Genomic DNA, 55,753 nt, shown 5'->3' on the forward strand with positions numbered 1-55,753 from the left:
CTGAGGGTGGTTGTCAAGGCTGGAAAGATGCCTTGACAACCACCCTCAGACCGCATTTTGGCTTCGTATCGGGGTGCGGGGGTGGTGTGGGTGCAACGCCGGTTGGGCGCATCGGCCGCGGTTCGCGGGTGGCGGGGAACAGCGCCCCAATGTGGCATTGGGTGCATGCGACGCACCCAATGTGGCGTTCGGTGCATGCGACGCACCCAATGCCACATTGGGGCGCATCCCGGCGAGCGGCGGGCGGGGCGGGTCGTGAGGGGAACCCTCAGGGAATCTGAGTCTCTCAGGGTTCCCCTCACGGACCATCGCCGTCTCTGAAGTCCGTGAAGGGCTCCTTGCGGGAATTAGATTCCTTCAAGGAGCCCTTCACGGACTTCGGTGGTCAGCGGGTGGCGCTGGCGGGGGTCCAGAGGGCGTCGATTTCTCGTTCCGCCGCTGCCAGGCTTTCCTCGGCGTGGGGGCGGAATTCGGCCAGGCCTGGGTTGACGTCTGCCATGGTGAATTCCGCGGTGATGAAGCGCGGATCGAGGCCGGTCAGGGAGAGGCCGTGCGGGAGCCAGCCTTCTGCGTGGTCCCAGCCGTGCCGGGGAGTGCCTTCTCCGTAGCCGCCGCCTCGGCTGGCCAAGACCAGGAGTTCTCGGCCGGCGCCCAGCACTGACGGGTCGTCGCCGGCGGAGGCGATGAGGCGGTCTACCCAGGCTTTCACCGAACTGGGGGCACCGTAGTTGTAGAGCGGCAGGCCCAGCAGGACGGTGTCCGCGGCCAGGACCTCAGCCGCCAATTCCGCGCCGATTTGTGCGGCTTCGAGGTGGGCTGCGGTGTGCTCGGACGACGGGGTGATGCGGGCTTCCCAGGCCAGCGGGTCCAGGTGCGGGACCGGGTTCGCGCCGAGATCTCGGTAGGTCACCGTCCCGTCTGGGTGGGCTGAGCGCCAGGCCTGAGCAGCACGGGCGCTGAGTTTGCGGCTTACCGAGCGGTCGCCGTTGATGCTGGAGTCGAGGTGCAGCAGGTGTGCCATGTCGATGACCGTCCGTAGATAGTTTGTGTTGGACAAACCATTTATAGCACGGCAGCTACCCGGCGCGTCTCGTAGACTGGACACATGGCTCCGCTGCCGCTCGTCGCCCAGGCTCCGCGCAGGTCTGGTGCGTTGCTCGAGCACTTCGCGCGACGGATCCGGCTGCGCGCGGAAAGCGTGCTGGCTCCGTTCGGGCTGCGGCCTCGGCATCTGATCGCGCTGACGGTCCTTCAGACGCGCGGGTCCAGCACTCAGCAGTCCCTCGCGCAGATCCTCGAGATGGACAGCACCAACGTCGTCGGCCTGCTCAACGACCTCGAAAACGACCAGTTGATCGAGCGGCGGCGGTCGCCGGAGGACCGTCGACGGCACGTTGTCGTGCTGACTGAGCGCGGGGCGAAGGAGCTGGCTCGCGCGGAGGCGGCGCTCGCGGCGGTCGAGGACGAGGTTTTCGCGGCGCTTGACCCTGACCAGCGCGAACAGCTCTACAACTTGCTGTTGCAGGCGGCTTCGGGGACGGTCGACAGCAGCTCGTGCACGGAGGAACCTCCGGCCTGCTGAACGGGGGCAGCGAAATGGACGGTGCCGCCGAGCGGCTCGCGAAGTATCGCGCGATGCGCAACTTCGCGAAGACCGACGAGCCGTCTGGTGCGAACGCTCCCAAGGAACCTGGTCACCGGTTCGTCGTGCAGCGGCATCGGGCGCGGCGGAAGCATTACGATTTCCGGCTCGAGCTCGGTGGCGTGCTGGTCAGCTGGGCGGTGCCGAAGGGGCCGACGCTTGACCCGAAGGCGCGGCGGATGGCTGTGCACGTGGAGGACCATCCGCTGGAGTACGCCGATTTCGAGGGCGTGATCCCGCACGGCGAATACGGCGGCGGCGACGTGATCGTGTGGGATCGCGGACGCTGGGAGCCGGTCGACACCGACGATCCGGAGCAGGCGCTCGCGGACGGGAACCTGCACTTCGATCTGTTCGGCGAGAAACTGGCCGGGCGCTTCGTGTTGATCCATCCCAAGCGGGACGGCGACGGGAAGCAGTGGTTTCTGCTGCACAAGCAGGATGACCACGCGACGACGGGCTGGGACGCGGAGGATCATCCGAAGTCGGTGAAGAGCGGGCTCACCAATGACGAGATCGCTGCGGCGCCGCCCGCGTTGTGGCGGGGCGATTTGCCTGCGGCCGAGGCGGAAGTGCCGTTGCATGCGGTGTTCGAGCCAGCGTCGGAGGACGAACTCAAAGCGCTGAGCGAGCTTGGCAAGCAAGGTGCGTGGACGGTCGCCGGGCGGCAGCTGAAGGTCACCAACCTCGACAAGACGTTGATTCCCGGCCGCGAGGGCGAAGCGCCGATCACCAAACGCGAGCTGATCGAGTACTACACCCGGATCGCGCCGACGATGCTCCCCTACCTCGCCGGCCGCGCGCTCAACACCAACCGGTTTCCCGGCGGCGTCGGCAAACCCGGTTTCTGGCACAAGGAAGTGCCCGACCACGCGCCGGAGTGGCTGCATCGCTGGCATTACGAGGCAGCCGACCCCGGCGACGTGCAGCAGTACCTCGTGCCCTCCGGCGTCGCGGATCTGGCCTGGCTGGCCAATTTCGCCGCGCTGGAGCTGCACGCCTGGACGTCGCGCACGTCCGACGTCGAGCATCCGACCTGGCTGCTGTTCGACATCGATCCCGGTTCCGAGACGTCCTTCGACGACGTGCTCGCGCTCGCCCGGCTGCACCGCACCGCGCTCGACCACTTCGGGCTCGTCGGGCGGCCGAAGACGACCGGGCAGCGCGGCATTCAGATCTGGGTTCCGGTCGAGCCGCGGTATACGTACGCCGAGACGCGGGCGTGGGCGGAAACCGTGTCGAAGTCGATCGGCAAGACCCTGCCGGACCTGGTGAGCTGGGCGTGGCACAAGGACCGCCGCGGCGGGCTGGCGCGGCTCGACTACACACAGAACGTGCTGAACAAAACCCTCGTCGCGCCGTACAGCGTGCGGCCGAAGCCGGGGGCGCCGGTGTCCGTCCCGCTGGAGTGGGACGAACTCGACGACCCCGATCTCACTCCGGATCGGTGGACGATCCGGACGGTGCTCGATCGCGTGGCGAAGACGGGAGATCCGTTCGCGCAACTGCTCGACGTGCACCAACGCCTGCCGCAGCTGTCGTGAAAATCCCCGCCGCGGCAACGACGGCGAAGCCGATCAGCAGGTAGCGCGCGGACGTCACCATCGACGGTGCGCCCAAGTTCACCAGCAGACCGGCGATCGACGCACCGAACGCGGTCGCCATCGTCAGCACGGTCGCGATCGCGGCCGCCGCTTGCTGACCGCTGGCCATCGCCGCGACCGACAGGTGCGGCATCGCGATGCCAATCCCGGTGCCGCCAACCAGAAGCACAACCAGCCACGCCAAGACCGAAGCGTTTTCCTGCTGCAGCAAGGCAAGCACGACGAACGCGAGAGCCAGCAGCGTCGGTCCGGCCAGACAGAGTAACCGGACCCGGCGTGCTGACGAACTGACTATCTGACTCGCCGACCAGCCGAACGAGAGTGCGGCGGAGAAGAATCCCGCTGCGGCAGGCGGCAATCCGCCAAGGTGCTGGCCGAACAGCGGCAGGAACGACTCCACCGACACTCCGGCCGCGAGGCACATGATGGTCAGGTAGATCCACTTCAGCGACGAGCCGGGTTCGTAGGTCGCAGCGGGCAGCACGCGGATCGCGGCGCGCTTCTCGACGAGCAGAAATGCCAGCACGAAGCCAAATCCCAGCACGATGAACGCGGCCATCGCGACGACGTTCGTCAAGATTCCGGCAACGCTCACCGCCCCAACCGCGCCCACGACGGCTACCAGCGCGAAGGCTGGCACGGGGGCCGTCTCGCCGCTTCGCTCACTGCGCGGAAGCGCCCGCGGCACCAACGCCGCGATCACGACAGCCGCGACCGCCAGCACGACGAACGCCACCCGCCACGAACCGAATTGCGCGAACAGCCCGCCGAGCGCCGGGCCGACGAGATTGCCGACGCCGAACATCGCCGAGATCAACGCACTCCCCCGCGCCCACAACTGCCGCGGCAGCGCGGAATGAATCACCGCGAACCCGAGCCCGGTCAGCAATCCCGCGCCCAATCCCTGCACCCCGCGACCGGCCAGCAGCACCGGCATCGCCGGGCTCACCGCGCACACCACCGAGCCCGCCGCGAAAACGCCGAACCCGAGGTAGTACGCGGTCGCGTTGCCGAGCCGGGCGAGCGCCCGGCCGACGAACATCGTCGCGACGACCTGCGCGACCAGGAACGCCGTCATGTTCCACGCGTAGAGCCGTTCCCCGCCGATGTCCGCGACCGCGGTCGGCAAAAGGCTTGCCGCCACGTAGATGTTGACCGCGCCGACGAGCACCCCACCGGCCAGCACGACCGCAGTGCTGAAGTGCGCTCCCAATTCGCGCCACGAACCCACTCTCTTCTCCTCCCGGATGCTTTATGCGGTCGCATCATCTCCGGGCGGGAGACCCCGGTAATCGGACAAAACAGGCGTGAACTGTGTCATATTCAGCGTTTGGTGAGCACCACCAGATAGCGGCAGGGCCGGGTGCCGGGATTCTCGTACGCGCAGTCGACCGGGCGGCCCAACTGGAGGCAGTCACCTTCCGCGAGTTCGTGCACCACTTCGCCTTCGTGGAAGCGCAGTTGGCCGGACAGCACCCAGACTTGGTGATCCGCGACGACATAGGAACTCGCCGGGAACCCGGCTATCGCGCCAGGCGGCAGGTCGATTTCCACCAGCTCGGTCGCGCCGTGCCCGGGCGGCGAGACCGCGCGGCGCACGTAGCCGGTGACCGGGTCTTGCCAGGTCGGCTGATCCTCGCGCCGGACAAGGCGGCGGTCGCCCCCCTCCGCGCGGGCGATGAGTTCGGACAGCGTGAGCCCGAGCGCGGTGGCGAGCCTGCTCAGCAACACGGCCGTCGGCTGCGCCTCGCCGCGTTCGATTTTCCCGATCATCGCGCGGGAAACTCCGGAGCGTTCGGCGAGCACACCAGCGGACAGCGCACGGTCCTGGCGGGCTTCGCGCACCGCCGCGGCGAGCGAAGCGGAGAGGGGATCGGTCACAGCGGTCGACTATAGCAGCGGTTCATGTCTACTATCGTGTACATGCTGATCCGACCTGCCGAAGAACGGGACGCCGAGGCCTGCGCGGCGATCTACGCGCCGTACGTCCGGGAAACCGCGATCACCTTCGAGACCGAACCGCCGACGCCGACGGAAATGGCGGCCCGCATCGCGAAAGCGACGAAGTCGTACGCGTGGCTGGTGCTGGAAATCGACGGCGCGGTCGTCGGGTATGCGTACGGCAGCCCGTACAAGGAGCGCGCAGCCTACCGCTGGTCGTGCGAGGTGAGCGTGTACCTGGCGCAGGATCGCCGACGCGCAGGTGGCGGAAAGGCCTTGTACGAAGCCCTTTTCGCCCGACTCGCCGAACGCGGCTTGCGCACGGCGGTGGCCGGGATGACCCAGCCGAACGAACCCAGCGTCGGGCTGCACCAGGCGATGGGCTTCGAGCTGATCGGAACCTGGCGGCGGATCGGCTGGAAACACGGTGCCTGGCGCGACGTCACCTGGATGCAACGCGAACTCGCCCCCGCGACAGACGCCGCGCCAGAAGAACCGCGCTAGTCCACCCCGAGGTCGAGTTCCTCGATGTCGTGCTCAAGCCGGGCCCGCCAGGACCACTTCGGTTCCGTCCAGTCCGTGTCCGACGGCGGCGGCTCCCCCAGCGGCAGCGCGGGATCGACCACGCCGTGCGTCACCCGGTAGGCCAGCGCTGACGTCGCCGCGCGGATCCACTTGTCGCCTGCCGCGCCGGACGGGGGCGCGACTCCGAACGCGTGCGTGAACCACACCGGCAGCAGCGCGCTCGACCCGATCGCCTCGGTGATCCGCTCGCGCAACCGGGAATGCAGCTCTTCCCAATCCCGTTCGCACTTCTCGATCTGCGGCAGCACCCGCGTCCGCGTCACCTCGTCCGCGGCCAGAAGTTGTTGCGCCGCTTCGGCGTCCTCCCGCGCGGCAGGCAACTGACGGTCCAGCACACCGCGCCGTCGAGCGACCACTTCGGGCAGTCGCGACTCCGCGTCGTCCCGTTCCGGCGTGCCGCGCTCGGCTGTCGCCAGCACCTCCAGCACGCCGATCAACGCCACTTCGCACTCCGCCAACGCTTTCTGCGCCTGAGGCAGCCGCGCGACGTCCTCTTCGTGCGGTCGGCGCTGGCTCGGCGTGAGCAGCTGCGCGGCGAGGCTGTGCCGCCGTTCCGCTTCGGCGGCGAGTTGCCGCAGCCGCGGGCCGACGTCATCCAGATCGACCACCGGAACCTTCTCCGACACCCGCACCGCGCGTTCGAGCACCAGCAGCCGCTGCCGGAGCCGTTCCAGCTGCCGGGCGGTGTGGTCGAGGCGGGTTTCGTGCCGGGAATGCGTTTCGGTGAACGACTCGACGGTCTCGCGCAGTTCGGAAAGGTCGCGGACGGTGCGGCTTTCCAGATCGTCGACGGTCTCTTGCATACCGCCGACAGTGTCGGTGAGAGCAACCAGTTCCGGATCGGCCTCCGGGCCTTCCTCGGCCGGGTAGTACTCGGTGTCGCGGTAGTACTCGGAGTAGGTCACCGCGCCTCCTGCACCAGAAACGCCACGGTCGCGACCATGGCGAGCGCCGCCAGAATGACCATGATCGGCTGGACGGCCGGTCCGGCCCCGATCAGCGCGACCGCGGTGAAGATCGCCGCCAAAGCCCCGCTGTACGCCGCCCGCTGCCGCCGGTTGACCATCAGCGGCGTCGGACCGAGCGGCCCGAACGCGATCCGCAAGCCAGCGCCCAGCAACGGCAACGCGAGCAGCAGCCAGACCGGGTTGAGCGCACCGAACAGCATCATCGCGCCGCTCACCATCCCGACGGCGACCGGCGCGACCGCCAGGTACAGCGTCGTCCGCTGCACCTTGCCGCGCTTCGCTTCCAACCGGGCGAGCCGCACCTGCTCGACGGCGGCGTCGACTTCCTTCTCGGTGCTCAGCAGCGTCTCCGCCCGCTCGACCAAGGCGTCGAGCGTCTGAGTACGTTCGTCGTCCGCCTGGTCCGGCAGCTGCGCCAGACCCGCGCGAATGTCACGGCGGAGCGCGGACGCGCGCGCCATCACGTGGTCGCGCTGGTCCTCTGCGGGCGTAGTCACCTCGCCACTGTAGGTACCAAACGCACCGAAGCCGGGGAACGACGCGACTTCCACCGGATCCAGTCAGAGGCTCAGCAGGTCCTGGCCGACGACCACCTCACCGTCGAACCCGGCCGCGGCGTGCTCGCGCCATACGTCGTCGGGAATGTCCGCATCAGTCGGGACGAAATGCGACAGCACGAGAGTCCGGACGCCCGCTTCCTTGGCGAGCGCACCAACCCGGTCGACGCTCGTGTGGCTCGCCAGGAGATGGTCCCGCAGCGTCGTGCCGTTGAACTGGCGCACCATCTCGTCGACCGCGGGGACGTACATGACCTCGTGCACCAGCACATCCGCGCCCTCAGCGAGCCGCACCAGGTTCTCGCACGGCGCGGTGTCGCCGGAAATCACGATGGACCGGTCCGCAGTGTCGATGCGGTAGGCAAAGGCGTCGACGATCGGCGGATGGTCCACGCGGGCCGCGGTGATCCGCACGTTCTCGTCCTCGAAGACCACGCCGTCCGCCGCGATCTCGTGCGGATCGAGCAGCTGGTCCAACGGACGCAGGCCCTCGTCGCCGACTCGGGTGTCGATGTCGAAGCGGTTCATCGCGAGGAAATGCCGCGTCATCTCCGCGAGGGGCGGCGGCCCGAACGCGGGGACGCGACGTTCCAGGTTCGCCGCCCAGGCCAGCAGGTAGAGGTTGCCGTAGTCGGCGTTGTGGTCGGAGTGGTGATGGGTGATGCCGACCGCGCGCAGCGAGTCCAGCTTGATTCCCGCGTGCACCAGCTGCCGGGCGACGCCGTTGCCGCAATCGATCACGTAGGTCGCGCCGTTGACGACGATCGCCTGCGCCGGAGCGCTCCGGGTGCGTTTCGGCGCGGGACCGCCCGCCGTGCCGAGAAGGATCAGTTGCGTGGTCATCCGCGCTCGCTTTCGAGGTTGAAGGAATCAGTTCGCGACCGGCGCGCCAGCCACACGCCGAACCCCAGCACACTCCAGGCTGCCAGCGCGAGGAGCGCGGGCGGCGTGATCTGCTTGAGCAGCAACCAGGTCTGCCCGCCCAGGATCGCGACGCCGAGCACGGAGAGAACGGCGTGCGACGTCCGGCGCATCCGGAACGGGGCCGCCGCGTGCAGTTCCGGCCGCAGCCGGCGCACCCGCCACGACGCGATGATCAGCAGAGTCAGCAACGGCCCGGTGACGATCGACGTCATGGCCGCGATGTTCGCGACGCTGAAGCCGGCGAGCACCGGGACCACGCCGATCAGGTAGAGGATCGCCAGCAGCCAGTGCGGGGTGCCGAACCTGCGGTTCACCGCGCCGAGCCCGGCGGGCAGCCAGCCGTCCCCGGTCGCGGAGAGCACGGGTTTCGTCGCGGCCAGCAGCAGCGAATTGATGTGCCCGATCACCGACGCCATCGCGCCGCCGAGGATGAAGAACGCGAACCCGCCCGGGGACAGGATGTGTCGGGCGACGTCGGACATCGGCTTGCCCGCGGACGCCCCCGCCCCGAGCACGCCCACCGACGGAATCGCCACGATCACGTAGATCACCGCCGCGACGAGGGTCCCGCCGACAACGGACAGCGGGATGTCGCGACCCGGACGCTTCATCTCGCCGCCGATGTCGGCGATGAGGAACGCGCCCGTGGTGGCGAAGGTGAGCATGGCCGCGGCGTTGAGCAAGCCGCCGATGCCGTGCGGGGTCAGGTTCCCGAACTCGCTCCACCGCACCTGCCCGGCACCCGCGATCCCGTACAGCAGGAAGGCGGCGAGCATGACGACCGCGAGCACGAGGCCGACCCGGCTGGAGAACGTCGCGCCCGCCAGGTTCGTCAGGAAGAACACCGTGATCAGGGCGATCGCGAGCGGCCGGACCGGAACGCCGGGCACGAGCGCGCTGACATAGTTCGCCCCGGCCAGCGCCATCAGGCTGAGCTGGATCACCGACACGGCGGACAACCACATCGACGCGAACCCGGCCCCGGGCGAGACCAGCCGCGCGGCGTAAGTGTAGCGGCCGCCGGTGACTGGCATCGCGCTGCCGAGGGACGCGATCGGCAGCGAATAGACGATCACCGCGAGCGCCGCGAGGGCGAAGGCGATCGGCGCGCCGGCCCCGGTCAGCGCGATGGCGGTGCCCATCAACGCGACGACCCCGCCGCCGACTACCTGGTGAAACGAGACTCCGACGGCTTGGAAGAGGGAGATGCTTCGTTTGAGGTTCGCGTCTGCGGGTTCGGTCGGCATCGTGATCACTGCCTTCTGCTGGCCGTTGTCGATCGGCACAGCGTCACCCAATCCGCGGCGGTGCGGAAATACCGAATACCTGCCGCGGCATAGCTGTTCGGGAATACCGCCGGGATAGCCGGGCAGGCATGGCAACGAGCGAATCAGGTATTGGACGGGCATGGCGTCCGGCAAGAACGATGAGGGGCCCGCGTTTTCCGATTTGGGGAGTTCCCATGACTGAGGCCGCTGCCCGCGATCTCGACGCTCAGGACCCGTTGCCGACGTCGCGGGCGCGGTTCCACGTCCCGCCCGCGACCGGCGGCGGCTACGCCGAGACGGCCTACTTCGCCGGGAACTCCCTGGGCCTGCAGCCGATCGCGACTCGCGCCGCGCTGGACGCGGAACTCGACGACTGGGCGCGGCTCGGCGTCGAGGGGCACGGCGAGGCCGAGCGTCCGTGGGTCTCCTACCACCGGCAGTTGCGCGATCCGGCGGCGCGGCTCGTCGGTGCGCGGCCGGGCGAGGTCGTGATGATGAACTCGCTGACGGTCAACCTGCACCTGATGATGGTCAGCTTCTACCGGCCGACCCCGGAACGGCACGCGATCCTCATCGAGGACACCGCTTTCCCGTCCGACAGCTACGCGGTCCGCAGCCAGGCCGCGTTCCACGGCTACGACCCGGACGAAGCGGTCATCCGGCTTTCGCCGCGTCCCAGGGAATCGACGTTGCGCAGCGAGGACGTCACCGGCTGGCTCGCTGAGCACGGGCACCGGGTCGCACTCGTCCTGCTGGGCGGGGTCAACTACTACAGCGGGGAATTCCTCGACATCCCGGCGATCACCCGTGCCGGGCACGCCGCCGGAGCGGTCGTGGGCTGGGATCTCGCGCACGCGGCGGGCAACGTGCCGCTGCGGCTGCACGACTGGGGCGTCGACTGGGCCGCTTGGTGCACCTACAAATATCTCAACAGCGGTCCGGGTGCGCTCGCCGGAGCGTTCGTGCACGAACGGCATCTCGCGGATCGGTCGCTGCCGAAGCTGGCGGGTTGGTGGAGCACCGACCCGGACGTGCGGTTCCGCATGCATCCGACGGTGACGCCGGTCGACACCGCCGATTCCTGGCAGCTGTCGAACCCGCCGATCCTCGCCATGGCCCCGGTGCGGGCTTCGCTGGAAATGTTCGACGCGGTGGGCATGGATGCCTTGCGCGCCAAGAGCATCCGGCTGACCGGCTACCTTGAGACGCTGCTCGACGAGGCCGGTGCGGGGCGTCCGATGGAGGTCCTCACGCCCCGCGAGCCAGACCGCCGGGGAGCGCAGCTTTCCGTCCGGCTGCACGGTTTGGACGCCGATGCGGTCAGCGCCGCGTTGCGCACCCGGCACGGAGTCATCGCCGACGCCCGCCGCCCCGACGTCATCCGCCTCGCGCCGGTGCCGATGTATTCCACCTTCCACGACTGCTGGCGCGCGGCGACCGCGCTGGCGGACGTCGTCAGCGGTTCTTGCGCCGGATCTTGATCGCGCGCAAGTCGGTGACCGCGTAGTTCAGGTCCCGATACGGCAGTCCGTGCTCGGCCAACGCGGCGGTCGCGCCGTCTTTGGCCGCGCGTTCGTCGTCGTCCGGACCGGCCGGGACCTGGCAGCGGAAGGTGAACGCCGTTGCGTTGACGTCGTAGCTGAACGTGCCTTCCTCAGTGAAGGCCACGTCGGTCTTAGCCGCCAGCACCGCACGGGCGCTCTCGTCGAGAGCGTCGAATTTGCCGCGGATGATCACGCGGAACGCGTCCATGTCAGGCGTCCTTTCGGGTCGCATAAGTCAGTACTTGGTCGCTGAGCAGGCCTTCAACCGCATCGAGGAGCGTCAACGCCGCCTCCGCGATGTCGTCCGGCCGCTCGCCGGCGACGGTGCGTTTGCCGATCTCGCCGTACAGCAGGCTGTGCGCCCACCCGATCTGCGCGGCGACCAGCCCGGGCACCGGATCCCCCTGCGCCGCACCGGTTTCCGCGGTCAGCAGATCGGCGAGTTCGGCGACCATCTGCTGGCCGAGGTCCTGCAGCCGGGCGGCGAGCGTGGGCGCGGCCAGCATCATCGGCAGCACCCGGCCGAACCCCGGACTCAGCCCGATCGTCCTTGAGCGCTGCTCGATCTCGCCGCGCAGACGGTCCAGCACCGCGCGCGCCGCGGACACTCCTGACCCGCGCGCTCGCACGATCTCAGCCAGCCGTCCCGCCGAGGCTTCCGACGGCGGCAGCACCAGGTCTTCCTTGACGCGGAAGTGGTTGTAGACCGTGTTGACCGCGACGTCGGAAGCCTCCGCGACCTCGGCGATCGTCACTGCGTCGAATCCGCGCTCGACGAACAGGCGCAGCGCGGTTTCCGCGACCCGCCGCACCGTCTCCTGCTTCTTCCGCTCCCGAAGTCCCACGCCGAAGAGTGAAGCAGACTCCAAACTTGGTGTCGACTCCATTTTTCTGCCCGGGTCCCGCGGATATCGGGGCGATCCCGGAGGACGGGACGGCCGCCGACCCGGCATCATCGACGAGGTGCGGATCGGCTTGCTGGGCCCGCTGGAGGTCCGGAACGACGACGGTGCCGCGGTCGAGATCACCGGCGCCCGATTGCGGACGCTGCTGAGCGCCCTCGCGCTGGAGCCCGGCCGGGTCGTCTCGGCCGGGCGACTCGTCGACGCCGTCTGGGGGACGCGTCCGCCAGCCACGGCCAACGCGCTGCAGGCGCTCGTCTCGCGGCTCCGCCGCGCTGGGACGCGGCTCGACTCCACACCGTCCGGCTACCGGCTGCCCGAAGCGACCGTGGACGCGGCGCGCTTCGAGGAGTTGGTCACCGCAGCCAGGACGGCTCCGGACGAGGAGCGAGTCGTACTGCTGCGCGAGGCGCTCAACCTGTGGCGCGGCCCGGCACTCGGCGACGTCTCTGACGCGCAGTTCTTTCAGGGCCACATTGTGCGGCTGAATGAGCTGCGGCTTTCCGCCACCGAGGAGTACGCGGAAGCTGTGCTCCGGTTGGGGCACGGCGCGGATCTCGCCGAGGAGCTGTCGAAACAACTGGCCGAACATCCGCTGCGCGAACGGCTGGCCGCGGCGTTGATGCTCTCGCTGCAAGCCGCCGGGCGACCGGCCGAAGCGTTGCAGGTATTCGCGCGAACCCGGATGGCGCTGGCGGATGAACTCGGTGCCGACCCCGCCCCGGAACTGGCCGCCGCGCACACCAAAATCCTCCGCGAAACGGTGGCCGACGAGGACGAGGCGCGCACGAACCTGCGAGCCGGGCTGACCAGTTTCGTCGGCCGGAACACTGAGATCACCCGCGTGGCCAAGCTGATCGGCGAGTACCGGCTGACCACGCTGACCGGACCCGGCGGGGCCGGGAAGACCCGGCTGGCCACGGAAACCGGACGGCATCTGCTGTCCGAACGCAACGGCGTGTGGTTCGTCGAACTGGCCCCGCTCACCGACGGAGCGGACGTTCCGCAGGCCGTGCTCGACGCGCTGGGCCTGCGCGAGCAGATGTACCCCGGGACGCTCGCCAGCGGCACTCCGCGCGAGCGGGCGACAAGAGCGCTGCGCGATCGGGACGCGGTACTGGTGCTCGACAATTGCGAGCACGTCATCGAAGCCGCCGCGGAACTGGCCGACCACCTGCTCGGCGAATGCCCTCGGCTGCGCATTCTCGCGACCAGCCGGGAACCGTTGGCAGTGACCGGCGAAGCGCTCTGGCCAGTCGAACCGCTGACCCTACCTGCGGAGAACGCGACGCCCGTCGAAGCGATGTCGTGCGCTTCGGTGCGACTGCTGGCCGACCGCGCCGCTGCCGTCCGGCCGGGCTTCACCGTCGATGAGTCCACTGTGGACGACGTGGTGCGGATCTGCCGAGCGCTCGACGGAATGCCCCTCGCGGTCGAACTCGCCGCCGCCCGGTTGCGCTCGCTGACCGTGTCGCAACTGGCCGCCCGGCTCGACGACCGGTTCCGTCTGCTCACCGCGGGAAGCCGGACCGCGCTGCCGCGGCATCGCACGCTGCGCGCGGTGGTCGACTGGAGCTGGGACCTGCTGGAACCGGACGAACGGCAACTGCTGCGCCGGTTGTCGGTGTTCTCCGGCGGTGCGACCGCGGAGGCAGCGGAAGCGGTCTGCGGCGGTACGTCTGAGCTGCTCAGCGCATTAGTCGACAAATCGCTAATCGCCATTTCCGGGGACGCCGAGCCGCGCTACCGGATGCTCGAGACGATCAAGGCGTACGGCCTGGAACAGCTGGCTGTGGCCGACGAACGCGAGGAACTGCGCCAGGCGCACGCCGAGTGGTTCGCCCGGTTCGCCGAGACCGGCGACAAATACCTGCGCCGCGCCGAGCAGATCGAATGGCTGGCGCGCTTCGCCGCCGAACACGGCAACCTGATCTCGGCGGCACGCGGCGCGATCGCCGCTGGCGAGGCGACGACGGCGCTTCGGCTGGCGACGTCGTGCGCGTGGTTCTGGATGCTGACCGGGCACAAAACCGAGGCGCAGGAACTGACCGAGGCGGCCTTGGCGTTGTCCGGCGAGGTGGATCGCGAACTGCGCGCGATGGGGTACGCGATGGCCGCGTTGCTGCTGACCATCGGGATGACCTCCGAGACCTCCGCCGACGCCTTGGGCCGCAAAGCGCTCGAACTCAGCCGTGACAGCAAGAATTCCTTGCTGCGGTCCATCCTCCCGGTGTTCACGCAGACCGCGGACAGCGGCACGATTAAGTCCACATTGGACGAATTGCTGGCCGACGATGACCCGTGGTTGCGCGCGCATGCCCGGCTGCACCGGGCGCGGACGCAACTGAACCTCTGGCACGCCCCGGCCGCGCAGGAAGCCGACATCCGCGAGGCCGTCCGGCTGTTCCGGCTGTGCGGGGAACGCTGGGGAACGTCACTGGCGCTGAACAGCCTCGCCGATGTCGTCGGCCGTCGCGGCGAACTGGAGGAAGCCGTTTCGTGCTACGAGGAATCGATCCAGGTCGTCTCGGAGATCGGTTCAGCCGAAGACGTCTTGTTCGCCCGCGGACGGCAAGCGCACCTGTTCTGGCAACTCGGCGACGAGGCAGCGGCGTCGGCCGCGGTAACCGCCGCCGAACGCGACGCGCGGAGCGTGCCGTTCCCTGATTCGCTCGCGTTCCTGGCCCAGACGAAAGCGGACCTGGCCCGCTGGCGCGGCGATCTGGCGGAAGCGCGGCTGGAACTAAACCGCGCCGAAGCGCTGTTGAGCGAATCCGAGCCGCATCCGTTGTTCCGCGCGATGATCCAGCATTCGCACGCCTACCTGGACGCCCAAACCGGCGACCTGCCCGCAGCCCGGGACCGCCGCCGCGAAGCACTCGCCTTGGCCGCGGAAGCCGGTGAGGTGCTGTATCTGGCGATCATCCTCCTGGGCATCGCCGACCACGCCCTGCGCGTCAACCGCCCGGTCGCCGCCGCAGACTTGGTGGCCGCCGCACACCGCTTCCTCGGCGGCCCGCACCTGGCCCTGCCGGACGCGACCGCCGTCGCAGCCGCCGTCCAGGCCGAACCGTCAGGCACAGTCGACGACCCGATCGCCCTCGCTTACGACGTCCTCAGCTGATTTGGGCAGCCATCGCAACGCAAGCACCCCCAACCCCACGCAAAGCGCCGCCGCGACGCCCATCGCGACATGCAACCCACTCACCACAGCCTCCTTCTCAGCTGCGGCCCCCTCCGGCGCCAGCAACCGAAAAACGAACGCCGCCACCGAACCCAGCAACGCGATCCCCAGCGCATGACCGATCTCGTTGGCCGTCTCGCTGATCGCTCCCGCCGAACCGGCCCGATCCGCCGGGACCGCGCCGACCGCCGTGTCCGCTACCAGCGAGAACGAGATCCCGTAGCCGAAACCGGCGACCACGGTCGAGGCGACGAACCATCCGGCCCCGCCGGTCACCGTGGTCGCAAGCAGCAGCGCCAGCCCGAGCGCGATCGCGAAATGGCAGGTCACCAAGGCCGCCCGGCTCCCGATCCGCGCCGCGAGCGCCGGGGTGAGCACGCACGTCGCGGTCAGGGCGACCGCGCCCGGAAGCGCGAGCAGCGCGGCGTGGAGCACGGACAACCCCAGCACGGATTGGAGGTAGACCCCGGTCAGATACGCCGCCGCCGACCACGCGAACAGGGACAGCACCCCGGTGATCACCGCGACGGTGAACACCTTCTCGCGGAACAGACTCACGTCGAGGAGCGGATACTCCAACGTCCGCTGCCGCAGCACGAACCACGTCAGCACCCCGGCCCCGGCGACGCCAGCGAACGCGACCGGCCAAGAAGGACCGTAGGCGGCGAATTCCTTGACGGCGTAGACCGCCAGCAGCAACCCGCCCGCGGACAACGCGATGCTGAGCAGGTCGACCTTGCCCTGCCGGGTCGTCCTGGCCTCCCGCAGCACTACCGGCGCGGCCGCGAGGAAGACTGCGACGACCGGCAGATTGACCAGGAACACCGACCCCCAGCCGAATCGGCTCAGCAGCAGCCCGCCGAGGATCGGGCCGATCGCGAAACCCGCGGCGAACGTCGCGGCGAAGATCCCGATCGCCCTGGCCCGCCGCCGCGGCTCGGGGAACAGTTCGCTGAGCACCGCGAGCCCCGACGGCAACAGCGTCGCGCCGCCGAGCCCCATGAGCACGCGGCAGCCGATGAGCCATTCCGGCGTCGGCGCGAACGCGGCGCCCGCGGAACCCGCCCCGAAGACCGCGACGCCGATCATCAGCAGTTTCAGCCGCCCGTACCGGTCGCCGAGGTTGCCGAACGCGATGAGCAGCGAGCCGACCGCGAAGCCGTAGCTGTCGAGGATCCACAGGGCCTGGTCGGCGGTCGGGGCGAGGGCGCGGGTGATGGTCGGCATGGTCAGGAACAGGATCGAACCGTCCATCGAGACCAGCAGGACCGGTCCGAGCACCACGAGCAGTCCCAGCCAGGCGCGGCGAGTTTCCGTCATGCCCCCGATCCTCGGAACCCGCGGCCGCACTCGGCCAGCACCGGCGATGAGTACCCCTCGCAGGTGCAGGCACGGTTCTGCCTGGTTGCCTACGATCGAGATCATGCAGACTGAAACCCTCGGCGTGTTCCTCAAGACCCGCCGTGACCGCGTGACACCGGACGCCGCCGGGATGCGGACGTACGGCACGCTCCGCCGGGTGCCTGGTCTGCGCCGGGAGGAACTCGCCCAGCTCGCGGGCGTGAGCGCCGGCTACTACACGCGGCTGGAGCAGGACCAGTCCGGCACCGCGTCGCCGCAGGTGCTCGACGCGCTCGCGCGGGTGCTCAACCTCGACGAGACCGAGTCGAGCCACCTGCACAACCTCGCCCAGCGCTGCGGAGTCCCCCGGCTGGTGCGCCCCGCGCCGGAAACGCTGGACCCGCACGTCGCGACCCTGCTGCACGCGCTGAGCGACAGCGTCCCCGCAATCGTCCTCGGCCGCCGCGGCGACGTACTCGGCTGGAACCGCACCGGCCACCTCCTGCACGCCGAACACCTCGACTACGCCGCGCCGGACTCGCCCGAAACCCGCCCGTCGATCCCGCGGATGTTCTTCCTCGACCCGCTGCACCGCGACCTGTATCGCAACTGGGCGGAGCTCGCCCGCACCCATGTCGGCTACCTGCGCCTGATGTCCGGCAAGCACCCGACCGACGCCCGGCTCGCGGAGCTGATCGGCGAACTCGCCATGGGCAGCCCGGAATTCGCCGCGCTCTGGGCGACCGGCGACGTCGTCGACTGCACGAGCGGCCCGATGGACCTGCGCCACCCGACGCTCGGCACCGTGAACATCGACTACCAGGTCTGGCTCCAGCCCGACAGCCCCGACCACCAGCTGGAGGCGTACACCCCGCGCGACGCCGCTTCCCGGGACGCGTTGCGGCTGTTGGAGGTCGCTTCCCGCTAACCGGCCTGCCCAACGCCCTTCGTATGGCATCATCCGCCGGTGACCGGCGAGCGGAGCGACCCGCACTCCATCGGGGAGGAAGACCTCGAGGACTTCGACTCCTGGACCGCGCAAGCCGCGCTCGCCTCGCTCATCGACGAAACGCTCGGCTCCCCCGCGGTCACCCAGCTCCTCGCCCGCGAATCGCTGCGTACCGAAGTCGTGCGCGAAGAACTGTTCGCGAACGAGACCCTCCTCGCGAAGATCCGGACGCTCCAGGACCAGGTCATGGCCGAGGGCGACCGAGGGTTCCGTCCGCGAAACCGCGCGATGTCGCCGCGCGAGGCGAGCTGGCTGGTCGTCGCCGTGCTGCTCGGATTCGCCTACCTCAGCCTGATGACCGCCGCGTGGGCGCAGCTCCCCCTGTTCTTCCGGATCTTCGCCGGCCTGATGATGCCGTGCGTCCTGTTCGCCACCGGCGCGCTCGCGGTCCGCAAAGTCACCGCGTTGCGCGAATGGACCAACCCGGACGCCATGCAGTTCCACGAGGAGCAATTCGGCCTCGGACCACGCCGTTCGTTCGCCGCGCGCGAGATCGTGCTGCCCGAGGTCCGCGACGTCATTTCCGCGCACCGGCGGCTGCACTTCGGCACGACACTGGTTTTCGACCAGCAACACGACCTCGGCGAGGAGGACAGCAGCCGAATCGTGCCGACAGCGGCGGCGAAACGGCTCCGGCGCGTCCTCGAACGCGCGGGTTCCGGCGCGGTCGCGCTCGGCGGGCAGCGCGGGTCAGGCAAGACGACCGCGATCCGTTCCATGCAACGAGGTCTGTTGCACGGCAGCGAAAACCCGGCGCCACTGGTGGTGGTCGCCTCCGCACCGGCCACCTACGACGCCCGCGATTTCGTGCTGCACCTGCACAAACTGCTGTGCCAAGCCGTACTCGCGCGGATCCGGCAGACCTTGGGTCCAGAAACCGACTGGCGATGGTGGGCCCGCCGGTTCCGGCGCGGCTCGGTCGACCTCGTCGTCACGGCCGCACTCGGGTGGGCGATCGGCGGCCTGCTGTGGAACGGAGAATTCACACAGTTCCCCGCAGAACTCTGGCAAACGCTCACCAAACCGCTGCGACCGGACCCGCTAGGTCCATTATGGACACATCAGCCGGTGAGCAACCGGATCGCCCTCGTCGTAGTCGCTGTTCTCACATTCCGCTGGACGTCGAAGGCCGTCCCAGCGGGGGCCGAAGCGCTGGTGAACTTCCTGTGGCGGAAGTCATCAGCCGGACCGCGCGCCCTGCAAGCCGAAGCTCGCCGCCAGCTGCTCCGGATCCAGTACCTGCTGACCTACACCACCGGCTGGTCGGGAAAACTCGCCGTCCCGGCAGGCGGCGAACTGGGCCGCACCCGCACCACGCAACGGGCCGAACAGCAGCTGACCCATCCGGAGGTCGTCGACGAGTTCCGCGCGTTCGCCCAGCTGACCGCGGAGTCGTTGCGCGAGGAAGGGATCACCGACCGGGTCGTGGTCGCCATCGACGAGCTGGACAAGATCGGCGAACAGGACAAGGCCCAGCAGCTGGTGAACGACATCAAGGGCATCTTCGGGGTGCCCGGTTGCCTGTATTTCGTGGCGGTGTCCGACGACGCGGTCCTCAGCTTCGAGCAACGCGGCCTGGCCGTGCGCGATGCCTTCGACAGCGCGTTTTCCGAAGTGGTGCGCCTGGAATCGTTCACGCTCGACGAGAGCAGGCTGTGGATCGCGCAACGGCTGCCCGGCGTCCCGGAGCAGTTCTGCTATCTCGGCCACTGCCTCTCCGGCGGCCTGCCGCGCGACCTGCGCCGCACCACCATCGACATGGTGGACGTGACGACCGAACACTACGAGCCGTCGCTGTCGACCGTCACGAGCATCCTGGTCTGCACCGACCTGGCAGCCAAGTCGAGCGGCTTCATCGCGCAAGCCCGCGGGCTCCCGCAGACACCGGAGCTGGCGGAACTGTGGCCGAAACTGCTCCGCGTCCCCGACACCCGCGAAGCAGTGGAACTCGCCGAACTGGCCGCCTCGTTGCATGAAGGAGCAACACCCGACCTAGCCGACGCGGTCAACCGGCTGCGCCTGCACAGCAGCGCGTTCGTCCTCTTCTGCGCCACTGTTCTGGACATGTTCACCGACGCGCTCACCCAGTCCCGCCTGACGCCGAGCCTGCACGAACTGGCCATCGCCCGACGGCGACTCGCTCTAGACCCGCACCTCGCCTGGGCCGCCCTGAACGAGTTCCGCAAAGCACACGACCTGCCCTTGCCCAGCCGTGCATAACCACGGCTTCTGGATCACGGAAGAACCAGCTCTTGGACTTCTCGCCGCACGGCTTCTAGCGTTGCGCCCATGACCACCTACGTCCTCGTCCCCGGCGCCTGCCACGGCGGCTGGTGCTTCGACCGGCTCACCGGCCAACTGCGCGACCGCGGCCACCGCGTGCTCCCGCTGACGCTCACCGGCCTCAGCGAACGGCAGCACCTGCTGAACGGCGGGGTCAACCTCGAGACCCACATCGAGGACGTCGTGCGCGCGATGCAGGCCGAGCAGGTCGAACGCGCCGTGCTGGTCGGCCACAGCTACGGCGGGATGGTCATCACCGGTGCCGCCGACCGGGTGCCGGAACTGGTCGATTCACTGGTGTACCTCGACGCTTTCGTCCCGGAAAACGGCGACTCCTGCTGGACTTTGACCGATGACCGGCAGCGCGAGTGGTACCTGAGCGTCGGCGAGACCGGATACGCCGTGCCGCCGCTGCCGTTCTTCGACCCGCGTGCGTCGGCGCATCCGCTGGCGTCGCTGCTCCAGTCGATCCGGCTGGACGCCGACCTGAGCCGCTTCCGCCGCCGGGACTATGTGTACGCGACGATCTGGGACGGCGGGTCGCCGTTCGAGCCGACGTACCGGCGGCTTCTCGACGATCCACAGTGGAATGTCCACGCGCTGGACAGCAAGCACGACGTGATGCGCGACGCGCCCGAAGAGCTGCTGCGGATTCTTCTCGACGCGGCGGTCTAGGCCAACTCAGGAACCCGCTCCCCCACCGGCGGCGCACCAGGCGGCGTCCCGTCCCCGAACGGCCTCCCGCCCAGCTCCTCCCGCCCATGCGGCGTAAGCCACCCCGCGAGCTCCGGCCCCAGCGGCACCACCCCGGTCGGGTTCACGTTCCGGTGCACCACGTAGTAATGCTCCTTGATCTGCCCGAAATCGATCGTGTCCCCGAAACCGGGCGTCTGGAACAGATCCCGCGCGTACGCCCACAGCACCGGCAGCTCCGTGAGCTTCTGCCGGTTGCACTTGAAATGCCCGTGGTACACCGCGTCGAACCGGACCAGCGTCGTGAACAGGCGCACGTCCGCCTCGGTGATCGTGTCCCCCACCAGGTACCGCTGGCCGGCCAGCCGCTCGGAAAGCCAGTCCAGCCGGGAGAACAACGTGCGGTACGCCTCTTCGTAAGCCTCCTGCGACGTGGCGAAACCCGCTTTGTACACCCCGTTGTTCACGTCCCGGAACACCTTCTCCGCGACGTCCTCGATCTCGTCGCGCAGCCGCTGCGGGTACAGCTCCGGCGCGCCGTCCCGGTGGTAGGCGCCCCATTCCAGCGACAGGTCCACCGTCATCTGCTTGAAGTCGTTGGTCACGATCTGTCCACTCGGGACATCCACAATGGACGGCACGGTGATCCCGCGCGGATAGTCCGGGTACCGCGCGAAAAACGCCTCCTGCAGCCGTTCGATGCCGAGCACCGGGTCGCGGCCGCCGGGGTCGAGGTCGAAGGTCCAACTGCGCTCGTCGTGCGTCGGGCCGCACAGGCCCATCGACAGCACCTCTTCGAGACCCAGCAGCCTGCGCACGATCGACGCGCGGTTCGCCCACGGGCACGCTCGCGCGATCACCAGGCGATAGCGGCCCGGCTCCACCGGCCAGCCGTCGCGGCCGTCGGCGGTGACGCGGTCGGAGATGTAGTTCGTGTCGCGCTTGAACTCACCCTGGTCGGGCATCGGAAGCCTTTCGTCGGGGGCGGGTCTAGTCGTCCGGGCAGGCCGAACAGTCCGGCGGCTCCAGCGCGGCAGCCAGCCGGGCGAGGATCGGGCCCGCGGCGCGGACCTCCTCGGGCGAGAGGTGGTCGAACAGGAACGATCGCACGCGCTCGAGATGCCCGGGGTACGCGGCGGCGAGTTTCGCCCGCCCGAGTTCGGTGAGCGTCGCGTGCGCGGCCCGGCGGTCCTGCGGGCACTTCACCTTCCGCACCAGGCCGCGGCGCACCATCGCCTCCACGACCCGGCTGATCCGGCTCAGCGACAGCGCCGTGGACTCCGCCAGATCGGTGAGCCGCAGCCTGCCTTCGGCCGCTTCCGACAGCGACACGAGCACGCTGTAATCCGTCAGCGAGACGCCGTTGTCGTGCGCGAACTGGTCGTCGAGAGCCCTCGGCAGGACTGTGACGACACGCATCAGCGGACGCCACACTGCCTCCTCTTCGCTGGTCAGGGGGGTTCTGTTCACCACAGAGGGGGAGTATATCCGACACTTGCTCGCGCAATCAGTTATTGTGGGCTACAGTGCTAGTTGAACACTCAACCAAGGACCCGAAGGAACGGAACACATGACCAGCGCGACCACCTACGCCCACCTGACCGGCACCTACACGATCGACGGCTCGCACAGCCGGATCGGCTTCGTCGCCCGCCACGCCATGGTCACCAAGGTTCGCGGCTCCTTCAACGAGTTCGAGGGTTCGTTCACCCTGGACGGCGAGAACCCGGCGAACTCCAGCGCGAACATCACCATCCAGACCAAGAGCGTCGACACCCGCAACGCGGACCGCGACGGCCACCTGCGCGCCAACGACTTCCTGTCCTGCGAAGAGTTCCCGACCATCACCTTCACCTCCACCGGGATCACCCAGACCGGCGAGGACACCTTCGACGTGACCGGCGACCTGACCGTCAAGGACGTCACCAAGTCGGTCACCGTCCCGTTCGAGTTCGGCGGCTCCGCGAAGGACCCGTTCGGCAACGACCGCGTCGGCTTCGAGGGCTCCACCTCGATCAACCGCAGCGACTACAACGTGAAGTTCAACGCCGCGCTCGAGACCGGCGGCGTGCTGGTCTCGGACAAGATCACCCTCGAGTTCGAGATCTCCGCGATCAAGAACGCCTGAACGAACAGCCGGTGAAGGGTTCCGGAATCGGGACCCTTCACCGTGTCGCAGGGCAGTCGCGGGGTCTCAGACGTCGAGCGCGGTGCCGTAGAGCCGCTCGACCGGGAGCCGGATCACGACTCGCCGCTCGTCCACCTGCTGCTTCAGGAACGCCGCCGGGTCCTCGGGCCGCGCGGCCTCCGGAAGCATCGCGAGCAACTCCTGCCCCACCGCGTCGCCGGGGACCTCGGTGACTTCGGAAACCTCCGCCTGCCCCTCGGCAACAGCGAACGACCACACGTCGCCGCCCTGAACGTGCACCGTCGCCCGCGAGTTGCGGCGCAGATGGCCGACCTTGCTGCGGTCGGCAGTCGTGGAGAAACGCACCGTCCGGGTGTCGGGATCCCAGCTGTACAGCATTGTCGTCAGATGCGGCTGACCACTGCGTTTGATCGTCGCGAGCGTGCCGAACTGCTGCTGGCCGAGCAGGGCAGAGAGGGCTTCGTCAGACAGCTGCCGGGGTGCGGGTCCTTGACTCATGCCAGGCCCAACTCGCCGCCGGTCCGGCACATTTCCGCCAGCTACCCCTATTTCGGGGACCCCTATTTTTCAGGCGCGCAACCCGGCGATCCCCACTTCGAGCGCCGCCTCCAGATGCTCCGCCTCCCCGGTGGTCAGCAGCATCAACACCCCGCCCTGCACCCCCGCCAGCAGCGCCGACGCCGCCTGCTTCGGGTCCAGCCCAGGCCGGACCTCCCCCGCCGCGCGCAGGTTCTCGATCCCCGCGGTCAGTTCGCCGAGCCACCGCTGCATCAGCTGCGTCACCACCGCCTGCGCGCCCGGCGTGTTGCGGCCGATCTGCGACATCACCACGTTCAACGGACAGTGCCGGCCCTGCTCGGTGTAGTGCCCGAGCACCACCTTCTGCCACGTCCGGAAATCCTCCCAGGTGCGCAGCGTGCCGAGCGACGGCTGCTGCACCTCCAGCACCCGGCCCGCCTCCCAGCGCGCGACGGCCAGCAGCAGTTCTTCCTTGCCGTCCGGGAAGTAGTGGAACAGCTGGCTTTTGCTGGTCTTGGTCCGCGCGCGGACGTCGTCCAGCGTCGTCTCGAGCACGCCGCGCTCGCGGATCACGTCGGCCGCGCCCTCCACGATCCGTTGCCGCGTGGCCTCGCCCTTGCGCGTGAGCGTCATCGACTGCCTCCTGACTGGACCTGCTAGTCCACTCTAGAACGCAGCGCCTCCGTCGGACCAGGACGTCTGGCCGAAGTCCTCGTCGTCCACCGGCGCACGACGCGGTCGGGGCCGTTCAGGTTCCGGAGCTTCCGCGACCTCAGGCTCCGGCTCCTCCACGACAGCCTCAGCTTCCGGAGTCCCCTTCGGCCAAACGCAAGGCGACGTCGCACCCAAGTAGAGCTTCCCGAGCTCATTGGCCTGCAAAGACATGTCGAAGCCGTCCCGCTCATTGCGCGCGAAGACGTACTGGTCGGTGGGCCGCCGGTCGGTCAGGACGGTGAAGCCGTGTCCCTGCCACCACTTCACGACGGCCTCGAACTGCGTCTTGAAGGTGTCCGGTTCGAGGCCGGTCACCTCGTAGGTCGCGGAGATCTCGAATCGCCCAGCCGGACCGTTGTCGGTCGGGTCGGTGCATTCGGAACGGTTGCGGGAGAACAGTTCCCGCCCGGCGGGCGTGGGCAACGCGGAGAACGCGCCGCGCACGTAGTCCTCGACCTGGTCGCGGGCTTCGTTTTCGGTGATCGTGGGGTTCATGGCTGCACCTCCTGGGGAGCAGGCTACGAGAGGAACGGCGGCGAGGCAGGCCAGCGCGGTGCGGCGCGCCGTCACGCCGGCAGCCCGGCGATGATCCGGCCGAAGCTGCGCAGCGACGGGTTGTTGTCCTCCCAGTATTGGCTGTGCGCGGCCCCGGACAGGCCGCCCTCGTACCACGGGCCTTTGTCACCCGGCGCGGATTCGAAGACCTGCCCGCCGAAGTCGCCGCCAGCCGGGCTCGGGCCGAGCGGATCGTGACCGGGGAGACCGATGTTGGTGATCTTGATGAGGTCGTGCTGCGCGACCGTCGAGTGCACGTGCTGGGCGACCTGGTCCTGCGGCACACCGTCGAGATGCAGTTGATTCGCGTGCTCGACGCCGACGCCAGGACTGCCGACGAAGATCAGATCGTCCGCGTTGAGCCCGCCGTCGCGAGCCGCGTGGCCGATCACCGTCGTGCCGTAACTGTGACCGAGCACGGTGTTATGCGACGGGGAGCCCTCATGCGACGCGCGCAGACCGTCCTCGAATTTCGACAACGACTCCTTGCCGCCGTCGGCGTATTTCTCGCTGGCGGCGTCCACGAGCTCATTCGGCGCGTCATAACCGACCCAGGTGATCACCGACGTCGACGGCGAGCCCGCCATCGTCGCCGACTGCCACATCTTGTCCGACCGGCCGAGGTCGCCGCCGATCTTGGCCAGCTCGCTGCCGGTGCCAGGAACGTACGTCGCGACATTCGCCGCGGTATCCGGATTTCCGGCGGCGACCACCGCTGTGCCGTCGCCGCTGACGTCGAGCGAGATCAGGAAAGCCGGAGGTTTGCCGTCGCCGGTGGCCGCGAGCCGGTCGCGGATCGCGGTGAGGCCGCGCAATTGGGCGTCATCGCCCTTCCGCTTGTCGATCTCCTGTTGCAGCACAACGCGATTCGCCGCGTCGCGATCGACCACCGGGATGCCGTCGAGATTGCGGATCAGGTCCGGGTTGTCGCGCAGGATCGAGGACTGCGCGGAGTCGGACAGGCTGTCCCACCACGCCCGGTTCTCCGCCGGGGTGCCGTTCGGTTTCGGCTGGCTGCTCGTCGCCATCGCCAGCGCGACGACCCCGGAGCCACCGCTTTCGCCGTTGGTCGCGCGGTCGAGCACGACGGTCAGATCCGCGTCGACCCCGGTGGCCTCACGGAGAATCTGGCCGACGCGATCGGCGACTTCAGCCTGTCGCTCGGGTTCGCCGCTGACGCCGCCACCGTCGTCGATCCGCATTCCGTTGCGTGCGGCGAAATCGTCGACCTCGCGCACCGCCGAACTGATCCGCTCGACCGCCAGCTGCGCGTCGTGCACCCCGCGCCGAACCGCCGACACATCAGTGGTCAGCTGCCGCAATTCCGTTGCCAGCGCAGTGCCTTTGGCCGTTGCCGCGTCCGCCGCGTCGCCTTGCCAAGAGCCGAACTTCGTCATGGCTTCGGCATCGTCGTTCGCCCCGGTGAGCCGGGCGGCCCGGGCACCGAGCGCGTCGACCGCCGAAGCGAGGTCGGCGGGGTTCCAGCGCCGGACGTCTCCCCAAGTGATCATCGGCCCGCCGCCGCGATCTCGCCGGTCGCGTTGTGGTCGGTGTCGCGGTAGCCGGCTGCGGCCTGGTCGAGGTTCCCCGCGTAGGCCTCGGTGTCGGCTGTCCACTTCGGAACGGCCCGGCCCCAGGCGCCGGACAGCCGATCCGCCGCGGCCACGCTCGTGCCGCCGGACAGCCCGACCCCGGCGAGCGCGCCCGCGAGGTCGGCCGCCCGCACGGTCGCCGCCGCCTGCCGCGCCCGTCCGGCCGCGGTCGCGACCTCCGCCGGAGCGACCTCGAAACCCGTTCCCATGCGCATCTCCCCCACCGCGGCGACCGGACGACCCGTACGACGGACGTCCGCGGCACCCGGTTCCCCGCAGTTCGACCTTCGCGAAAACTCCTGCCATGATTCCCCCGCCAAGGCTCTGACCTGCGCAAACCCTCGCCTAGCTTGTCCACATATGTGAACGCTAGTCACGTGACTGAATAGTTATCAGCCCGCGTCTTGCCCGCCGCTGACCAGCGTGTGACTGTGTACGGCGAAGTTCGTACCGGAGCGGGCCAAGCCGGCACGCGACGAGGAAAGGCGTTGCGCGGCGGCGGGTTCGGCCGTTCCGCAGTGCTGGACCAGTCCGGCAGTCCTTGTCCCTCGACCCCCACTCGTCCGGCCCGGACGGCGCTGGCCTTCCGGTCAGCGGACCAGGACCGGCCGGCCATCCCGGAAAGAGACGGCTCGGCAATGACACAGACAGCCGCGGCGCGGCGGCCCATCGGCAGAACGACGCTGTACTTCTTCGGTGCCCTCGGCGGCATCCTGTTCGGTTACGACCTCGGCGTCATTTCCGGGGTGTTGCCGTTCATCGGGAAACTCTGGGGCCTGTCCGGATGGGACAAGGGCGTCATCACCGCGAGCATTTCGATCGGTGCGATCGTCGGTGCGAGTTTCTCCTCCCGGCTCAACGAAAAGCTCGGCCGCCGCCGGACGATCATGGTCGCGGCCGTCGTCGTCATCATCGGCACGATCGCGGCCACCTTTTCCCCGACGTTCGCGTTGCTGATCGTTTCCCGGCTCGTGATCGGCGTCGGCATCGGCCTGTCGTCCTCGACGGTCCCGACGTATCTGTCGGAACTCGCTCCGGCACGGCTGCGCGGGGCGATGGGCGCGCTGAACCAGATCTTCATCGTGCTCGGCATCCTGATCGCGTTCCTGGTCAGCTACGGGCTCGGCACGTCGGGCAACTGGCGGCTGATGTTCGCCGGCGCGATCGTGCCCGCGGTGATCCTGCTGGCGGGCTTGGGATTCCTGCCCGAAACGCCGCGCTGGCTCGTCGCGAACGGCCAGGAGGAACAGGCCCGCGCGGTCCTGCTCAGCTCGCACGGCGGCGGCGTGAACGTCGACGAGGAGATCGGCACGATCCGCGAGGTGATCCGGCTCGACTCGGAATCGGCGAAGACCCGCTTCCGCGACCTGCTGACGCCGACCGTGCGGCCGATGCTCGTGGTGGCCTTGCTGCTCGCGATGGGCCAGCAGTTCAGCGGCGTGAACGCGGTGAACGCGTACTTCCCGACGATGCTGATCGGCCTCGGTTTCGCGACTCAGGCGGCGTTGCTGTCCGGCGTGCTGCTGGGCGTGACCAAGTTCCTGTTCACCGCGTGGGTGGTGTTCGTGGTCGACCGGTGGGGCCGCAAGCCGCTGCTGCTGATCGGCAACGTGCTGATGGTGCTCACCCTGGTCGCGGCCGGGTTCATCGTGCTGGAAGTCCACGACACGGCGACCAAGGGCATCCTGATGCTGGTCGCGATGGTGCTCTACCTGGTCGGCTACGAACTGGGCTGGGGCGCGGTCGTCTGGGTGATGATGGCCGAGGTGTTCCCGCTGAAGGTCCGCGCGGCGGGCATGGGCGTGAGCAGCGTCGTGCTGTGGGCCGCGACCGGCATCATCAGCGCCGTGTTCCCGATCATCTCCGACCCCGGCGCACTCGGCCTCGGCGGCTCGATGTTCCTGTTCGCGGGCATCAACGTGGTCCTGTTCTTCCTCACGAAGTGGCTCGTCCCGGAAACCAAGGGCCGGAGCCTGGAGGAAATCGAACTCGACCTGCGCGGCCGGACGCATTCGAAGGCACGCGCCTGAATTTCTCCTCGGGGTACGGCCGGGCGGCAGGGGATTTCCCTTGCCGCCCGGCTGTTTTTCACCGCCCGAGCATGCGGTACCGCCGGGTGGCGAGCGGCAGGAAGATCAGCGTCAGCACCGCGGGCCACGCCATCGCGAGCAGCACGGAATGCTCCGCCGCCCAGCCATTCGCGGCCCACGCCGGGTTACTCGCCAGCTCGCGCACCGCGGAAGCCGTTGCGGTGAGCGGATTCCAGTTCGCGACCGCGCTCAGCCAGGCAGGCATGGTGTCCGGGGAAACGAAAACGCCGGACAGGAATCCGACCGGCCACACCAGCACCTGCACCGAAACCGCCGATTCCGGGGTCTTCAGCAGCAGCCCGAGGTAAATCCCGACCCAGACAAAAGCGAACCGCAACCACAACAGCAGCCCGACCGCGCCCAGCACGGACATCTGCTGCGGACGCCACCCCAGCGCCAGCCCGGCCCCCATCATCACGACGAGCCCGGCGACCGAGCTGATCAGGTCGGCGAGACAACGTCCGGTCAGCACGGCGAGCCCGCTGACCGGCATCGCGCGGATCCGCTCGGTGACGCCCTTCGAGGCGTCGGAAGTCACTGCGAGGACAGTGGATTCGAGCCCGAACAGCATGGTCATCGCAAGCATGCCGGGGATGAGGAAGTCGATGTACGCGCCGTCCCGGATGGCCATCGCGCCACCGAAAAGCTGGCCGAACATCACCACGATCAGGACCGGGAACAGCAGCGTGACCGCGATCGAGAACGGACGCTGCTTCCAATGCACCAGGATGCGCCGGGTCAGGACGGCGGTATGCGTCGGCCAGGACACGCGCGCGGGTGCCGCGGCGGGGATGGTCATCGAACCTCCTCGGAGACGGCGGACGAGGTCTTCCGGGAAGCCGCCTCGTCATCGCGCCTCCCCTCCTCGGACAGGCGGGCGTGACCGGTCAGGTGCAGGAAAACCTCGTCGAGCGTCGGCTTGCGGACGACCGTCTCGACCCGGTCCGGCCCCACCTTCGCCTTCAATTCGTCCGGCGTGCCCGCGGCGACGACCCGGCCCGCGTCGAGCACCGCGATCCGGTCGGCGAGCTGATCGGCCTCCTCCAGATACTGCGTGGTCAGCAGCACCGTGGTGCCAGTACCGGCCAGCGCACGGACGTCCGCCCAGACGTCGATGCGAGCGGCCGGATCGAGTCCGGTCGTGGGCTCGTCGAGGAAGAGCACCTGCGGGTTCAGCAGGAGTCCCGCGGCGAGGTCCAGCTTGCGCCGCATGCCGCCGGAGTAGCCCGAGACAGACCGCCCCGCCGCTTCGCCGAGACCGAACCGCTCCAGCAGCTCTGTCGCCCGCGCGTGAGCCACCCGCGACGACAACCCGCCGAGCCTGCCGAACAATTCGAGGTTCTGCCTGCCGGTCAGGATCTCGTCCACCGAGGCGTTCTGCCCGACCAGCCCGATCCGCCGCCGCACCTCGTCCGGCTCAGCGACCGCGTCGAAACCGGCGACCCGTACTTCGCCCGCGTCCGGCCGCAGCAACGTCGTCAGGATCCGGACCGCCGTCGTCTTGCCCGCACCGTTGGGACCGAGCAGGCCGAACACCGTCCCCGGCTCCACCCGCAGGTCAAACCCGTCCAACGCCGCCCTATCGCCATACCGCTTCCGCACCCCGCGCGCCAGCAGCCCGCCTTCTCCGTATGCCATACGAAGAAGGCTAGCACATCACTCCGTATTGCCTACGGAGTAAAGTTCCTATGCTGGTCACGTGACGACTGACGGCACCAACGGCGACCCCGCCGCGACGATCGCGCTGCTGTGGGGCACCCGCCAGCTGCCGAAGCGCGGCCCGAAGCACGGCCTGACCCCCGCGCGAATCGTCGACGCGGCGGTCGAGGTCGCCGATACCGAACAGGACCTGGCGACGCTGTCGATGCGCCGGGTGGCCGAGTCGCTGGGCGTCGGGACGATGTCGCTGTACACCTACGTCGCGTCGCGCGCGGAACTGGTCGAAGCGATGGTCGACGCGGTCTACGGCGAAGCGGTAGCCGAACTGTCCGAAATAGACGCCGACGACTGGCGCGACGGACTCCGCCGCGTCGCCGCCGTCAACTGGGCGATGCACCTGCGGCATCCGTGGCTGCTGCAGGTCTTCTCCGGACGTCCGACGCTAGGCCCCAACGCGATCGCGAAGTACGACCTGGAACTGGCTGTCGTCGACGGCATCGGCCTGGCGGACGTCGAAATGGATTCGACGATCACCCTGATGACCACGCACGTCGAAGGCCTGGCGCGCCGCAAGGTCGAGGCCGCGCGCATCGTGCGGCAAACCGGAATGACCGACCAGCAGTGGTGGGCCGCGACCGCGCCCGCCCTTGCCGAGGTCTACGAACCGCGGCGCTTCCCAGTCGCGGACCGGGTCGGCACCGCTGCCGGGCAGATCCATCAGGCTCCCTACAGCGTCGACCACGAGTACGCGTTCGGCCTGGACCGCCTGATCGAAGGCATTGCCGCGCTGGTCAACCGATCTGCTGAGTAACTGGCGCTTCCTTCCGCCCGACCACCGCCCCGGCGCTCGCGAGGCCCACGAAAGTCAGCGCCACCCACTGCACCGCGCGCAGATGCTCGCCGAGAACCAGCACCCCAGCCAGCCCCGCACTAGCTGGCTCGAGACTGGCCAGCACCCCGACCGTCCTGACCACCTCGCCGAGCACCCGGCATCACAGCACCGACGCACCACGGCGCCGTGCTCGCATCCCGGCAAGCAAGCGCCAAACTTCGCCCAGCACACCGCCCTGCCGGGCTCGACCGAACTCGGTCACGCTCAACCGGACTCGGCCAGGCTCGACCGGACTCGGCCAGGCTCGACCGGACTCGGTCGGGCTCGGTCACGCTCGGTCGGACTCGGCCGGACTCGGCCAAGCTCGACCGGGCTCCGTCGGATTCGACCGGACTCGGCCAGGTTCCGTCAGACTCGACCGGACTCAGCCAGGCTTCGTCGGGCTCGGCCAAGCTCGTTCGGACTCAGCCAGGCTCCGTCGAACTCCGTCGGGCCTAGCCAGGCCCCATCGGACTCAGCCGGGCGCAGCTGGGAAACAGCCCTCGCGGGACCACCGCAATCGATCAATCCGGCAGCATAGGCATCTCCACCCCAGCGTCATGGCTCAGCAGCGCCGCCCGAGTCAACGCCGCCGCACCGAAGCGGTTTCGCAGGGCGTCCACCGCTGAGTCCAGGGCGGTGGCTTCGGCGGACATCGCGGGGCGAGAAGGTTGGTCCAGCGGCAGCGCTAACTGCACCGCACCATGGCTGTCGAGGTTTGAGAACGACAGGCCCAGCAACGTCAAACCCCGGTCGTACACCAGTGGTTGCACCGCGGACAGCAGACCGCGGGCAGCGCACAGCAGCGTTTCCGTGTGGTCGGTGCTGTCGGCGAGCGTGTGCGACCTCGTGGCGCGGGTAAAGTCCGCGAAGCGCATTCGCAGCACTACCGTTCGGCAGACCCTCGACGCGCCGCGCAGCCGACGCGCTAATCGGTCCACAATGGACACTACGATCTCGTCCAGCTCGGCTGGGGAGCGGGAGCGGCGGCCGAGTGCGCGTTGGGAGCCGATTGAGCGGCGGCGTTTTCCTGGCTGGACCGCGCGTGGGTCGCGGCCGTGCGCCAGGGCGTGCAGGTGGCGGCCGGAGCCTGGGCCCAGCATCGAGATCAGTGCGGCTTCGGGCAGTTCGGCGACTTGGCGCACGGTGCGGACGCCTCGTTCCCGCAGTTTCGCAGACGTCACCTTTCCCACTCCCCACAATCGTTCCACTGGCAGTGGGTGCAGGAATTCCAGCTCAGCGTCAGGCGGTACCACCAGCAGGCCGTCCGGTTTCGCGACGCCGCTCGCGACTTTCGCGAGGAACTTCGTGCGCGCCACGCCTACCGTGATCGGCAGCCCGACTTGCGCCAGCACCTCCGCGCGCAGGCGCACCGCGATCTCGGACGGACGCCCGGCGATCCGCCGCAGGCCGCCGACATCCAGGAAAGCTTCGTCGATCGACACTCCTTCCACCGCCGGCGTCGTCTGCCGGAACACCTCGAACACCGCCTTGCTCGCCGCGCTGTAGACCGACATCCGCGGCGGCACCACCACGGCATGCGGGCACAATCGCCTCGCCTGCGCGCCGCCCATCGCGGTGCGCACGCCCAGCGCCTTCGCCTCGTAGCTCGCGGCCAGCACCACGCCACCGCCCACGATCACCGGCCTGCCGCGCAGCCGGGGATCGTCGCGCTGCTCGACCGAGGCGTAGAACGCGTCGAGGTCGGCGTGGAGGATCGGTCCTTCGCTCGTCACGAACATATGTTCGCATCGAACACCGACAAAAACCGCGATCCGTTCACTCGAACGGAGTAGAAAAATCTCCCAGAGCCCCGGCGGAACGCGCTAATGTCTCTCCCCGTGCGGCTCGTCCTGTTCGACCTCGACACCACGCTCGTCGATCGCGCGGAAGGCTTCCGCCGCTGGGTGTGGGAGTTCTGCGCGGAACACCGGCTCGCCGAAACGGACGCCGCGTGGCTCGTCGCCGCCGACGATCGCGGGCGCGCCGACCGGGCGACGTTCTTCAAGAATCTCCGCGAACGCTTCGACCTGCACGAAGCCGACCTCGAAGACGCCTACCGCGAACGCCATCCCGCGCTCGTCCCTGCCGCGCCCGGCGTGCTGACCGGCTTGCCCCGGCTGCGCGCGGCGGGCTGGCGGATCGGTGTCCTCGGCGCGGGCGAACCGCAGCTGTCCACCCTGCTGTGCACCGGAATCGCCGGGCTTGTCGACGGCTGGGCGCTCGCCGGGCCGGACGGACTGTCCACATCGGACCCGAAGCTCTTCGCGCTCGCCGCCGAACGCTGCGAAACCACCCTCGACGGAGCCTGGCTGGTCGGCGCGGATGTCGAAGCCGGGCGGTCCGCCGGCTTGCGCACCATGCGACTCGGCCCGGACCGCGACACCGCCGCCGCGATCGCGCTGTTGCTTGAGAGCTAGCTCTCCACGTCGATCTGCCAGGTGCCGTTGTGCTGCGACATCTTGTAGTGGTGCGTCTCGTTCGACACGCCGCCACTCGCACGGTGATAGGTGATCTTCGCGGTGAGCGTGTTCTCGCCGGTGACTTGGACGTCGTTCGCGGTCACCGAACTGAACTGGCTCCACCATGACTTGTACCGGTCGAAAGTCTGGCCTCGCGACGAGCGGAACCCGTCGCTGAGCATCGCCCAGCCGCTCTCCAGATTGCTCGGCAGGTACGAGAAGTAAGTACGCAGCGCGGAAGCCATCGCATCAGGCGAGTTCGCTGCCGAGCTGGAAGACGGAGGCGCACTCGACGAAGGCGCAGTTGACGGCTGAGTCGACGGCGGAGGCTGCGACGCGGACGAAGGCGGCGGAGCACTGGAAGGCGCGGAAGTCCCAGAAGCAGGCGGCGGGTTCGCGGCCGGGCTCTCTTCACCGTGGTTGCGGGTGAGGACGACGGTGACGATCACGGCGATCACGACAAGCAGCGCGCCCGCCCCGGCAAAGATCATCCCGCGGCGTCTTCGGTCCGAACCCGCGGGCGGCGCGGCGGCGGCACCCGCGGCCGGAACCGCGACCGTAGTCGGCACGACCGGAGGCTTGGCTTCGGGCAGCGTCGGCGGTTCCGGAACCGTCGCGACCGGGGTGACGCCGCCGTCGAGCTTGCGCAGCTCCGCGACGACCTCGGTCATCGACGGCCGGTCCTCCGGCTTGAGCTCCAGCAGCTTCAGCAGCAGCGGTTCCAGCTTCCCGGCTTGTTTCGGCGGGTTGATCGAACCGCTGGAAACCCGGTACAGCAAGGCGATCGCGTTGTCCGCGGTGCCGAACGGCGGATCGCCCTCCACCGCCATGTACAGCGTCGCGCCGAGGGCGAACACGTCGGAGGCGAAGGTCGCGTCCTCGCCGCGGGCGACCTCCGGCGCGAGGAACGCGGGCGTGCCGGAGATTTCGCCGGTCGCGGTGAGCGTGACGTCGCCGACCGCGCGGGAGATGCCGAAGTCGGTCACCTTGACCGTGGTGCCGTCGTCGCCGAGCAGGACGTTGCCCGGTTTGACGTCGCGGTGCACGATGCCCGCCCGGTGCGCGGCGGCGAGCACGCCGGCCAGCTGCACGGCGAACGGGATCGCCTCGTCGACGGTCAGCGGGCCGTCCTCGCGCAGTTTCACCGCGAGGCTGCGCGAGGGCAGGTACTCCATGATCAGCCACGGGCGGTCCTCGTGCTCGACCACGTTGAACACCGAGATGGCGTTCGGATGCTGCAGCCGGGCGGCGATGCGAGCCTCGCGCATGGCGCGGTTGCGGGCTTCCTCGACCTTGTCCTCGCCCTGGTTCACGGGCATGAGGAGTTCCTTGACCGCGACGACGCGGCCGAGGATCTTGTCCTCCCCGCGCCAGACCATCCCCATCGCGCCGCTGCCGATCAGTTCGACGAGCTCGTAGCGACCGGCGACCTGCCGGCTCTCCTCGGTCAACGGAAAACCCTTCGGTGCGACATCATCCACGGACGGCGATCACCCAGTTTTCCACGGACGGCCGGAGCCGGATCCGCGACCCACCCGCGTTCGGCCGGGGTTGCTCCGGGTGGCCGAGTCACGACAGGGTGAGCACATGACCACGACGGCGCCGTCTTTCCGGAGCGTGTTCCGGATGGGCGAGTTTCGTGCGCTTTGGCTCGCGCACGTGCTGTCGGTGGCCGGTGATCAATTAGCACGAGTCGCGCTGACTGTGTTGGTGTTCAACCGAACGGCATCCGCGGGATGGGCCGCCGGGACGTACGCGCTCACCTATTTGCCGGACCTCCTCGGCGGTGCGCTCGGCGGGCTCGCCGACCGGTTCCCGCGCCGCACCGTACTCGTGGTCGCGGATGTCGTGCGCGCACTGCTGGTCGCGTTGATGGCGATTCCCGGCATGCCCTGGCCGGTCGCCGCGGGACTGCTCGTGGTCGTGCAACTCGCCGCCGGGCCGTTTCAGGCCGCGCGGCAAGCTGTCCTGCCGGACCTGCTCGGCGAGGAGAAACTGGCGACCGGACAAGCGATCCTCTCCTCGACGTACCAGGCCGCTTTGGTGATCGGCTTCGGCGCGGGCGCCGCGGTGGTCGCGTGGCTCGGGGTTTCGGGCGCGTTGTGGGCGGACGCGGTGACGTTCGCGGTGTCGGCGGCCGCGCTGCGCTGGGGTTTGCGGCTGTACCCGGTCTCGAAGGTAGCCGAGCACGCGCCGCAGTGGGATTCGCTGAAGGCTGGCTGCCGACTGGTCGCGCGGGACCGGAAACTGCGGTCGCTGCTGGCGATCGCGTGCTGCTGCGGGTTCTACGTGGTGCCGGAAGGCCTGGCGGTGCCGGTGGCCGCGCAACTCGGCGGTACCGGAGTGCTCGGCTGGCTGCTGGTGGCGAACCCGGTCGGGACGCTGCTCGGGGCGTTGCTGATCAGCCGGTTGCCGCGGGCGCGGCAGGTGCGGTGGCTGGGCCCGCTCGCGGTGGCGAGCAGTCTCGTGCTGCTGCCGACCGGCTGGACGCCCGCGTTGCCGGTGGTCGTGGCGGTCTGGACGGTGTCCGGGATGTTTTCCGCGCACGACTTGATCACCCAGGTCCAGTACAGCCTCGCCGCGCCGCCGGAACAGCGCGGCCAGGTGATCGGGGTCGCGATCGCGGCGTTGCGGGCGGCGCAGGGCCTGACGATCGCCGCCGCGGGCGCGTTGGCGCTGGCTTTCACGCCGACGACGGTGGTCGCGATCGCCGCCGTGGCCGGAGCCGGGTGCGCCGGACTGGCCGGGATCGCGTGGGCGCGGGCGGTGCGAGCGGACCGCGCGGTGCGGCCCCGCCGAACTCCCCTCGACGGGGCCACCCCACCTCCCGCGCCGTAATCCGCGGGACGGGTGTGCCGCGGGACTGGTTCGGATCACGTCCAGTTGTTGTCACGCATGCCCTCTCACCTCCTCGTGGGGCGGGCTGGGGGCGGTTCAGCGGGTCCAGTTGTTGTCGCGCATGGCGGCAGTTCCCTTCGCAGTTCGGCGGTCGGCGGTCAACGAGGCTCAGCGGGTCCAGTTGTTGTCACGCATCGCGGCGGCTCCCTTCGTGAGTCGATGGCCGGTGGTTGGCGAGGTTCAGCGGTTCCAGTTGTTGTCGCGCACGGCGGCAGCTCCCTTCGTGGCTCGATGGGCGGTGGTTGGCGGGCTCAGCGAGTCCAGTTGTTGTCACGCATCACGGCAGCGGCTCCCTTCACGGCTCGACGGACGGTGGTCGCCGGGTCTCAACGGGTCCAGTTGTTGTCACGCATCGCGGCGGCTCCCTTCGTGGCTCGACGGGCAGTGGTCGACGGAACTCAGCGAGTCCAGTTGTTGTCACGCACGGCAGCGGCTCCCTTCGCGGCTCGACGGACGGTGGTCAACGAGGCTCAGCGGGTCCAGTTGTTGTCGCGCATCGCGCCGTCTCCTTTCGCGAATCGACGGTCAGTAATCGGCTGGATTCAGCGAGTCCAGTTGTTGTCGCGCACAGCGATCTCCTTCCTCGTCGTCAATCGGCGGACAGCGGGTTTCAGCGGTTCCAGTTGTTGTCGCGCATCGCGGCAGCCCCTTCCCGGATCAGCGGTCCGTGATCAGCAGGTTCAGCGAGTCCAGTTGTTGTCGCGCATGGCAGTTGCTCACCTCCTTCCCCAGCACTTCGCCCAGCGGTTTCAGCCGTTTCACCGGTTCCAGTTGTTGTCGCGCACCGCACACCTCCTTTCCGATCACTCGGGCCGTTATCAGCGGGTCCAGTTGTTGTCGCGCATCGCGCCGCCTCCTTTCCGCATCCCGGATTCCCGGCTCAGCCGCGTTCACCAGTTGTTGTCCCGCACGGTGGGCATCTCCTTTCCTCAGCGAGGGCCGAAAGTCTCGACCTCGAGTCGAGACCGCGAGGGCGACCTACGTCACCGAATCGCCGTCCAGTTGTTGTCGCGCACGGTTGTCACCTCCGTTTCAGAGTCGCGCCTTCGGCGGTTTTCGCACGTCAGCACCGGTGGGACGGTCACCGAAAGTGGCCATGGAGGTCCAAACGGGACCCTCGCGGATCCCCTGGTCCGGCCCGGATTCGGAGCAGCTGGCCACTACCCACAGTGGCCACCTCCCCTCGCCGGCCGTCTGACGCTGGGCTGTCCGGGCGAAATCGCCCCGGCGCTTCCCAGAGTCCGGACGACAGGCAGCACACAACGCGCCTCGTCGTTTACCGTAGAAGCCAATCGGGTGAGGTGAAGAGTGCGCGGACGAGTTGCCGGGTGGTTCACAGGCTGGCGCCTATGGCGGTTGCCCTCTCACGTCCGCATGTATGTGCTGCTGGTGAACGTCGTGGCAGTGGGCACCACCCTCGCCACCGCGTGGCTCGCCCCGGTGCACCGGATCGATCTAGTCCGCTTCGGCGTCCTCGCGGTGTGCGCGGCGCTGGCGATCGAGGCGACCCGGCACATCGAGCGGCAGCGTGAGTACAGCCGCGCACCGACAGTCGCGTACGTCGACACCAAGGCCGTCTGGAGCATCGCCGCCGTGGTGGCGTTGCCCGCGATCCTCGCGTCGGCGATGGTCGTGCTCACCTACGCCGTCGCCTGGTGGCGCGTCTGGCCGCACGAACGGCCGGTTCTGCCGCACCGCTGGATTTTCTCCTGCGCGACCGTCCTGTGCGGCACGCAGGCCGCGGTCGCGGTGCTCGCGCTCGGCATGCACGAGTACCCCGGCGTTCTCGCGGGCGGCTTCGGTCCGGGTCTGCTCGATCTGGTCGTGTTCGTGCTCGCCGCCGGGCTGCGCTGGGCGATCAACACCGCGCTCGTCATGGTCGCGATCGCGCTGTCGAGCCCGCCGCGGTCGTTCGCCGACCTGTTCTCCGGTTTCGGCGACCAGCTGCTCGAAGCGGGCGCGATCGGGCTCGGCCTGGTCACCGCGGCGCTCCTGCTGCTGGCCAACCCGCTGCTCCTGGCGGGCGTCGTGATCGCGCTCGTCGCGCTGCACCGCGGGCTGCTGCTTACCCAGTTCCAGCGCGACGCGCGCACCGACGTCACGACCGGCCTGGCCACCAAACGCTGGTGGCGCACGGTCGCTGAGCGCTACCTCGAACGCGCGCGGGCGAACCAGGACAGCGTCGGCGTCCTGCTGCTCGACCTCGACCACTTCAAGGCGATCAACGACACCTACGGCCACCCCACCGGCGACCTGGTGCTGCGCGAGATCGCGCTGTCGCTGCGGGACGAGGTCCGCGAGCAGGACGTGTGCGGCCGCTGGGGCGGCGAGGAGTTCGCGATCGCGCTGCCGGACATCCCGAGCGCCGAGCACCTCGGCCACATCGCCGACCGCATCCGGCGGCGGGTCCCGCAGGTGGTCGTCGCGCTGCCGGACCAGGATTCGGTGATCAGCGACCTGACCGTCTCGATCGGCTGCGCGCTGTATCCGGCCGAGCATCTCGCCAGCGTCGACGACGTGCTGGTGGCCGCCGACGCCGCGCTGTACCGGGCCAAGCAGGCGGGCCGGAACCGGGTGGAGCTGGCGAGCGCTTGACCGCCTGCTCGGGCCACCGCTAGAACTCCTCGCATGGACTGGACTCTCGAGGTCGTCGTCGTTCCCGTCACCGATATCGACCGGGCGAAGGCGTTCTACGCCGACCAGGTCGGCTTCCGCCTCGACCACGACACCACCCCCGGCCCCGGGCTGCGCCTGGTGCAGCTGACCCCGCCGGGATCGGGCTGTTCGATCGTCCTGGGCAAGGGCGTGGTGCCGGACATGCCGCCGGGGTCGCTCAAGGGTCTGCAACTAGTCGTCGCCGATGTGCGGAAAGCCCGCGAGGAGCTGGTGGAACGCGGCGTCGAGGTCGGCGAACTCCAGGTTTACGGCTCGGATCCCGGTACTGGAGCGCTCGAAGACCTGGACAACATCGGGTTCATCCACTTCTCCGACCCGGACGGCAACAGCTGGTCGGTACAGCAGATTTCCGCCCGCGCCAAGGGTTAGCCCGCGACGGCGGCGGCCAGTTCGGTGCGCAGGGTCCGGGCTGCTGGGGTTGCGGCCTGACCGCGCGGCAGCACGAAGTCGACGCGGCGTTCGAGGGTCGCGTCGGTCAGGGTTCGAGCCCAGACGCCGGACTCGCGGCCTTGTTCGGCGACCGCTTGCGGCAGGAACGCGAGGCCCGCGCCACCCGCTACGAGGTCGAGGGTGATGCCCCAGTCGTCGACCTCGAAGGCCCGCCTCCGGCGCAGGCCAGCGTCCCGGAAAAGCCGGTCCAGGTCTGTCCGCACCGCCCAGTAGCGCGGCGGTTCGATGAACCGTTCATCAGCGAGGTCGCGCACGCTGATCGACGACGCGCGACCCAGCGGGTGACCGCTCGCTCCGGCCAGCACGATCGGTTCCACGGCGAGCGGCGTGATCTCGAGTTCCCGAGGAGTGGGCTCGGGTGCGGACAGCACGGCGCAGTCCAGCTGTCCGGCGCTGAGCAGGCGCAGCATCTCCTCGGTGGGCAGTTGGGACAGGGTGACGTCGAGGTCGGGATGCAGCACGGCCATCCGCGACAGCACCCCGGCCAGCGGGACTAGATGCTCGACGTGGCTGAACACGCCCATCCGCAACCATCCGGTGAGCCGACTGCTGACCTGGCTGACCGCGTCGTACACCGCGGTGAAACTGCGCAGCGCTTCCCGGGCGGCGGGGACGAGTGCGCGGCCTTCGGCGGTCAGCCGCGGCGGGCGGGTGCCTTTGACGTACAGGTGGACGCCGAGGTCGCTTTCCAGCGCGCGGACGGACGCCGAAATTCCGGACTGCACGATGAACTCACGGCGGGCCGCCTGGGTGAAGCTGCCTTCCTCGGCCAGGGCGAGGAAGTGCCGTAGGTGCCGGATGTCCAAGGTGCATCATCTCTGATCCAGATAGTAGAGATCTTCAACTGCTCTGCCACGGATACTACGGGCGGAACACCATGGAAGACATGCACAACTCCACGCTGTCCACCGCGAAGGGACGGCATCTGTCGCATTCCGTCGGGTTCTGGGTGGTCGCCTCCGCGTACGCGGCGCTCAGCGCGTTCGGCACCGCACCGACCCCGCTTTGGCCGATCTACCAGCAGGCCGACGGGTTCGGCCCGGTGTGGGTGACGGTCGCGTTCGCGATCATGGTGGTCGGGATCGTCGGGAGCCTGGTGTTCCTCGGGCATCTCTCCGACCGGCTCGGCAGGCGGCGGATCATCGCGCCCGCGCTGTTCGCCGCACTCGCCGCGAGCTACGTTCTGATCGCCTCCACCAGCCTGGCCGGCCTGCTCGCCGGACGGCTCCTGACCGGGCTCGGCATCGGCCTGATGGCCGCGAGCGCCACCGCGTATCTCGCCGACCTGGACCGGCAGGCCCGGCCGCACGTCGTGGTGCCGAAACTGCCTGGGCTCGTCGCGGCCGGGGCGAGTCTCGGCGGTCTCGCGCTCGGGCCGGTGATCGCCGGGGCGCTCGCGGAATGGCTGCCTGATCCGTTGCGGATGCCGTACGTCGTGCTCGGTCTGGTTGTGCTGGTCTGCCTCGCGTTCGTGCTGGTGACGCCGGAAACCGTCGATCTTGCCGCCGCGGCGCCGACGGTCGCTCCCCGAATGAATCTCCGTCCCGGTCGACAACGCGTGTTCACCGGGGCCGCACTGCTCGGGTTCGCGGCTTTCGGGGCCACCGGGGTGTTTTCGTCGGTCGGGGCGCTGGTGATCCGGAACGATCTCGGGATCCACGACGTGTTCGTCGGCGGCATGGCCACGTTCGCCGTGTTCGGTGCTTCCGCTGCGGCACAACTGGTGCTCAGCCGATTCGGGCCGCGGCAGCTCGTGATTCTCGGTTCGGCGTGTTACCTCCTCGGCCTCGCGGCGACGGCAGTGTCCATTGCGGACCCATCGCTCGCGTTGTTCCTGATCGCCGCCGCGGCGACGGGGGCGGGCGCCGGGATGTTGTTCAAGACCGGGCTTTCGCACTCGGCCGAATCCGCGGTGCCCGCCTCCCGGGCCGGGGTTCTTTCGGTGTTCTTCGTCGTGGCCTACCTCGGGATGGGACTTCCGTCTGTCGCGTTTGGACTTGTGGTCGGCAGTTTCGGCTCCACCGCGACGATTGTCGCGGTGAGTGCGGTGCTCGCGGTACTCGCGGCCGCCGGTGCCGTGTTGGTGTCGAAACGACCTAGTCCACCAGCGCGCCACAACTGACGTTCACCGTCGCGGCAGTCATCGTGCGGGCCCGATCGGACGCGACAAAAGCCGCCACCGCGCCGACATCGGCCAGCGTCGCGGTGCGGCCGAGCATGGTCGGTTCGGCGAGTTCCGCGGTGAGTTCTTCCGCACCAGGGAAATCCGCCGGGATCGTTTCCGGGACGCCGCCGGTCCGGAGCGTCACTGTGCGCACGCCGTGTCGGCCCAGTTCGGCGGCGAGTTGTCGGCGCATGGCTTCCAGCGCGGCGAATCCGACTTGCAGGCCGCCGACCGCGTGGTTGCGCACGGGATCGCCGTCGCCGCCGAAGAGGAGGACTACGCCGCTGCCTTGGCGTTTCATGTGACGGCCAGCCGCGCGCATGGTAAGGAAGGTGGTGCGGACGCCGTTGACCACCGGTTGTTCGTAGTCCGCCAGCGACATCTCGACCATGGGGGTCCCCTGGACGTCGCCGTGGCTGATCACGTTCACCGAGATGTCGAGGCTGCCTGCGGCTTCGACGACCGCGTCGGCGTGGGCGTCGACGGATTGCTCGTCGAGCGCGTCCACTACGGCGACATCGGCGGTGCCGCCGGCTGCGCGGATGTCGCCGGCTACGCGGTCCAGCTTTTCGCGGGTCCGTCCGGCCAGGAAGACGCGCGCGCCTTCGTCGGCGAAAGCTCGGGCGAACGCGCCGCCGATTCCTCCGCCAGCGCCGTACACGACCGCGTTTTTGCCTTCCAGCAGCATCTTCAGGGCTCCCTTCTCGTGGCTGTCACTAGCGCGTCGAGCGGGGAGCCGGAGAATCGACATCGTTCCTTAAGGTCGTTTCGCCCCCATCGGGTTGGGGATGGGGACGCCGCCGCGGTCGATGATCCGTCGGCTCAGCGGGGTGGCCAGCTCTAGTACTCGGTCGACTCCTGCTGGGCCTAACGCTTCGAGCGGGGCGGCGGCTAGGCGATCGGTGGTTTCTTCGACGGTGCGGCGGATTTCCGCGCCCGCCGGGGTCAGGCCGCCCGCGTCGAGCAGACCGCGATCGACCAGGTTCGCTGTTGCGGCGGACCATTCTTCGTCGGTCCAGCCCCGGGCGCGCTGGACTTGTTCGCGCGTGGTGGCTCCGGTGGCGAGATGAGTGAGGGTCGTTTCCAGGCCGGTGAGGCCGGAGGCGACTGCGGCCAGGACGTGGCCGTCGCCTTGGTGTTCGCGCAGGACCGCAGTCGCCAGCCATAATCGGGCCAGCGGCCGATCCGGACGAGGCACAGCGGACCAAGCAGCGGCGAGTGGTCGCGCATCGAAGTGGCAGGCGGCGACTGCCTGTTCCAGCAACGTGACTAGCTCGTCCACAGTGTCCGGCCCCAACAGTCGCGCCAAGGCCGCCTCGACTGCTTCCACTCGGGTGCGCAACACATCGTCAGGCGAGGCGAACGTCCACGCGTCAGGAAGCGCTCGCGCGACCATCCCTGGTGCGAAACCGAAAAACATCGACGTGACCGGCTCCGGGCCGATCGGACCGAGTGGTGCCGCCCGGCCCGCGAAGTAGCCCATCCACCAGCCGCGCAGACCGACTTCCTTCGCCGCGGCGGCGGGTTCCGGGGCGAAGTAGACGACTGCGTGGAGGGGTTCTGTTGCTGTCCATAGGTTTCGGGCCGGGCTCGGCTTCATGCGAGCAACTCTAAGCCCCGGGTACGACAAAAACACAAAAGAAGCCCGCCGCCCCGGAAGGGGGACGGCGGGCCGAAGAACGACAGAGCCTCAGGCGAGCTCGAGGCCGTAGGACTGCAGTTCCAGAGTCAGCGGGTAGAAGTAGCTGGTCTGGGTGTCGCCGCCGGAGAGGGTGCCGAGGCCCTTGTCCCCGTCGAACGCCGGGCCGCCCGAGTCGCCGTGGTCGGTGTGGGCGGTGGTGCCGAATTCGTGGTTCAGGACGCCCACGTCGAAGTTCACCGACTCGTCGACCGAGGTGACCTGGCCGCTGCCGCCGCCGGTGGTCTGGCCCATCTTCTCGATCTGCTCGCCGACGGTCGGGGTGCCGGCGCTGGAGATCTTCTGGCCGGTGTTGATCGCGCCGTCGCCGGTGCCGTTCGGGCGGGTCAGCAGGCCGGAGTCGGCTCCGGGGCAGTCGCTCTGGACGACCTGGGCGCCGGAGACGTCGCCGCCGGACCAGGTGCCGCCTTCATTGGTGCAGTGGCCCGCGGTCAGCATGTACGGCTGGCCGCCCTTGGTCACGTTGAAGCCGAGCGAGCAGGTGAACTGCCCGTTGTTGATCGAGTCGCCGTCCGCGATGTAGGTGGACAGCTTGCCCGAGCGCTGCTCGACGCGCGCCGCGTCGCCCAGCTTCGCCGCCGCCGCGGCGACCTTGTCCTTCGTGGCCTGCGACGCCGAGTCGTAGATCTTCACCACGACCTGGTTGGTCTTGGTGTCGATGCCCCACGACGTCTGCGGCACGTTCTTGACCGTGTCCATCTGGTTCTTCGCGCCGGTGAGGGCGGTGAAGCTGTGCTTGACGAGCTTGGTCGCGAAGCCGGCCGCCTCGGCCTTCTCCTGCGCGGCGGCGTCGGTGACGTTCAGCACCGCCTTGCCGCGTTCGAGGTAGATGCCGCCGTTTCCGGCGCCGAGCGTGTCTGCGACCTGCGTCGCCTGGGTGATCGCCTGTGCCTGCATCTGGGCGAACGCCATCGGGCTTGCCGAGGCGGCGTTCACGCACATGCCCGCGGTCAAGGCCGCGGCAGACAGTGCGGTGAATCCCGCGACGAGCGTCTTCCGGGAAGTCATGGATCTTCCTCCAGGTGGGATGAAACCGACCGGTGGGACGCCACACACTTTTGTTGCCCGGCAACCAACGCGAAACCGACGAAGGTTGGTTAATAACCAAAAAAACGGGCCATTCGGACACGGTTGCGCCGTTCGGACCACCTGGAATAACCCGAACGGCGCTGCTGACCTGCGTCAGTGCTGTCCGGGCCACCGGACGTGCTCGGCGTAGCCCTCGTTCTTGCGCAGGTACCCGGCGATGAACGGGCACACCGGAACGATCACGCCGCCGCGCGCCACGACGTCGTCCAGCGCGGCCTTCGCCAGTACCTTGCCGAGACCGCGGCCGCCGAACTCGTCGCCGATCTCCGTGTGGGTGAAAACGGTTTCGGTGTCCTTCGGGGTGAATTCGGCGAAGCCGGCGAGCTTGCCGTCCGCATACACTTCGTAGCGGTTTTCGCTGTCGTTGCGGGATACCCGGGGTTCTTCTTCGCTCATTCCCGCATCCTCACACACCACCGGAATCCGCGCGCCGCGCTCAGCCCGTGCTCTCCCGCGCGAGCAGCTTGTGCGGCGCGACGAATTCCTCGGCGGGAAGCCCCGGATTCTCGATGCGCGCGGCGAGACGGGACACCGCGGTCCGCGCGATGAACGGGGTGTCCAGCGAAACGGTGCTCAACGACGGTCGCGAATAGCGGCCTTCCTCGATGTCGTCGATGCCGATGATCGCCACGTCCTCCGGGACGCGCAGCCCGGCGTCGAACACCGCGCGGATCGCGCCCATCGCCAGCAGGTCGGAGTAGCAGAAAATGGCGTCCGGGCGCGGAGATTCGCGAAGCAGCGACGCGGTGGCCGCGTAGCCGTCCGCCCGGCCGTAGTGGGCGGCCGTGGCCTGCAGCGCGTTCACCGGTTCCAGGCCGCTCTCGTCGAGCGCCTTGCGGAATCCCTCGGTGCGCTGCAACGGCGTCGCATACATCTCCTTCGGCTGCGCGCCGATCGCTGCGATGCGGGTACGGCCACGGTCGAGCAAGTGCGTCGTCGCGTCGTGGGCCGCGACGACGTTGTCGATCGCCACGTGGTCGAACCGGCGGTCGAAGACGTGCTCGCCGAGCAGGATGAGCGGCGACGAGCGCGCCGGGTCCACGTCGCGCAGTTCGTCGCCCGTCGCGAGCGGCGCGAACAGCATGCCGTCGAACAGATTGCGCCTGCCCCCGCCGCGCAGCAGCTGGCGTTCCCGCTCGTGGTCGTGCCCGGTCTGGTCGATCATCACCTGGAAGCCGAGGTCCGCCGCGGCGTCGATGACCTCGCGGGCGAGCTGGCTGAAGTACGGCACGTCGATCTCCGGCACCACCAGCGAGAGCAGGCCCGTTTTTCCGGTGCGCAGCGTGCGGGCGACCGGGTTCGGGATGTAGCCGAGTTCCTCGATGGCCCGCAGCACGCGCTGGCGCATCTTCTCGCTGACGTGCTCGTACCCGCTGACGACGTTCGACACCGTCCGCACCGAAACCTGCGCCCGATCCGCCACGTCCCGCAACGTCGCCGCCATGGAGCCCCCTTCGCCGGAAGTCATCCTACCTTTTGCAACGTGTGCAAGCATGTCGTACAGTTTGCCTACGTTGGCAAATCCACGGCGAGCGCCTCTCCGCACGCCGCGTTGCCGCCGTCCCGCACAAAGGAGTGCCATGAACCCCACTCTCCGACGGAGCGGACGGACAGCCCGCCTCCTCCCCCGCCGCGGAGCCGCCGTCGCCGCCGCGGCGCTGCTCGTCACCGGGCTGAGCGCCTGCGGCCCGGACATCAGCTCCGACACACCGGCTGCGGGCAACGCCGTGCTGCAGGCCCCGTCCGACGAGGCGCCCAAGGGCGAGATCACCGTCTGGGACCGCTCCGGCGACCTGTACAAGGTCTTCGACGCGGCGACCAAGAAGTTCACCGCGAAGTACCCCGGCGTCACGGTCAAACACGAGGCCGTCGACATCGACTCCAAGCTGCAGAACACGCTGATCACCGGCACCGACGTGCCCGACGGCGTCTTCCTCGACGACGCCAAGGTCGGCGGCTACGTCAGCCACCTGTGGAATCTCAAGGACGTGCTCGCGCCCTACACCAAGGACATCGCCAAGCAGAAGGTCGACGTCAACACCGTGGGCGGCGGCATCTACGGCGTGCCCTTCGACCTCGACCCGGGGCTGCTGTTCTACAACGCGAAGGCGCTGAGCACGGCCGGGATCGACCCGAACGGCATCAAGACCTACGACGATTTACTCGCCGCGGCGAAGAAGTACCAGCAGTTCAAACCCGGCGCGAAGCCGATCCACCTGGAGCAGAACGCCTTCAACAGCCAGCTCCAGCTCGAGATGTTCGCCAGCCAGCTGGGCACCGGCCTGGCCGGCCCGGACGGCAAGCTGCGGCTGAATTCCCCCCAGTACCACCAGATCCTGACCTGGCTGGACACCGTGCGCAAAGAAGGGCTCGGCACCCGCGCGGAGTACCTCAAGCCCAGTGACGTCAGCGCGCTGGACTCGGCCGACGAGGTCTTCTACCCGTGGGCGATCTGGTTCGATTTCGCCCCGCAGCAGCAGTTGACCGCGACCAAGGGCGACTGGCGGGCGATGCCGTTGCCGGCGTGGACCGCGGGCGGCGCGCGCAGCGGCGCGATGGGCGGGTCGTCGTTCGTCATCCCCAAGGACGCCAAGAATCCCCAGCTGTCCTGGCTGTTCTACCGCTTCCTGATGTTCGACCAGGCGGGCTACACCGGCGTCTATGGTCCGAACGCGGTCTATCCAGGCGGGTTGAACACGTCGATCCCGGCTTACCAGCCCGCCGCCGATCCGGCGAAACCGCTGTTCCGGCCGATCGACGCGATGGGCGGACAGGACGTCTGGAAGACCGCCGTCGAGGCGGGCCGGGAAATCCCCGGCGGGGCCCCGATCCCGGCCTGGTGGTCCGGCGCGGTCGACTACCTCGGCACCGACCTGCAGAAAATGCTGGACGGCGCGCTCACCCCGCAGCAGGTGATCGACAAGGCGGGCAAGGACATCCAGGCCAACCTGATCGACCGCAAATGACCACTCGTTCCGTCTCCCCCGCGACGAAGGTGTTCCGGGAACCGGCCGTCGAGCCGCGCATCCGGACACCGCGTCGGCGGCGGCGCACTCTTCCGTTGCGCCGCCTCCTCGCGCCGTACGTGTTCGTGCTGCCGTTTGTCTTGGTGTTCTTGGCTTTCAGCGTCTACCCGCTGTTCTTCACGCTGCGCCTGAGCTTCACCGACTGGCACGGATCCGGTGCCGCACATTGGATCGGCCTCGACAACTACCGTTATCTGCTGACCAGCAGCGGGTTCTGGTCGTCGCTCGGCAACTCCGGCGTGCTGTGGCTGCTGATCGTCCCGGTCCAACTGGTGCTCGCCGTGCTCGTGGCGGTGCTGCTCAACGCGATCAAGCGGCTGCGCGGGTTCTACCGGGTGGCGTTCGTCGTGCCGTTCGTGACGCCGCTGGTCGCGGTCGCGCAGATCTGGATCGTGCTGTTCGACCAGGACAACGGCGCGGTGAACGCGATGCTCGGCGCGGTCGGCCTTCCGCCGGTCGGCTGGCTCGTCACGAGCGGATGGGCGAAGCCGACGCTCGCGTTGCTGTTCCTCTGGAAGACCACCGGGTTCGTGGTGCTGATCGTCCTTTCCGGACTCCAGCAGATCGACCGAGGCCTGTACGAGGCCGCTTCGCTCGACGGGGCGGGTCGGATCCGGCAGCTGTGGACGATCACTGTTCCGCTGCTGCGCCGTTCGCTGATGTTCAGTCTCGTTTTGCAGACGCTGGCGGTGTTCCAGATGTTCGCCGAGCCGTACGTGGTGACGAAAGGCGGGCCGTACACCTCGACCACGACGGCCGGTCTCTACCTCTACAACCACATCACCCGCGCGGATCTCGGCACTGGGGCGGCGAACTCGTTCCTGCTGGTGATCGTCGTGATGGCGGTGTCGCTGCTTTTCGTCCGGCTGCTCCGAGCGGAGGACTGACATGACCACCCTCGGCGTCCGCCAACGGAAGCACCGGCCGCTGCTCGGCTCGCACGCGTTCCTGCTCGTGCTGACCGTCGCCCTGCTCGCGCCGGTGGCGTGGGCGATCCTGTCGTCGTTCAAACCGGCGGGCGAGATCATCCGGAACCCGCTCGGGTTCGACCCGGCGACCTTCACCCTCGCCAATTTCCGCGGGATGTTCCAGGACGTCCCGATCGGCAGCGGGTTCCTCAACACCGGCATCGTGCTCGTGGCGAAGGGCGCGATCACGATGTTCTGCGCGCCGCTCGCGGCCTACGCGTTCGCGAAATACCGGTTCGCGGGCCGGAACCTGATCTTCGGCGCCGTGCTGCTCACCCTGATGCTGCCGACGATCGTGCTCGTCATCCCGCTGCTGCTGGAGATGAAGGAACTCGGCTGGGTCAACACCTATCAGGCGCTGATCCTGCCCGGTTCGGTCGACGCGTTCGCGATCTTCTGGATGCGCCAGGTGATCGCGGCGGTGCCGGACGAACTGCTCGACGCCGCCCGCGTCGACGGCTGCGGCGAGTTCGGCATCTTCTGGCGCGTGGTGGTCCCGGCGATCCGGCCGGGGCTCGCCGGGCTCGGCGTGCTGACGATCATGAACATCTACAACGATTTCGTCTGGCCGGTCGTCGCGGCCAGTTCCAGCCGGATGGCCACCCTCCAGGTGGTCCTCTCGACGCTGGCCCAGAACATCTCGGGCAACCGGGTGGACGCCGATTACGCGACCGTGACCGGCGAACTGCTCGCCGCCGCGTCGATCGCACTCGTCCCGCTGCTGATCCTGTTCATCGTGCTGCAGAAGCACTTCATCAACGGCATCCTCGCCGGAAGCGTAAAGGGCTGACACATGACGATTGCCGAGAACTCCGCCGATCCGACCGCCGCGGAGGCGGTCCCGCGGCCGGGGTACCCGCGTCCCGACCGGGACCGGTCCGCGAGATGGCTGAGCCTCAACGGGCGCTGGCGATTCGCCGCGGAAGACGGTGCGCCCGAGTCGATCACCGTCCCGTTCGCTTGGGAGACCGCAGCTTCCGGCGTGCACCGCACCTGGCTGGAACACGCGGTCTACACTCGAACTGTCACGGTTCCGCCGGAGTGGACCGGAAGCCGGGTCGCGCTGTGCTTCGGCGCGGTGCATCACCGGGCGGTCGTCTCGATCGACGGGACGCCCATCGGTTCGCACGTCGGCGGGCACAGTTCGTTCGAGTTCGACGTCACCGACGTGCTGGAGCCGGGCCGATCCGCCGAGCTGACCGTCGAGGTCGAGGCACCCGCGGACAAACGCGAAATCCCGCACGGCAAACAGCGTTCGATCCCGCGAGACGACTACGACGGCGTCTCGTTCACGCCGACGTCCGGGATCTGGCAGAGCGTCTGGCTCGAAGCCCGCGGACGCACCTACGCCGCCGAGGTTTCCGTACGGGGGGATTCGCTGACCGGCTTCGACATCGCGGGCGAACTCGCTGGGGACGCTCCGGACAGCGCCGCCGTGGTCGCGCTCTTGGAAGGCCGCGAGACTGTCCTTTCGATGCGGGACGGGCGGTTCTCTGGTCGCCTGGAGATTCCGTCGCCGCAGTTGTGGAGCCCAGAATCGCCGCACCTGTACTCCATCGCGCTGACCGTGGGCGAAGGAGACTACGCCGATCGGCTGACCGTGACCGGCGGCCTTCGCCGGATCGAAACGCGCGGCGAAGCGTTGTATCTCAACGGGGAGCGGCTTTACGTGCGTGGCGTGCTCGACCAAGGCTACTGGCCGGAGTCGGGGCTCACCGCACCGGACGACGAGGCGCTGGTCCGCGACCTCGAACTGGCGCGGGAGCTCGGTTTTTCGCTGGTGCGCAAGCATCTCAAGGCCGAGGAACCGCGGTGGCTCGACCACGCCGACCGGATCGGGATGCTGATCTGGGCCGAACCGCCAGCTCCGAGCCGGTTCAGCCCGGCCGCCGCCGCGGCGTTCGAGGCGCAGCTGCCTGACTTCGTCGGGCGCGACGGCAACCATCCGTCGATCGTGATCTGGGGGCTGTACAACGAAGAATGGGGACTGGACTGGGACATCCCGGGCAGCCCGGAGCGCGCTGCCGCGGCCGTGCGCGCGTACGACCTCATGCGCTCGCTCGACGACACCCGGCCGATCGTGGAGAACTCCGGCTGGGCGCACGTGAAGACCGATCTGGTCGACTGGCACTACTACGACGAGAACCCGCGCAACTGGGCGGAAAACCTCGCCGCGCTCGCGTCCGGGGAACGAGAGTCGTTCGAGGTCAGGCTCCGGCCGGACTTCCTGGTCGACAAATCGTTCTACGGTTCCGCTGGCTTCCCGCGCTCCGGCGTGCCGGTGCTGAACAGCGAGTACGGCGCGGGGTTCACCAGTCTGGAGCGGGCGTGGCACGTGCGCTGGCAGACCCAGGAAATCCGCAGACACGACCGGTTTTCCGGCTATATCTACACCGAGCTGACCGACGTGGAACACGAGATGGCGGGCCTGCTGGACACGCACCGGCGGCCGAAGGACTGGGGCGGGCTCGACCCGGCCGACGCCTTCGCGGCGACCACCCTGGTCGTCGACCTCGTGCCCGCGCACGCCGGCGCCGACCTGCCGGTGCCGACGGAACCGCTGACCCTCGACGTGCACGTCTCGCACACCGGCCAGGAGCCGATCGCCGGAACTCTGCACGCCGGGTGGGGCGCTTCGGGTTCGCGCAATCTGCCTGCGGCATCGGTTTCTCTTGCTGCGCAAGCGAAACCGTTCCGGCTCAGCGACGCGTTCCCGTTGACCGTCCCGGCGCCGGGCGGTCCGGCGCGACTGCACCTGTGGCTGGAAACGGACGGCAAGGTGACCGCGCGGACCTTTGTGGACGCAGCGGTCGTGGAGGAATTGAACCGGCGAGGCGCGCGTAGCCGCTAAAGGGAAAGGGCGGCCAGCCGAGCTGGCCGCCCTTCCTGATCAAGCTGGAACGTGCCAGACCTGAGTGAACAAGCCGTTGCAGTCATAGATCTGCAACTGCGTGCCATCCGCGGTCTGGGCCTGCGGATCGTCGAGGCACCGACCTGACTGCGGATTGTAGATCGACCCGTCCGCCCGCGCCTGCCATTGCTGTGCAGGCGTGCCAAGACAGTCGCGAAGCTCCACTTTGGACGAATTCGCGGTCCCGCCGCCGACGATGTTCAGGCACTTGTCGAAAGCCCGGATCGTGCCGTCGGTTTCCAGCGACCACTGCTGGCCGGTCGCGATACCGCAGGTGTACAGCTGCACCGCGTTGCCGTTGACCGACGTGTTGGTGTTGACATCAACGCACTTGCCGGTGGTTCCGGGTCCGGCGATCTGGCCCTGCGCGTTCGGCAGCGTCGCCGTGCCGAAGTCCGTTTCGCATTTGCCGGTGGACAAATGTGTGCCCGCGAGCATCAGGAAAGTGTTGCCCGAAGGCGCGCCGAGCAACGGCGAACTGTACCCGGCGCAGGCGGTCTCGCCCGCGTCGTAGCCGCCGGTCGGCGCGGTGGTCACCGGCGTGGTGATCTCCTGCCAGGCACCGGATCCGAGATTCCGGTTCACGAACAGCACGTGCCCGTCCTCCGGCTGGACCGCCAGTGAGCCGTCCGTGCCCGCGACGACCCGCTGTCCGGACGCGACGAGGGTCCCGTTCGCGCCGCCCGCCGGAGACCAGGTCAGGTACGGCGTGTGCAGCAGGAACCGGTGGTCGGCGGTCTCGATGCGGGTGCCGAGGCTGCCGGGATTCCACGCTTCAGCGTCCGGGGAGGTCTTGAAGTAGACGTCGCACGCCTGGTCTGGATCGAAGCCGGCTTTGCAGTCCTCGTAGGTCATCGCGTAGGTGCCGTTGGGCAACGGGACGACGGTGGCCATCCCGGGCCGCTCGACGCCGTTCTGCAGCGCGACGTCGTAGACCTCGCTGCCCCAGGTCAGGCCGCCGTCGGTGGAGACCGTGTGGGCAAGAACCTGGGCGTAGTTGTTCACCGACGGGCGTTCGTCGGAGAAATAGCAGATGAGCCCGTGATCGGTGGTGGCGAACTCCGGTTCCCAGATGCCGTGGCCGATCGTGTTGGCCATCCCGGACTCGGCCGCGCACGAACTGCGGTAAGTCCAGCTCGCGCCCTGGTTGGTGGACACGAAGACCTCGACCGCCTGCTGCGTGTAGTCGCCGTGGTTCCAGGCAGTGCCCGCGGCGAGCAGCGTGCCGGCCGGCAGCGATCCTTCGGCACGCGGCAGTTCGTACAGCGTCGGGCCGTCGAGATCCCAGCCGTGCTGGGTGTCGGTGACCGTGCTGATCGGCGAGGACGTCCAGGTGACGCCGTTGTCGGTCGACCGGTAGACCGGGAAGTTCGCCTTCCCGACGCCGGTGCCGGAGTGGGAGAAAGTGGCCAGCAGGGTGCCGTTCGCGCTGCCGTTGTGCGCGAGGCGGATGACGCGCAGATAGCTCGCGTCCTCAGTGGAACCGCTGGCCGTGCCGGGCCGGTAAAGGACCCCGCCGGAGGTGGTGGCCGCGGTGGCGGTGCCCGCCGGAAACGCGGCCGTGAGGGCGGCGCCGAGCACGACAGCGGCGACCAGCGCGCCTCTCCGTCTCGGCCTCGAACGGGAACTCAGGGGACCAGGCGACATGAGCGTCACTCCTAGGACGGGACGGCGCAACAACCTCCTTGGCTGCTCCCCTTCCCGGGCACAACGGCCCGCGCGCGGCAACTGTCCGCCGTCGCCGCGCGAGCTTCTCGAAGAGGTGGCCGCCAGGGGACCCAGGCCGCTTTGCCATCGTGTGAAAACCTGAGCGTACTCCGATTTGCACACGTTGCAAGAAACTGTCCGGCAGACACCCGCCCACACCCGGATGACGGCTCGCCGTCCACCGACGAGCGACGCGGGAGCACGCAGCGAAGACCTCCCGACGGACCGCGCTGGTCCGCACGGGCGATCCGCGAAATCGGCGGAGTGGCAGGACTTCCGCCGCGCCGGTCCGGTCTGTTTGCCTCGTGGAGTCGGCACCCACGGAACGCGAGGGGAGCACGCGTGCAGCCGTTCGTCCTGCCCGAGTTCTATCTGTCGTACCCCGCCCGGCTGAACCCGCACCTGGACGGCGCGCGGAAGCACAGCAAGGCGTGGGCGTACTCGATGGACATGATCGACGTGCCCCAGCACGGCACCGTCATCTGGAACGAGCACGACCTCGACTCCCACGACTACGCCCTGCTGTGCTCCTACACCCACCCCGACGCCGCCCCGCGGGAACTCGACCTCGTCACCGACTGGTACGTCTGGGTCTTCTACTTCGACGACCATTTCCTGGAACTCTTCAAACGCACCGGCGACATCGAACACGCACGCGATTACCTGGACCGCATCGCCCGCTTCATGCCCGCCGAGGGCGCCATCACCGAGACCCCGGAAAACCCCGTCGAACGCGGCCTGGCCGACCTGTGGAACCGCACCGTCCCCCGCCGATCCGCAGGCTGGCGCCGCCGCTTCCGCGAAAGCACGCGCAACCTTCTCGACGAATCGCTGTGGGAACTCGCCAACATGAACGAGGGCCGCATCGCGAACCCCATCGAATACGTCGCGATGCGCCGCAAAGTCGGCGGCGCCCCTTGGTCAGCCAACCTGATCGAACATTCTCTGAACGCCGAAGTCCCCGACGAAATCGCGGCTAACCGCCCGATGGAAGTCCTGCGCGACTGCTTCGCCGACGCCGTGCACCTGCGCAACGACCTCTTCTCCTACCAGCGCGAAGTCGAAGACGAGGGCGAACTGTCCAACAGCGTCCTGGTCTTCGAAAAGTTCCTGGGCTGCACCACCCAGCAGGCCGCAGACGCCGTAAACGATCTCCTCACCTCACGCCTGCACCAATTCGAACACACAGCGCTCACTGAAGTCCCCGCCCTCTTCGAGGAACACGGCGTAAACCCCGCCGGACGAGCCGAAACCTTCGCCTACGTCAAGGGTTTGCAGGACTGGCAATCCGGCGGACACGAATGGCACCTGCGCTCAAGTCGCTACATGAACGAAGGCGCCCTAGACGACCACGGCGGCCCAGAGTTGCTGGGCGGCCCGTCCGGACTGGGAACCTCCGCAGCTCGAATCTTCCGCTCTATTGCAAACACCGCACCACAACGCGCACGAGCCTTCACACACCAGCCCTACGAACAATTAGGCCCAGTCACCCTGCCCACCCTGCCTTTGCCGTTCCCCCTGCGCCTGAGCCCACACCTGGCGGCCGAACGCAAGAAAATCACCGATTGGCCGCGACGAATAGGCATGCTGTCCGAATCAGTGTGGGACTCCGCACGCCTGCGCGTCGCCGACATACCGCTAGCCTCCGCTGGAATCTGCCCAGACGCTCCTGCGGAACAGCTGTCCCTCACCAACGACTGGCTCACCTGGGGCACCTACGCCGACGACTACTACGCAGAAGTCTTCGCCCACGACCTGCCCGCCGCCAGAGTGGCCACCGAACGCCTGAAACTCTTCATGCCCACCGACGGCGCCTCTCCGCCCTCGCCCCTGACCGCACTGGAAACCGGCCTGGCAGACCTGTGGCAACGCACCACCGGCCCCCTGACCTCCGCCGAACGCGAGTCCTTCCGCCACACGGTCGAGAAGATGATCGACGCCTGGGTGTGGGAACTGGCCAACCAGGCCCAAAACCGCGTTCCCGACCCGATCGATTACGTGGAAATGCGCCGCCAAGCCTTCGGCTCCGACCTGGTGACCAGCATCAGCCGGCTCACCAACAGCAGCACCGTACCCCCGGAAATCCACCGAAACCGCGTCATCGAAGCGCTGGAAGATTCAGCCGCCGACTACGCCTGGCTGATCAACGATTTAGTCTCCTACCGCAAGGAAATAGAATACGAAGGCAGCCTGCACAATGCGGTGCTGGTAGTCCGTTCTTTCTTGGACGTGGAGCAAGATCAGGCCCTGCGCATCGTCGCCAACCTGGCAGAAGCAAGACTGGCAGAATTCCAACACGCGGTTGACGTAGGCCTGCCGAGCATGTTCGCCGACTACAGCCTGGACGCGGAGGCGCAGGCCACGCTCACCGACTACGCGGACCTGCTGAAGAACCTGATGACCGGAATCGCGAACTGGCACCACGAATCCGCCCGGTACACCGACGAAGAACTGGACCGGGTCCGAGACGCGAAAGCCGCGACCGGGGCCCCCGCCGACCCGAGCGACGCCGCGACACCCCCGGACACCTCCAAGGCACTGCTGCACCCAGGATGCACCGGCACCCACCCAGTCCCGATCGGCACAAAACCCAGCCTCCACCCCGGCGGCCCGACCGGCCTGGGCACTCGATCCCTGCACATCCCCGCACCAGCCAGCTCCGCCACCCACTAACGCCGTGAGGGGAACCCTCACGGACTCTGAGTCCCTCAGGGTTCCCTTCACGACCCTCGCCGGTCCGTGAAGGGCTCCTTGAGGGAATCTGATTCCTTCAAGGAGCCCTTCACAGCCCTCCCCCACCGCCGCGACGCACCCAACGCGGCATTCGGTGCACCCCACGCCACATTGGCTGCGCCGCACGCACCCAACGCCACATTGGTTGCGCCCCACGCACCCAACGCCACATTGGTTGCGCCGCATGCACCCAACGCCACATTGGGGCGCAAGCCCCTCCACCACCCACCCCGCACCGGTGCACCCAAAGTTCGAGGCACCCAGCCCCTCCTCCGCACCGGTGCACCCAACGATCGAGGCACCCAGCCCCACCCCCGCACCCCGATACGAAGCCTCCCTGCGGTCTGGGGGTGCTTGTCAAGGCATCTTTCCCGCC

Annotated in this window: 51 protein-coding genes; 21 read left to right on the plus strand and 30 right to left on the minus strand. The window is 68.6% G+C overall.

Annotated elements, in window-relative coordinates:
• Positions 1-385: 385 nt before the first annotated feature.
• Positions 386-1,021, minus strand: a complete 636-nt coding sequence (locus tag ABZX37_RS39455) for an NAD(P)H-dependent oxidoreductase (RefSeq protein WP_354748501.1) — start codon at positions 1,019-1,021, stop codon at positions 386-388.
• Between the two features lie 84 nt (positions 1,022-1,105).
• Between ABZX37_RS39455 and ABZX37_RS39460 the strand changes: the two genes are divergently transcribed.
• The gene (locus ABZX37_RS39460; protein WP_354748503.1) at positions 1,106-1,582 is read left to right on the plus strand and encodes a MarR family winged helix-turn-helix transcriptional regulator; all 477 of its coding nucleotides are present in this window, start codon (positions 1,106-1,108) and stop codon (positions 1,580-1,582) included.
• Positions 1,583-1,596: 14 nt separating this feature from the next.
• Positions 1,597-3,186 carry a DNA polymerase ligase N-terminal domain-containing protein gene (locus tag ABZX37_RS39465; protein WP_354748596.1) on the plus strand — a complete coding sequence of 530 codons (1,590 nt, stop codon included), beginning with the start codon at positions 1,597-1,599 and terminating at the stop codon, positions 3,184-3,186.
• Here ABZX37_RS39465 and ABZX37_RS39470 read toward each other — a convergent pair.
• Together ABZX37_RS39470 and ABZX37_RS39475 are read right to left on the minus strand one after the other, a co-directional pair.
• Complete coding sequence (locus ABZX37_RS39470) at positions 3,077-4,477, minus strand: MFS transporter (protein WP_354748505.1); 1,401 nt, start codon at positions 4,475-4,477, stop codon at positions 3,077-3,079. The genes ABZX37_RS39465 and ABZX37_RS39470 overlap by 110 nt on opposite strands.
• Before the next feature lie 92 nt (positions 4,478-4,569).
• Positions 4,570-5,127 (minus strand): XRE family transcriptional regulator, encoded by a 558-nt coding sequence (locus tag ABZX37_RS39475; protein WP_354748507.1) that lies wholly within the window; start codon positions 5,125-5,127, stop codon positions 4,570-4,572.
• A gap of 42 nt (positions 5,128-5,169) precedes the next feature.
• Between ABZX37_RS39475 and ABZX37_RS39480 the strand changes: the two genes are divergently transcribed.
• A complete protein-coding gene (locus tag ABZX37_RS39480) occupies positions 5,170-5,691 on the plus strand; it encodes an N-acetyltransferase family protein (RefSeq protein WP_354748509.1) in 522 nt (173 codons plus the stop codon).
• Here the strand turns inward: ABZX37_RS39480 and ABZX37_RS39485 are convergent.
• From ABZX37_RS39485 to ABZX37_RS39500, 4 genes are all read right to left on the minus strand, one after another.
• A complete protein-coding gene (locus ABZX37_RS39485) occupies positions 5,688-6,677 on the minus strand; it encodes a hypothetical protein (RefSeq protein ID WP_354748511.1) in 990 nt (329 codons plus the stop codon). The two genes, ABZX37_RS39480 and ABZX37_RS39485, sit on opposite strands and share 4 nt — an antisense overlap.
• The gene (locus ABZX37_RS39490) at positions 6,674-7,237 is read right to left on the minus strand and encodes a hypothetical protein (RefSeq protein WP_354748513.1); all 564 of its coding nucleotides are present in this window, start codon (positions 7,235-7,237) and stop codon (positions 6,674-6,676) included. Before ABZX37_RS39490 ends, ABZX37_RS39485 begins: the two co-directional genes overlap by 4 nt.
• Before the next feature lie 63 nt (positions 7,238-7,300).
• Entirely contained in the window at positions 7,301-8,140 is an 840-nt protein-coding gene (locus ABZX37_RS39495; RefSeq protein WP_354748514.1) for an MBL fold metallo-hydrolase, read from the minus strand.
• Positions 8,137-9,507: an APC family permease gene (locus tag ABZX37_RS39500; protein WP_354748516.1), complete on the minus strand. Its 1,371-nt coding sequence runs from the start codon at positions 9,505-9,507 to the stop codon at positions 8,137-8,139. The genes ABZX37_RS39495 and ABZX37_RS39500 overlap by 4 nt, the downstream gene beginning before the upstream one ends.
• Before the next feature lie 176 nt (positions 9,508-9,683).
• Between ABZX37_RS39500 and kynU the strand changes: the two genes are divergently transcribed.
• Positions 9,684-10,970: a kynureninase gene (kynU, locus tag ABZX37_RS39505; protein ID WP_354748518.1), complete on the plus strand. Its 1,287-nt coding sequence runs from the start codon at positions 9,684-9,686 to the stop codon at positions 10,968-10,970.
• Here the strand turns inward: kynU and ABZX37_RS39510 are convergent.
• Together ABZX37_RS39510 and ABZX37_RS39515 are read right to left on the minus strand one after the other, a co-directional pair.
• Complete coding sequence (locus ABZX37_RS39510) at positions 10,945-11,241, minus strand: DUF6204 family protein (protein ID WP_354748520.1); 297 nt, start codon at positions 11,239-11,241, stop codon at positions 10,945-10,947. The genes kynU and ABZX37_RS39510 overlap by 26 nt on opposite strands.
• Position 11,242: 1 nt before the next feature.
• Positions 11,243-11,878 (minus strand): helix-turn-helix domain-containing protein, encoded by a 636-nt coding sequence (locus ABZX37_RS39515; RefSeq protein WP_354748522.1) that lies wholly within the window; start codon positions 11,876-11,878, stop codon positions 11,243-11,245.
• A 118-nt stretch (positions 11,879-11,996) separates the two neighbouring features.
• Between ABZX37_RS39515 and ABZX37_RS39520 the strand changes: the two genes are divergently transcribed.
• Positions 11,997-15,059: a BTAD domain-containing putative transcriptional regulator gene (locus tag ABZX37_RS39520; RefSeq protein WP_354748524.1), complete on the plus strand. Its 3,063-nt coding sequence runs from the start codon at positions 11,997-11,999 to the stop codon at positions 15,057-15,059.
• Here ABZX37_RS39520 and ABZX37_RS39525 read toward each other — a convergent pair.
• Entirely contained in the window at positions 15,009-16,439 is a 1,431-nt protein-coding gene (locus ABZX37_RS39525; RefSeq protein WP_354748526.1) for an MFS transporter, read from the minus strand. The two genes, ABZX37_RS39520 and ABZX37_RS39525, sit on opposite strands and share 51 nt — an antisense overlap.
• A 103-nt stretch (positions 16,440-16,542) precedes the next feature.
• Between ABZX37_RS39525 and ABZX37_RS39530 the strand changes: the two genes are divergently transcribed.
• The 3 genes from ABZX37_RS39530 (at position 16,543) to ABZX37_RS39540 (ending at position 20,427) form a co-directional block, all read left to right on the plus strand.
• Entirely contained in the window at positions 16,543-17,388 is an 846-nt protein-coding gene (locus tag ABZX37_RS39530; protein ID WP_354748528.1) for a helix-turn-helix transcriptional regulator, read from the plus strand.
• 39 nt (positions 17,389-17,427) lie between these two features.
• Positions 17,428-19,689 (plus strand): hypothetical protein, encoded by a 2,262-nt coding sequence (locus ABZX37_RS39535; RefSeq protein ID WP_354748530.1) that lies wholly within the window; start codon positions 17,428-17,430, stop codon positions 19,687-19,689.
• A 69-nt stretch (positions 19,690-19,758) separates the two neighbouring features.
• Positions 19,759-20,427 (plus strand): alpha/beta fold hydrolase, encoded by a 669-nt coding sequence (locus tag ABZX37_RS39540; RefSeq protein WP_354748532.1) that lies wholly within the window; start codon positions 19,759-19,761, stop codon positions 20,425-20,427.
• On the opposite strand, the gene ABZX37_RS39545 is transcribed toward ABZX37_RS39540, so the two are convergent.
• Both ABZX37_RS39545 and ABZX37_RS39550 read right to left on the minus strand, forming a co-directional pair.
• Entirely contained in the window at positions 20,424-21,410 is a 987-nt protein-coding gene (locus ABZX37_RS39545; RefSeq protein WP_354748534.1) for a glutathione S-transferase C-terminal domain-containing protein, read from the minus strand. The two genes, ABZX37_RS39540 and ABZX37_RS39545, sit on opposite strands and share 4 nt — an antisense overlap.
• Positions 21,411-21,435: 25 nt before the next feature.
• The gene (locus ABZX37_RS39550) at positions 21,436-21,915 is read right to left on the minus strand and encodes a MarR family transcriptional regulator (protein WP_354748536.1); all 480 of its coding nucleotides are present in this window, start codon (positions 21,913-21,915) and stop codon (positions 21,436-21,438) included.
• Positions 21,916-22,015: 100 nt separating this feature from the next.
• Here ABZX37_RS39550 and ABZX37_RS39555 point away from each other — a divergent pair, with 100 nt between their 5' ends.
• A complete protein-coding gene (locus ABZX37_RS39555) occupies positions 22,016-22,573 on the plus strand; it encodes a YceI family protein (RefSeq protein WP_354748538.1) in 558 nt (185 codons plus the stop codon).
• Positions 22,574-22,639: 66 nt separating this feature from the next.
• Here ABZX37_RS39555 and ABZX37_RS39560 read toward each other — a convergent pair whose 3' ends face one another.
• From ABZX37_RS39560 to ABZX37_RS39580, 5 genes are all read right to left on the minus strand, one after another.
• The gene (locus ABZX37_RS39560) at positions 22,640-23,092 is read right to left on the minus strand and encodes a TIGR03618 family F420-dependent PPOX class oxidoreductase (protein WP_354748540.1); all 453 of its coding nucleotides are present in this window, start codon (positions 23,090-23,092) and stop codon (positions 22,640-22,642) included.
• A gap of 69 nt (positions 23,093-23,161) precedes the next feature.
• Positions 23,162-23,746 carry a TetR/AcrR family transcriptional regulator gene (locus ABZX37_RS39565; RefSeq protein ID WP_354748542.1) on the minus strand — a complete coding sequence of 195 codons (585 nt, stop codon included), beginning with the start codon at positions 23,744-23,746 and terminating at the stop codon, positions 23,162-23,164.
• Positions 23,747-23,779: 33 nt separating this feature from the next.
• The gene (locus ABZX37_RS39570; protein ID WP_354748544.1) at positions 23,780-24,322 is read right to left on the minus strand and encodes a hypothetical protein; all 543 of its coding nucleotides are present in this window, start codon (positions 24,320-24,322) and stop codon (positions 23,780-23,782) included.
• Positions 24,323-24,393: 71 nt separating this feature from the next.
• Positions 24,394-25,893, minus strand: coding sequence for an alpha/beta hydrolase (locus tag ABZX37_RS39575; protein ID WP_354748546.1), 1,500 nt, complete (start codon positions 25,891-25,893; stop codon positions 24,394-24,396).
• Positions 25,890-26,183, minus strand: coding sequence for a hypothetical protein (locus tag ABZX37_RS39580; protein ID WP_354748548.1), 294 nt, complete (start codon positions 26,181-26,183; stop codon positions 25,890-25,892). The genes ABZX37_RS39575 and ABZX37_RS39580 overlap by 4 nt, the downstream gene beginning before the upstream one ends.
• Positions 26,184-26,612: 429 nt before the next feature.
• Here ABZX37_RS39580 and ABZX37_RS39585 point away from each other — a divergent pair, with 429 nt between their 5' ends.
• Complete coding sequence (locus tag ABZX37_RS39585) at positions 26,613-28,004, plus strand: sugar porter family MFS transporter (protein WP_354748550.1); 1,392 nt, start codon at positions 26,613-26,615, stop codon at positions 28,002-28,004.
• Positions 28,005-28,062: 58 nt separating this feature from the next.
• Here ABZX37_RS39585 and ABZX37_RS39590 read toward each other — a convergent pair whose 3' ends face one another.
• Positions 28,063-28,863, minus strand: a complete 801-nt coding sequence (locus ABZX37_RS39590) for an ABC transporter permease (protein WP_354748551.1) — start codon at positions 28,861-28,863, stop codon at positions 28,063-28,065.
• Positions 28,860-29,702 (minus strand): ATP-binding cassette domain-containing protein, encoded by an 843-nt coding sequence (locus ABZX37_RS39595; RefSeq protein ID WP_354748553.1) that lies wholly within the window; start codon positions 29,700-29,702, stop codon positions 28,860-28,862. Before ABZX37_RS39595 ends, ABZX37_RS39590 begins: the two co-directional genes overlap by 4 nt.
• Positions 29,703-29,763: 61 nt before the next feature.
• Here ABZX37_RS39595 and ABZX37_RS39600 point away from each other — a divergent pair, with 61 nt between their 5' ends.
• Positions 29,764-30,534: a TetR/AcrR family transcriptional regulator gene (locus ABZX37_RS39600; RefSeq protein ID WP_354748555.1), complete on the plus strand. Its 771-nt coding sequence runs from the start codon at positions 29,764-29,766 to the stop codon at positions 30,532-30,534.
• Here the strand turns inward: ABZX37_RS39600 and ABZX37_RS39605 are convergent.
• Positions 30,515-30,697, minus strand: coding sequence for a hypothetical protein (locus tag ABZX37_RS39605; RefSeq protein ID WP_354748557.1), 183 nt, complete (start codon positions 30,695-30,697; stop codon positions 30,515-30,517). The two genes, ABZX37_RS39600 and ABZX37_RS39605, sit on opposite strands and share 20 nt — an antisense overlap.
• A gap of 421 nt (positions 30,698-31,118) precedes the next feature.
• Positions 31,119-32,336 carry a DNA polymerase IV gene (gene dinB, locus ABZX37_RS39610; protein WP_354748559.1) on the minus strand — a complete coding sequence of 406 codons (1,218 nt, stop codon included), beginning with the start codon at positions 32,334-32,336 and terminating at the stop codon, positions 31,119-31,121.
• 87 nt (positions 32,337-32,423) lie between these two features.
• Here dinB and ABZX37_RS39615 point away from each other — a divergent pair, with 87 nt between their 5' ends.
• Positions 32,424-33,014, plus strand: coding sequence for an HAD family hydrolase (locus ABZX37_RS39615; protein WP_354748561.1), 591 nt, complete (start codon positions 32,424-32,426; stop codon positions 33,012-33,014).
• On the opposite strand, the gene ABZX37_RS39620 is transcribed toward ABZX37_RS39615, so the two are convergent.
• Entirely contained in the window at positions 33,011-34,507 is a 1,497-nt protein-coding gene (locus tag ABZX37_RS39620; RefSeq protein ID WP_354748563.1) for a serine/threonine-protein kinase, read from the minus strand. The genes ABZX37_RS39615 and ABZX37_RS39620 overlap by 4 nt on opposite strands.
• 136 nt (positions 34,508-34,643) lie before the next feature.
• Here ABZX37_RS39620 and ABZX37_RS39625 point away from each other — a divergent pair, with 136 nt between their 5' ends.
• Positions 34,644-35,894, plus strand: coding sequence for an MFS transporter (locus tag ABZX37_RS39625; protein WP_354748564.1), 1,251 nt, complete (start codon positions 34,644-34,646; stop codon positions 35,892-35,894).
• Positions 35,895-36,611: 717 nt separating this feature from the next.
• On the opposite strand, the gene ABZX37_RS39630 is transcribed toward ABZX37_RS39625, so the two are convergent.
• Positions 36,612-36,848, minus strand: a complete 237-nt coding sequence (locus ABZX37_RS39630; RefSeq protein WP_354748566.1) for a hypothetical protein — start codon at positions 36,846-36,848, stop codon at positions 36,612-36,614.
• A 414-nt stretch (positions 36,849-37,262) separates the two neighbouring features.
• Between ABZX37_RS39630 and ABZX37_RS39635 the strand changes: the two genes are divergently transcribed.
• Both ABZX37_RS39635 and ABZX37_RS39640 read left to right on the plus strand, forming a co-directional pair.
• Positions 37,263-38,549: a GGDEF domain-containing protein gene (locus ABZX37_RS39635; protein WP_354748568.1), complete on the plus strand. Its 1,287-nt coding sequence runs from the start codon at positions 37,263-37,265 to the stop codon at positions 38,547-38,549.
• 33 nt (positions 38,550-38,582) lie between these two features.
• The gene (locus ABZX37_RS39640) at positions 38,583-38,999 is read left to right on the plus strand and encodes a VOC family protein (protein WP_354748570.1); all 417 of its coding nucleotides are present in this window, start codon (positions 38,583-38,585) and stop codon (positions 38,997-38,999) included.
• Here the strand turns inward: ABZX37_RS39640 and ABZX37_RS39645 are convergent.
• Positions 38,996-39,886 carry a LysR family transcriptional regulator gene (locus ABZX37_RS39645; protein ID WP_354748572.1) on the minus strand — a complete coding sequence of 297 codons (891 nt, stop codon included), beginning with the start codon at positions 39,884-39,886 and terminating at the stop codon, positions 38,996-38,998. The two genes, ABZX37_RS39640 and ABZX37_RS39645, sit on opposite strands and share 4 nt — an antisense overlap.
• An 80-nt stretch (positions 39,887-39,966) precedes the next feature.
• Here ABZX37_RS39645 and ABZX37_RS39650 point away from each other — a divergent pair, with 80 nt between their 5' ends.
• Positions 39,967-41,202, plus strand: a complete 1,236-nt coding sequence (locus tag ABZX37_RS39650) for an MFS transporter (RefSeq protein WP_354748574.1) — start codon at positions 39,967-39,969, stop codon at positions 41,200-41,202.
• Here ABZX37_RS39650 and ABZX37_RS39655 read toward each other — a convergent pair.
• From ABZX37_RS39655 to ABZX37_RS39675, 5 genes are all read right to left on the minus strand, one after another.
• Positions 41,177-41,932, minus strand: a complete 756-nt coding sequence (locus ABZX37_RS39655) for an SDR family oxidoreductase (protein WP_354748576.1) — start codon at positions 41,930-41,932, stop codon at positions 41,177-41,179. The genes ABZX37_RS39650 and ABZX37_RS39655 overlap by 26 nt on opposite strands.
• Before the next feature lie 69 nt (positions 41,933-42,001).
• On the minus strand, positions 42,002-42,844 hold the full coding sequence (locus tag ABZX37_RS39660) for a hypothetical protein (RefSeq protein WP_354748578.1): 843 nt from the start codon (positions 42,842-42,844) through the stop codon (positions 42,002-42,004).
• Positions 42,845-42,934: 90 nt separating this feature from the next.
• Positions 42,935-43,951 carry a S1 family peptidase gene (locus ABZX37_RS39665; protein ID WP_354748580.1) on the minus strand — a complete coding sequence of 339 codons (1,017 nt, stop codon included), beginning with the start codon at positions 43,949-43,951 and terminating at the stop codon, positions 42,935-42,937.
• Positions 43,952-44,125: 174 nt separating this feature from the next.
• On the minus strand, positions 44,126-44,428 hold the full coding sequence (locus ABZX37_RS39670; RefSeq protein ID WP_101435558.1) for a GNAT family N-acetyltransferase: 303 nt from the start codon (positions 44,426-44,428) through the stop codon (positions 44,126-44,128).
• Between the two features lie 40 nt (positions 44,429-44,468).
• Positions 44,469-45,476: a LacI family DNA-binding transcriptional regulator gene (locus ABZX37_RS39675; protein WP_354748582.1), complete on the minus strand. Its 1,008-nt coding sequence runs from the start codon at positions 45,474-45,476 to the stop codon at positions 44,469-44,471.
• A 136-nt stretch (positions 45,477-45,612) separates the two neighbouring features.
• Here ABZX37_RS39675 and ABZX37_RS39680 point away from each other — a divergent pair, with 136 nt between their 5' ends.
• Genes ABZX37_RS39680 through ABZX37_RS39695 form a run of 4 tightly spaced genes read left to right on the plus strand, consistent with a single transcriptional unit; the run spans position 45,613 to position 50,877 of the window.
• Positions 45,613-46,998 carry a sugar ABC transporter substrate-binding protein gene (locus ABZX37_RS39680; protein WP_354748584.1) on the plus strand — a complete coding sequence of 462 codons (1,386 nt, stop codon included), beginning with the start codon at positions 45,613-45,615 and terminating at the stop codon, positions 46,996-46,998.
• Complete coding sequence (locus ABZX37_RS39685) at positions 46,995-47,945, plus strand: sugar ABC transporter permease (RefSeq protein WP_354748586.1); 951 nt, start codon at positions 46,995-46,997, stop codon at positions 47,943-47,945. The genes ABZX37_RS39680 and ABZX37_RS39685 overlap by 4 nt, the downstream gene beginning before the upstream one ends.
• A 1-nt stretch (position 47,946) precedes the next feature.
• A complete protein-coding gene (locus tag ABZX37_RS39690; protein WP_354748588.1) occupies positions 47,947-48,816 on the plus strand; it encodes a carbohydrate ABC transporter permease in 870 nt (289 codons plus the stop codon).
• A gap of 3 nt (positions 48,817-48,819) precedes the next feature.
• Positions 48,820-50,877, plus strand: coding sequence for a glycoside hydrolase family 2 TIM barrel-domain containing protein (locus tag ABZX37_RS39695; protein WP_354748590.1), 2,058 nt, complete (start codon positions 48,820-48,822; stop codon positions 50,875-50,877).
• 39 nt (positions 50,878-50,916) lie between these two features.
• On the opposite strand, the gene ABZX37_RS39700 is transcribed toward ABZX37_RS39695, so the two are convergent.
• Positions 50,917-52,584 (minus strand): ricin-type beta-trefoil lectin domain protein, encoded by a 1,668-nt coding sequence (locus ABZX37_RS39700; protein ID WP_354748592.1) that lies wholly within the window; start codon positions 52,582-52,584, stop codon positions 50,917-50,919.
• Between the two features lie 402 nt (positions 52,585-52,986).
• Between ABZX37_RS39700 and ABZX37_RS39705 the strand changes: the two genes are divergently transcribed.
• The gene (locus tag ABZX37_RS39705) at positions 52,987-55,317 is read left to right on the plus strand and encodes a germacradienol/geosmin synthase (RefSeq protein ID WP_354748594.1); all 2,331 of its coding nucleotides are present in this window, start codon (positions 52,987-52,989) and stop codon (positions 55,315-55,317) included.
• Positions 55,318-55,753: the final 436 nt, after the last annotated feature.

Source organism: Amycolatopsis sp. NPDC004079 (assembly GCF_040610415.1).
Lineage (GTDB): Bacteria > Actinomycetota > Actinomycetes > Mycobacteriales > Pseudonocardiaceae > Amycolatopsis > Amycolatopsis halotolerans.

What these genes read in the sequence shown, in the direction of transcription:
- dinB (WP_354748559.1), bottom strand. Translation starts at nt 32,336, where the DNA reads ATGTTCGTGACGAGCGAAGGACCGATCCTCCACGCCGACCTCGACGCG.
- ABZX37_RS39685 (WP_354748586.1), top strand. Translation starts at nt 46,995, where the DNA reads ATGACCACTCGTTCCGTCTCCCCCGCGACGAAGGTGTTCCGGGAACCG.
- ABZX37_RS39580 (WP_354748548.1), bottom strand. Translation starts at nt 26,183, where the DNA reads ATGGGAACGGGTTTCGAGGTCGCTCCGGCGGAGGTCGCGACCGCGGCC.
- ABZX37_RS39625 (WP_354748564.1), top strand. Translation starts at nt 34,644, where the DNA reads ATGACCACGACGGCGCCGTCTTTCCGGAGCGTGTTCCGGATGGGCGAG.
- ABZX37_RS39510 (WP_354748520.1), bottom strand. Translation starts at nt 11,241, where the DNA reads ATGGACGCGTTCCGCGTGATCATCCGCGGCAAATTCGACGCTCTCGAC.
- ABZX37_RS39595 (WP_354748553.1), bottom strand. Translation starts at nt 29,702, where the DNA reads ATGGCATACGGAGAAGGCGGGCTGCTGGCGCGCGGGGTGCGGAAGCGG.
- ABZX37_RS39540 (WP_354748532.1), top strand. Translation starts at nt 19,759, where the DNA reads ATGACCACCTACGTCCTCGTCCCCGGCGCCTGCCACGGCGGCTGGTGC.
- ABZX37_RS39495 (WP_354748514.1), bottom strand. Translation starts at nt 8,140, where the DNA reads ATGACCACGCAACTGATCCTTCTCGGCACGGCGGGCGGTCCCGCGCCG.
- ABZX37_RS39665 (WP_354748580.1), bottom strand. Translation starts at nt 43,951, where the DNA reads ATGACTTCCCGGAAGACGCTCGTCGCGGGATTCACCGCACTGTCTGCC.
- ABZX37_RS39555 (WP_354748538.1), top strand. Translation starts at nt 22,016, where the DNA reads ATGACCAGCGCGACCACCTACGCCCACCTGACCGGCACCTACACGATC.
- ABZX37_RS39465 (WP_354748596.1), top strand. Translation starts at nt 1,597, where the DNA reads ATGGACGGTGCCGCCGAGCGGCTCGCGAAGTATCGCGCGATGCGCAAC.
- ABZX37_RS39460 (WP_354748503.1), top strand. Translation starts at nt 1,106, where the DNA reads ATGGCTCCGCTGCCGCTCGTCGCCCAGGCTCCGCGCAGGTCTGGTGCG.
- ABZX37_RS39560 (WP_354748540.1), bottom strand. Translation starts at nt 23,092, where the DNA reads ATGAGTCAAGGACCCGCACCCCGGCAGCTGTCTGACGAAGCCCTCTCT.
- ABZX37_RS39455 (WP_354748501.1), bottom strand. Translation starts at nt 1,021, where the DNA reads ATGGCACACCTGCTGCACCTCGACTCCAGCATCAACGGCGACCGCTCG.
- ABZX37_RS39675 (WP_354748582.1), bottom strand. Translation starts at nt 45,476, where the DNA reads ATGGCGGCGACGTTGCGGGACGTGGCGGATCGGGCGCAGGTTTCGGTG.
- ABZX37_RS39680 (WP_354748584.1), top strand. Translation starts at nt 45,613, where the DNA reads ATGAACCCCACTCTCCGACGGAGCGGACGGACAGCCCGCCTCCTCCCC.
- ABZX37_RS39670 (WP_101435558.1), bottom strand. Translation starts at nt 44,428, where the DNA reads ATGAGCGAAGAAGAACCCCGGGTATCCCGCAACGACAGCGAAAACCGC.
- ABZX37_RS39660 (WP_354748578.1), bottom strand. Translation starts at nt 42,844, where the DNA reads ATGAAGCCGAGCCCGGCCCGAAACCTATGGACAGCAACAGAACCCCTC.
- ABZX37_RS39575 (WP_354748546.1), bottom strand. Translation starts at nt 25,893, where the DNA reads ATGATCACTTGGGGAGACGTCCGGCGCTGGAACCCCGCCGACCTCGCT.
- ABZX37_RS39690 (WP_354748588.1), top strand. Translation starts at nt 47,947, where the DNA reads ATGACCACCCTCGGCGTCCGCCAACGGAAGCACCGGCCGCTGCTCGGC.
- ABZX37_RS39615 (WP_354748561.1), top strand. Translation starts at nt 32,424, where the DNA reads ATGTCTCTCCCCGTGCGGCTCGTCCTGTTCGACCTCGACACCACGCTC.
- ABZX37_RS39525 (WP_354748526.1), bottom strand. Translation starts at nt 16,439, where the DNA reads ATGACGGAAACTCGCCGCGCCTGGCTGGGACTGCTCGTGGTGCTCGGA.
- ABZX37_RS39695 (WP_354748590.1), top strand. Translation starts at nt 48,820, where the DNA reads ATGACGATTGCCGAGAACTCCGCCGATCCGACCGCCGCGGAGGCGGTC.
- ABZX37_RS39655 (WP_354748576.1), bottom strand. Translation starts at nt 41,932, where the DNA reads ATGCTGCTGGAAGGCAAAAACGCGGTCGTGTACGGCGCTGGCGGAGGA.
- ABZX37_RS39545 (WP_354748534.1), bottom strand. Translation starts at nt 21,410, where the DNA reads ATGCCCGACCAGGGTGAGTTCAAGCGCGACACGAACTACATCTCCGAC.
- ABZX37_RS39565 (WP_354748542.1), bottom strand. Translation starts at nt 23,746, where the DNA reads ATGACGCTCACGCGCAAGGGCGAGGCCACGCGGCAACGGATCGTGGAG.
- kynU (WP_354748518.1), top strand. Translation starts at nt 9,684, where the DNA reads ATGACTGAGGCCGCTGCCCGCGATCTCGACGCTCAGGACCCGTTGCCG.
- ABZX37_RS39640 (WP_354748570.1), top strand. Translation starts at nt 38,583, where the DNA reads ATGGACTGGACTCTCGAGGTCGTCGTCGTTCCCGTCACCGATATCGAC.
- ABZX37_RS39650 (WP_354748574.1), top strand. Translation starts at nt 39,967, where the DNA reads ATGCACAACTCCACGCTGTCCACCGCGAAGGGACGGCATCTGTCGCAT.
- ABZX37_RS39480 (WP_354748509.1), top strand. Translation starts at nt 5,170, where the DNA reads ATGCTGATCCGACCTGCCGAAGAACGGGACGCCGAGGCCTGCGCGGCG.
- ABZX37_RS39700 (WP_354748592.1), bottom strand. Translation starts at nt 52,584, where the DNA reads ATGTCGCCTGGTCCCCTGAGTTCCCGTTCGAGGCCGAGACGGAGAGGC.
- ABZX37_RS39590 (WP_354748551.1), bottom strand. Translation starts at nt 28,863, where the DNA reads ATGACCATCCCCGCCGCGGCACCCGCGCGCGTGTCCTGGCCGACGCAT.
- ABZX37_RS39570 (WP_354748544.1), bottom strand. Translation starts at nt 24,322, where the DNA reads ATGAACCCCACGATCACCGAAAACGAAGCCCGCGACCAGGTCGAGGAC.
- ABZX37_RS39530 (WP_354748528.1), top strand. Translation starts at nt 16,543, where the DNA reads ATGCAGACTGAAACCCTCGGCGTGTTCCTCAAGACCCGCCGTGACCGC.
- ABZX37_RS39585 (WP_354748550.1), top strand. Translation starts at nt 26,613, where the DNA reads ATGACACAGACAGCCGCGGCGCGGCGGCCCATCGGCAGAACGACGCTG.